Here is a 57671-nt window from a genome sequence, read left to right as displayed (position 1 = left end):
AGGTCAACGTGGACTTCAAGCTACTAACGTAAACAAAGCGTAATTTCGGGAAGGACTCTATTATAGAGTCCTTTTTTATTTTGCGAAAAAAAATAAAAAAACATAAAAAACCCCCACTTATTAATAAGTGAGGGTAGACAACATGCTACAAGTGTTAAATGGTTAGGTACAGCATAACACATTAATTCAATAATACCTAAATAAATTTATAAACATTTCAAATTCATCCACTTTTGCATTGAAAATAGAGATTCAATTTAATGTTCTATTTCTTAGGAAAACAATCCTGTTATTAATATTTCAGTATCTATAGTTCTAGTGGTTCCTCCTGAATATATTTAAAATAATTTTATTCGTTAGTTCTCAACATCAGCAAGTATCACTCTCTTTTTCAAAAATAGCCCCCGCAATGTTTCAAAATTAACGAGAATCGTTCCAGTAATGATTGTTAAGGCTCCTATTCCTGTTAGCCATGAAAAATATTCATGATAGAAGACGACTCCAAGTCCAACAGCAATTAGTGGTGAGATATACAGCCAGGTTGATGGAAAAACCGGGTTTGTCTGTGAAACAAGCCAATAATAAAGGCTGTGGCCAACCATTGAACCGACGACAATTAAATAAAATAGTGAGCCTATAGAAGCTGCACTAAAAACTGTAGCTAGTTGAATGTTCTCGGTACAAAAGGATAACAAAATTAATAGAATCCCACCATGCATCATTTGCGCTGCATTTAGGGCAATTGGTGATGTGGTTTCAAATTTTTTAATGACATGCTTTGTATAAATTGACCCAGATGCGTAAAAGATTTCACCGATAATAATAGCGAAGCAACCAATCAGCCAGTATGAGCTAATCTCAATTGAAAAACTTGGTAAGATTAATAACATGACACCTATGACACCGATCACACAACCGATGAATGATGTCCGATTTGCTTTTTGCTTCAATACGATTATCTGAATGATGATAATCATCATTGGACCTGTTGCAGATAAGACAGCGGCAATTCCTGATGTTACGTATTGCTCTGCCAAGTATAATGTGGCAAACGTCCCGAAAGTTAAGCCAACTCCTGTCAAAAACATTTCTTTACGGAAGAATAATCTTATTGTCGTTTTTTTTCTCCAAATCATAAAGCTAAATAGCAACAGCCCAGCAATAAAAAAGCGTAATCCAGCTGATAAAAATGGGGGTACTCCTGCATCTACACCAATCTTTATTGCTAAAAATGTTGTACCAAAAATCAAACACATGAGAATGTAATGAATGATGACCATCTAAACTCCTCCTTTTTTTCCATCATAATCTGTAGTCACTAGAACAGATTGGAAAAAGCAGAACAGATTAGTCAGGATCGTGGTACAATCGTTTTGAATAGGGGGAGTCGATTTGAGCAAAGCGATTCAAAATGAAGATTATCTTTTTAAGCAAGTATATGATTATGTCATGCACCGAATTGAACGTAAAGAATGGAATGAGCATGACAAGCTTCCCTCTGTCCGTCAATTAGCAGCTGATATGAATGTCCATCGATTAACCGTATTAAAGGCTTATAAATTGCTGAAGCAAGATGGAAAAGTTTATGTAAAGGACAAATCAGGCTATTACGTACAAACAGGTATGAAGGAAAACAATGATCTTGGAGACATTCAAATTGTTTCCGCACATGTACAAAAAAATCATTTATCTGACATTCATCAAGCACCAGTCTCCTATCACTTTTCACAGGCGTTAATTGATCCAAATCTATTGCCTAATCACTATTTTTCAGATTACGTGAAAAAAGTGTTTGACCTTTATCCAAAGGTGCTTGCCACATACTCAACTGTGCAGGGTGATGAAGAGCTACGAGAATCACTTACTCATTATTTTATCAACCAATATAAAACACACCTCCATCCAGATGATCTGTTAATCACTTCTGGTTCACAACAAGCAATTCATTTACTCTCTCAAGCTTTCATTAAGCCAAGAGACACAGTTCTATTTGAACGACCAAGCTATAGTGCTGCCATTGATATTTTCAGAGCACAAGGAGCTAATATAATAACAGTAGATATTCACCCAGATGGGTATGATTTAGAGCAGGTTGAATCCTATATGAAACGATATAAACCACGTCTCTTTTATCTCAATCCTACATTCCATAACCCAACCGGCTATACAGTACCAGCCGATCAGCGCAAAAAATTAGTAGAATTGGCAGAACAATATCGCTGTCTATTAATTGAGGATGATGCTTATCATGATATCTATTTTAAAGAGGCGCCGCCACCTCCAATCTATACATATGATACGGTTGGGACAGTTATTTATATCCGAAGCTTTTGCAAATATATCTCACCTGGCTTGAGAATTGCGACGGTTATATGTCAACCGTCAGTAATGAAATCACTACTCTCGATGAAATCGTTAGCTGATAATGGCTCACCACTTCTCAATCAAAAGATTTTTCTACATTACTTTTCATCACTAAGAATGCAGCAACACTTGGAGAAACTTCGGATCGCTCTACAGATTCGCAAGGAAATCATGGAGGAGGAGCTAGCAGTAACGAATTGGCAATGGACCAGTCCACATGGTGGGCTGAATTTATGGGTTAAGCTACCTGATCACCTTTCATCTGAATTATTATTAACGAAAAGTATTCAGCAATCTATTTCCTTTGTGCCAGGCCAGCTTTGTGATCCATTAAACGAATTATCATCTTGGATTCGTTTGAGTTATTCTTATGTGAATGAAAAGCAATTAAGGGAAGGGGTAAGACGGTTTGTGGATGTTGCTGATACGCTTTAGAATTCGGGTGCCTGTCACCACCCGAATTCTGTTGATTTTTGTCAAATAACAAAAACATCTATTGTTAACTTGTAACTTTTTGCTCCAAATCCCAGCCTTCTAAATATTTTTGTGTATTCAGGAACATTTTACAAATAGTTCTTTTGCTTATTCGATGATTACCTTTTTACCGTAGCCTGATTTTTGTTTGTTTGAGATAACCATTTTTGTAATTTAATTGTTTCAATACCTGAGAGCAAGACTATCCCAATACCATGTGTATCATTTAATATCCATGTCAAATCATGTTTGTAATAATCAGCTGTAAATGAGTACCCTGATCCTTGACATACACCATATACATTTCCGTTTTGATCAATCGCTTTTTTTGAAAGACCTTCCCAGCCTCGAAATACTGCTTTTATGTATGTTTCTTGCTCTTTTAGCCATCCGTAGCGAATCCCTCTTGAAAATGCGTAAATAAACATAGATGTACAGGAAGATTCCTCGTAAGATTCTGGATCTGTCAACACCTGATGCCACAAACCATTTACGCCTTGCAATGCTAAATACCCCTCTGCTAACTCACAAAAGAACGTGAGAAGTTCTTCTCGTTTTTCGTGGTTAACTGGTAAAATTGCCAATAGTTCAGAAAGAGAAAAAATAACCCATCCATTTCCACGCCCCCATGGAACTTGAGTAGCCGTGTTAAATTTAAAGTCATAGACATGTGACATAATCTTTTTTTCCGGAATATACAAATACTCTTTGTATAGTAAAAATTGATTTACAGCGTCATCTAAATATTTCAGCTCTCCTGTTTTTTCATAATACCTACATAAAAACGGTGTGCTCATATATAGATCATCACACCAGATCGTATCCATCATCAGCTGAACACTACCAAATTTCCGATACAGAGTCTGATCTGGAAGTCGGTCTTGAATTTGAGTAATATAGTTTGCGATATCATTAGAAATCACATTAGTATCACGAAGCTCGCCCATAGTCTGTGCTACTAGCATGGTGGCGCCAAATGAACCACAATCATCTAGGCTGTCTATTGCTGATAATTGTGTATTCACACTAGCTGCTCCATATTGCTCGCGATCCCAAAGAGAATACTTATAAAAGGATGTGCATGTCTCGATATGCTTCAAGGCATAGTCAACAATATCCTTTCGATTTAGCTCCTCCCCTGTTTGTAAAAGCCCATATAAAGTAACACCAAGTGGATAATCCCATTTCCCAAACAGTGGATTTTCGAGATATGGACGAACCCATGAATCTGGCATGTCTAATCGCCAATATGTTTCACCGTTTTCCTGTTTAAATAATGTATCAACTCTTAACAGGTCTGACAGGTCAATCGATTTGTCCTTAGGAAAACTTCCTGCATACAGCCAATTGTCCCTAGCCCCTTCCACAGGTACAGGGAGCGAGAAGTGAATACCATCATCTTTTTTATCTTGAAACTGAAATCCCCACAAATTATCATGACAGACGCTTTTTACAACGAAATCATGTTCACCATATGGAAGTTCAACCTCCACTTGAAAAGAATCACTTTTTTTAGACTGATAAACACAAGCTTTATTAAGAAAAATTTCGATCTCACCATTATTTTCCCCATGGAGCGTATATGATTGAGTACCGGGATTTTGACTGGATATCTTTGTCCAAGCAATTGCTACTCTATCCCTTTGTTCACCAAACAAGCTTGTCAATTGTGAGGATTTAGAGGTTTCGATATGATCAAGATAAGGATACCACTTCACATCAAATGACGATTCACATGAATCCTCAGAAGGTAGCGTTTCCAATTCTATTTCAAGTGGCTCCGTATAAATCCAGCCCTCTTGACCTTGCCGTTCCTCTGAAGGTGATAAAAAGTGAAACGGAAAACGTTTAAATCTTCCTGTTCCGAAAATCCCTCCAAAACCTGAAGGTGTCTTTATAAATTGTAAAATCACATGATTCCAACCCTCTTGAAGCATGACATTTATATTCGTTTTTCTTTTTGAATCTAGTTCCTCCACTATGCTAGATTTAAAGGTCAACTCACTGTTTACATAAATACGAACAGGTCCGAAACAGGTTACATTTAACGTAACCTCCTTTTGTTTATCACTCCATAATTTTGCCCAAGTATAAACAAATTGACCATTCCGAGCTTTAGGAAACCGATCAGCAAGATCAAAGTAGTAACGGTAATCACTGCAACGTAAAAAACCCTTTTTACAAAAAGCTCTAAACGTAAATGGATGAGGCGGGTTACTGCCAATATAACGGCATGTAATGGTTTCTACGATTGGTTCTACATGATTACGAAACTTTGAATAGATACTTTCATTTTGATGAAAATAGGATGACAAGTGTTTCACTCCCTTTTATCTTTTCATTTTTCTTTTAGTTCTATTTTCAATTATTCTCCCTTACCCAATGTGGATAAAACCAAAAAGGATGAATGCGAAAGGCCGAGTCAGGATTCTTAAATCTATTAGGTTGAAAACTAGAATTTGTTAACATAACGCCCTCATTTGAACTATCGATTTCCTCCTTTCTTTTTTTCCTTAATATACTTTTTAAGAACGTTTCCAACAACAATACTTTTTTAATATGACTTTATTTTTTGATAATACTTTTTTGTTCATTTTTTACTTTTTTCTAAAATGAAAAAATAGTTATTCTTAAGTTAACAATACTCTCCTAATTTCCTGGGAAACCGCTTATATTAATAGCTAAAAGTCGAGTTACCTTTGAGGAACCCGACTTTTAATATACTTTTAATGGATCACTTGAATGGAATCTCTTCCGAAAAAGACACTACCATTGTTTAAATAGACAAGGAGTTCTACTTCGATAGCTCCATTAAATGCTTCTTGCACTTGCTGTCTTTCAAAATTTAACGGTTAATGATTTACCATTGCATGGCCTACTTGTAGCAGATCCGAAGTGAAACTGTACCAAGTAATCCAGAAGTTAGACGCGCATCATCCATTTCATTTGCTCGATTGTTAGTGACATCCACAGTCAGTTTATTAACACCTTTTATAAGATAAGCTGGATTAACTTCAAGGCGATAAGGTGCCCACATTTTCACACCAACCTCATGTTCATTTACTGACACCTTTACGATTTCATACACTTCTCCAAGATCTAGGTAGACTCTTGTAATTGAATTCATTTCTTCTATAGTAAATTGATTCTCATAGATTACCGTTCCCGAGAAGGATTCCATGCCATCCCAATGAAGCCAGGATTCCAATGAGAGATTTCGCTTGTTATCAATTATCCAATTATGATTAAGCTCTAAGATTTCCGTTCTAAAGCTCGGAATAACTGCTTCGTTAATCAAAGGCATTTGATTAGTATCGACCCAATACACAATCGAAGATCTACGTTCGACAATCAATGGAGCAACTAATTCACTACTTTGACGTTGAAGGGTTACTTGTTCGATCTCCCCTGTCCATGCATCCCATTTTTCAACACTTCCTTCTTCTTTCAGGCGGAAAGTCCCTTCATAGTTTTCTTCACCTTCATTGACGAAAAAATAAAAAAGCTGACAATCTTTAACGATCTTACTAACTCTTATCCCCTTGCTGGCAGGTGAGATCGCCACTTCTTCACGGTGAATTTGAGATAGTGTATCAACGATATCTTCTGGCCTTTGAATAGCTTTTGCCCCATTAACCGGTAAAGGTTCATGTTCATCCGTCAGAACGACGACCTCACCTCCACTTTGAAGGAAATTTTCCAGCTTATCTATTACAGCGGATTCGAGTTTTGATGTATCCTCAATAACCATAGTTTGATAGGATTGACTCGCGATCTCTAGTTTCCCATCCCTTAGATAACTAGATGATAAAAACAAAGTTTCCTCAAGATAATTGAATTCAACTTGATTTTCAAATAGCGGTTTTACAATCTTCCATGGTAAATGATCTTCCACACACAAAATAGCTACAGCCGTTTGATTCGTGCTATCGGTCATTAACCAGCTAAGACGCTTCATGTATTGGGCAAATTGTTTGTAATACGGCCACCATAGGTTATTGGGACCAACATCTGGTGGGCGTTCGTGACTTCTCCGTTCTCCATCAATCGAATAATAAAAGGCGTGTGGACTAAGAAGGTTGACACCCCTGACTAGCAGCCAATCTATATACCACTTCATGTCTCCTGGAGTAAGTGCCCATGGACTTTCTTTACTACAAACTCCTAAAAATTCATTCAGGTTTCTTCGTCTTCCTCTATGCCTAGCTGCGTCGGCTGAGCACTTTCCGGCTGTAGAGTGTTCCCCTTCCAAAGCCTTTCCATCCTCTGGTGCAACCCAACGCCACACGACATCCTGACCAGGGATTTGAAAATGATCGAGTAAGCCAATGTCATCACTTCTCGCTGGATGACCTGTTAGGGCAATATCGTGGCTTGTACACCAGTCACTGATCTGCTTATAGTAAGCTTCGGTTAGTCTTTTATTGACGGTCTTTCGATAGTTTCTTCTATTTGTTTCTGTTTCATCTCCGGCATCAAACCACAAAGAGGCCAAATGCTCCTCCACATTTCCATGCTGTTTATAAAAGCTGAGAAAATCTCTGGTCCAAGGCTTCAAATCCCGTGCAGAACCTCTCCCCAAAATATCTGGCTCATCGGTGAACATAGCAATGACCGTATTTCCGAAATAGCTTTTTAACTTTTCGTAGTACCTATCATGTGTGATTCGAATAAATTTTGCCACTGCATCAGGATTTAGTAAATCAGCAGATGCTGGTGCATTCTCTTCACCATCGTCTTCACCAAAATGGATACCACGGATATTTCCACCCGAATACGTTTCGATGAACACGAGAATGGACCAGTTATCGTCATCTGGAGTGCGAAACGACACTCTTCCATTTACGCAATCTAACACCAGGGATGTCGATGAATCGATTGCTTCCAGTGATAGCTTTTTAACTGCTTGAGCCGAAACAAATGAGTCTCCCTCCAATAAATCTATATTTATTTCATTATCCCTGTTACAAGGATACTCGATCATTTTTAAGCCTCTACTTGCATATTCCGGATTATCCTTAACGACTAATCCTTTGGCTGACCCAGAAGGATACATTGCTTCATCGTATAAAATAACCAACATCCCCAACCGTTTTGCTTCTTCTACGGCCGTTTGGACCAATTCCATGAAATAATCCGATAAATAAACGATTTCCTCTGGAACCCCAATCCTTGGATGTAAAACAAATCCCGTTACACCTTTGTCATAGAAATCGTTAATTTGTCTAGTTATTTCCTCTTTCGTTAAGTCATCATTCCAAAACCAGAAAGGAATCGGAGTGAATTCTTCTGGAGGATGCAAGAATTGCTGTTGCAACGAGTCCATCACTTTTTCCACACCCCTCTAAATTGTGTTAATTCTGGAACATATCCCTTCTTGTCCAATCACCTAAGCTGCCTGAATCCGTGTCTCTTCTTTAAATCATCTTATAACTTAATTAGTTCGTCTACTTTTACTGCTTGACCTGTGTTTAGAGAGATGTTTCCTGCAATTCCAGTTAAAATGGACATCGCCCCATCAACATGAGAGGCTGCCCGTTTGAATTCGTCTTCAACTGGAGTCCCAAAAATATCTTGTAAAAGGACAGGATCTCCACCACCGTGTCCACCTTTTCCTTCGACAACATCAACTTCATAGGGCTGACCAAACATTGGCATAACAATGATTGATTTCTCTTTTACTTTTCCCTCGTCATCCTTGCTACCACCCGAATTTATGTAAGACTGTTCACGAATGCGAACTTCGATTCTTCCTTTTGTACCGTTAATGGAAACAATGTAGCCTTCCCATGGTAAATAAGCGTTTAGAGAATAGTTTAAGATTGCTTTGTTTTTGTAGGTTACCATAACACCAAGTGTATCTTCGATATTAATTCCATCTCCGAAAACACTTTGGTCACGTTGGTAACCATCTTCTTTTTCCGCATCCAAATATAACGACTTTAAGTGCTCATTACCTTCCAAGTCAATTGCGAATGGATCATCCTTCGCATACTCACTTCCATATGCACGTTGATAAAATTGCGTAACGCCTCTAGATTCGGCATTTTCTCTACCATAGAAACGGAGCCCTCCAGATGCATAAACCGTTTCTGGCTTTGTATCTAGCCAAAAGTTCACTAAGTCAAAGTGGTGCGTTGATTTGTGAACAAGTAATCCACCACTATTGCGCTTATCGCGGTGCCATCTACGGAAATAGTCTGCACCATGCTGCGTATCTAGCGCCCACTCAAAATTAACGGAATTTACTTGGCCAATCACATCATTCATAATTAGCTCACGAATTTTAGTATTGTGTGGTGCATATCGATAGTTGAAAGCAACGCGAACTTCTTTTCCAGTTCTGTTAGTCGCATCAATAATAGCTTGGCATTTTTCAGCGTCCACTGTCATTGGTTTTTCCGTAACAACATCACAGCCTAATTCCAATGCTTTAATAATGTACGTATGGTGTGTACGGTCAACAGTAGTAACGACTACCGTATCCGGTTTTTCTAAAGTAATCATTTTTTCAAAATCAGTGTGTAAGTATGTGTTAATTTTAGAATGATTGTATCTTTCTTCTAGTAAACGATTAGCATAATCCATTCTCGTTTGATTCAAATCACAGAAAGCCACTAGATTACAAGTTTCATTAAAATCTCTAACAATTGCTCCATAGAAAAATTCAGCTCTTCCACCAGTTCCAACTAATACATATTTCTTCATTATTTTCTCCCCTTTATTTTGAAGGAACAAAATCATTGTCCCATTTGATTTTTTATACCGGTCATTTGACAAATAAAGAACTGTCATCCCTTGTATAGCAAATAGAAAAGTGAAGGACATCTTTTTTAACCATTTCAACAATTTTGGGATGATATCTCTGATTCTTCCAATCAACAATTTTGATTTTTGAATTTTCCCATGTTACAGATTGTCTCACCTCTTTATCGTATTCATTAATTCAAAAATCACCAAAAGACGAGGTATAATAGATTTTCTCTCTTTTAAGTTAATACCTTCAGATATTTACAACAATAGTACATTTTTGACAAAGGAAGTGAGGGGATAATACTTTTTTAAATGAGTAATACTTTTTTAATAAAACCTCATTATTGGTGCCTGTCACCACCCGAAGTGTGCTGGAATTTGTCGAAATAAATCAAAAACAGCCCAGCACTCAATGGTACGAGTACTGGGCTGTAGAATTGTATTTTTGCAACTAAAATAAGTTAGTGGCCTATCTAGGCTGGCTACAGAAAGTTTTTTATACTAGTTTCTTTACCTTTATTATAGGTATATTGGTAAATTGGTCTCCCAATTGTTCCATAATGAACTTGTACAAAAAGGGCGTCTATATCGCTCAAAAATTTTAAATACTTTCTTACTGATACTCTTGAGATCCCAACACGAGCCGCAATATCTTCCGTTGAAAAAGGAGACTGTCCTATACTTTGAACTGTTTCCCATATTACTTGTAACGTACTTTTGGTTAATCCTTTTGGCAGCTCTTCTGCTATTACCTTTGATTCCTTGTAGAGGATTTGCCGATCTAACTCCTTCTGGCTTAATACCTGCTGATTTTTCATAAACATAAATTTCTCTCGATAGGCTGATAATGATTCATTAAATCGGTCATATTCAAAGGGCTTAATTAAGTAGTCAACCGCTCCGTATCGCAGAGCTGTTTGAATCCTATCCCTATCAGAAGCAGCTGTAATAAAAATCACATCAACTTTCTTCCCTGTTTCTCGAATATGTAGTAACAACTCTATCCCTGTTTTCCCAGGCATAAAGATATCTAGTAAAAGTAAATCGACTGTCTGTTTCTCCAATATCTGTAATGCAGCATTTGTAGAAGAAACAACAGAAACTAGCTGAAAGCCTCCTACTTGTTCTAGGTAGCGTTTATTAAACTCTGCTACCATCGGATCGTCCTCAACAATAAGAACATTAATCATTCTAATATCACCTGCAATCGTATGGTATATAAACAACAAATCTTGTTCCTTGAGATAGCTTTGAGGAAATTTCGATTTCTCCGCCAAGTTTTTCCAGGCTTTGATTAACTAAAAATAGACCTAGTCCCCGGTCTTCTCCCTTAGTGGAAAATCCTTTTTCAAACATGTGATTTAGTGTTTCCTTCTCGATCCCGACTCCGGTGTCTTTAACATCTATAGTTAAAATATCATCCCCATAGTCGAAATGCACTTCTATTTGCCTTCGTGGACAGGTGGATACTGATTCTAGGGCATTATCAATTAAATTCCCTAATATTGTAATTAACTCGTGAGATAAGTGGGAATGAAGAGGCTCTGGCACCTGCCGATCACTTGATATATGTAATTCTGCACCAGCTTCACGTGCATAGCTTAATTTCCCAATAAGAAATCCTGCTAATACAGGATCTTTTATATTTCTCGTTATTTCACCGATTTCATTGTTTCGATGACTGACCAACTCTTTTATATAATTTGTCATTTGGTCATAATACCCCATATGTGACATTCCCAGAATAACGTGCAGTTTATTCATAAATTCATGGGACTGTGCACGGAGCGCCTCTGCATACAAACGTACACCAGTTAATTGTTCAGCCAGTTGTTGAATTTCTGTTTTATCCCGAAATGTCGAAACAGCTCCGACTATCCTATCATTCAAAAAGACTGGTACACGGTTTACCACCAAAGTAATACCATTTAATACCAACTCTTCGTTCGGATTTGTTTTCCCAGTTTCTATTATCTGACCTAGGTTTGAATTAGATAGATATTCTTCCATTTTCATTCCGCGAGGTTCTTGTGTTAATCCAGCCTTTTGAAATAATCGTGAAGCCGCTTTGTTTACCAGTGTAATACGGGAATCTTGGTCAACAGCAATAATTCCCTCCCTTACTGATTGCAAGATCGCATCTCTCTCTTGAAGCAACTTAGCTATAGTAGAAGGCTCTAGTCCAAAAAGAACTTTCTTAATATACCTTGCCATGATTACAGCCCCAAAAATACCTGCTACTATTCCTAATAACGTTCCTACATAGATATTTTCACGGCCTTGACTTACTGCTTTTTCTACGTCATTTAAAGAGATTCCTACAGCTACTACGCCTATCTGTTTACCGGTACGATCAAAAATCGGTATTAGGGAACGAAGCGATGTTCCTAATGTGCCTTTTGATACAGAGACATGTTCGCTTCCTTTTAAAGCTATCTCCTTCCCCTCCCCGATAAACTGTTTTCCAATCTTTTTTGGATTGGGATGCGACTTCCGATTCCCGTTCATATCCATCACGACAACAAATTGAACATCAGTAAGACTGCGGGTTTTTTCCGCAAACTCTTGAATAGAACCCTCCTGTTTTTGTTTACCTAAAGCATCTATTACAATTTGTGAATGTGCTACAATACGTGCCACATTTGTTGCTTTTTCTTCCTGATTCTTTTCTATACTCGTAGCGATCGTTTTAGTTATTAGTAAATCCGTTACGAGCAAAGAAAGTGCTACGACACCACAAACCAAAACTGTAATGGTCGCTTGCAGGCTCCATTTCTTTCTCTTCATCATTCCTGCCTCCAATTTCACTGGAAACCCGTGATTTCATCATTATAGTATTCCAGTATTAGACCTTCCACATGCTGGTACTAATTTTTACAATACAATCATTTTATATTTTCCATTTATATATTTTATCACCTTTGCTTTTAGATCCAACCATACTCTCCAGCAGAAAAATAAGCTTGAGAGGGTAGGATTCATTAAAAGACAAGAGAAAACCCCTTGATTGTTATACAAGGGGTTTGAGTTGATTGTAAGAATTAAACAACCTAATTAGTGTATTAAACGGTTATCTCATCCAAAAACAGGTTGTTTTTCACCTGCTGATGCTAATAGGTGTTCTTTCATTTCTTCTACATTGACAGTTTTTTGCGAAACACCCGTTTCCATTGCGGCAGTAGCAACAGCTGATGCTACATGAGCCGCTACTCGGCGGTCAAATGGATCTGGAATCACATAATCCGCATGAAGATCTTCTGTTGAAATTAATCCTGCAATCGCATAAACTGCAGCCAGTTTCATTTCTTCATTTATCTCTTTCGCATGAACGTTTAAAGCACCACGGAAAATACCAGGGAATGCGAGCACATTATTTACCTGATTTGGGAAATCAGAGCGGCCTGTCCCTACTACGAGTGCTCCCGCTTCTTTTGCCTCTATCGGCATGATCTCTGGTACCGGATTAGCCATGGCAAAGATAATCGGATTCTGCTTCATAGAACGAACCATTTCTTTATTAACGGCAACTGCAGCTGATACTCCAACAAAAACATCAGCTCCAACAAGTGCATCTGCTAATGTCCCTTGCTTTTGTTCGTTGTTTGTGATGTTCGCCATTTCTTCTTTAAATTTATTCATTCCAACTGGACGACCTTTATAAATGATACCCTTTGTATCACATAAAATGACATCTTTTACCCCCATACGAAGCAACAGTTTGACAATTGCCACACCTGCTGCACCAGCACCGTTAGCCACAACACGAATATCCTCTATTTTTTTGTTCGCCAGTTTAAGGGCATTAATAAGCCCTGCTGCGGTCACAATGGCTGTTCCGTGTTGGTCATCATGAAAAATAGGGATATCGCATTCTTTTCGCAAACGATCTTCAATTTCAAAGCATTGTGGTGCAGCGATATCTTCTAAGTTTACCCCACCAAAAGTAGGTTCTAATAATTTGACAACCTCCACAATTTTATCAGGATCTGTCGTATTTAAGCATATAGGGAATGCATCCACACCAGCAAATGATTTGAATAACAATGCCTTCCCTTCCATAACAGGCATGGCTGCTTTCGGTCCAATATTTCCAAGACCAAGTACAGCTGTTCCGTTTGAAACAACAGCAACGAGATTTCCCTTCATTGTGTAATCATATACTTTGCTTTCGTCTTCGTGAATGTCCAGGCAAGGCTCTGCTACACCTGGTGAATAAGCAAGACTCAAATCGTTTGCATCACGTACTGGAACCTTAGAATAGACACCTAATTTCCCTTGGTTTTCCTTATGCATCTTTAATGCTTCATAACGTAAATTTGACATATTTTTATATCTCTCCATTTGTTGAATTTTTCTGATATCTAGTTGAAAGAAAGAAAACTTATGACTATATTTTCGGTAGCTCTTGTTTCTGTCTTTTTCTCTTTATTATGTTTGAAGAGTTTTTCTTACTCTTTTCGTATGTTTATACTAGTTTTTAACTTAATAATTTCATTAAAAGCGTTGCTAATATAACTGTTGAAGCACCGCCAAGTCTTGTTGCAACTTGTGCAAACGGCATTAATGACATACGGTTGGACGCTGATAAAATAGCTACATCACCTGTTCCGCCTAGTCCGCTGTGACAGCCTGTTACAATCGCCGAATCGACAGGAAACATATTCATCATTTTCCCAACAATATACCCCGTCCCTACCATGGCAATAACAACGACAGAACAAATGACTACATAGGCCGGCGTTACAATTTTCACCACATCTTCTAATGGGATATAGAGGATCCCTAAACCAACCATAAGAGGCCATGTTAAGCTGGTTGAAACAAATTTATATAAATGATAGGCCCCTTGTTCCATTTTTGCAGGCATCACTTTCAGACATTTGACTAATGTGGCAGCAACAATCATGAGTACTGGACCAGGTATACCAAGGAATTTATGTGCGAGACTGCCAAAGATGAAGAAACTACAGGCAATTAATAATCCGGCACCCATTAGCGAGAAATCGACGGGTTTATTAATATTTGTTTCCTGTGAAATCCCATCGCCACCTTTTGCTTTCACTAGTACACCATTTCCAGTTAGTTCAGGTTTTTTCTCCCCTAAACGTTTCATTAAACCTGCACAAATAATCGCAACAGTATTTCCAATTACAGCAGCAGGGATCATTTGGGATACAAAGCTTTCAGCAGATTCACCTAAAATTTGTGAGTATGCTAGGGAAAGCGGTAAGATTCCCTCTCCGATACCACCGCCAATAATTGGTACTACAATATAGAAAAATGTATGTTTCATGTCATACCCAAACAATAATCCAACTAAAACTCCCGCTACTACTGCAGCAAGCGTTCCTAATACGAGTGGAATAAACATACGCGTAAACCCTTGTACTAATACTTTTCGGTTCATCCCAAGGATACTTCCTGCAACTAAACAAGATATATACAGATAAAGGAAATTAGATGTTTTCATCAAGGTTGTGACCGCTTCCATTGCAGCCGGATTAATCAAATTATAAAATACCATAATAGACGGAATTAAGAGTGCTAGTATCGCCGGGCCGCCAATATCCTTCAATATAGGAATTTTTAATCCTATATCCCCAAGTAAAATCCCCATAACCATGATGACAGCAAAACCGCCAATCATATCAGGTGGGAGCTGATTATATACAGATGCTCCATAAATAATAAGTGCTAATGCTACATAAAGAGGTAAAGGAATAACTCCTACCTTCAATTCTTTAAGTTTAGATATAAAGCTTTGTTTTTCAGCTCTATCGTCTATATAATGAAGCGTTTGCAGTTTCTTTGCTGGTTCCATGTATTGCCCCTCCTTTTCTCTTATAATCTTAATATTATTAATTTTCAGTATAACTTGATAGATTTTGTAACTTTTTTCACTATTTTTGTAATTAAAAAAAGTAAACTGGTGCCTGTCACCACCCGAAGTGTGCTGATATTTGTCGAATAATAACAAAAAAAACAGCCCTGCACTCAATTAATGAGTACAGGGCTGTTTGATTCTATTTTATACCATTACTTTACATATATCATTTGTAAATTCAACTGGATCAATGATAGGCAAACCTTCAATTAGAAGTGCTTGGTTGTACAATAGATTTGTATATAAATTTAGCTTATCTTTATCTTTTTCAAAGGCATCTTGTAATGATTGGAATACCTCATGATTTACATTGATTTCTAGAATTTTATCTGCCTTTACATTTTGATTATCAGGCATTGCACTTAGAATTTTTTCCATTTCAATGGTTACTTCACCATCAGTTGATAAACATACAGGATGAGTTTTTAATCGTTTGGATACTCTTACATCCTTAACTTTGTCAGATAGGATGTTTTTCATGTGATCAAAGAGTTCTTTGTTTTCGTTTTGTTCAGCTTCTGTGTCATTTTGATTTCCATCTACGTCAATCCCTAGATCGCCACTTGATACAGATTTAAATTCTTTCTCTTTATAAGTCATGATCATTTTTATCGCAAACTCGTCAATGTCCTCAGTGAAATATAACATTTCATAGCCTTTTTCAGAAACGATTTCTGTTTGTGGAAGCTTTTCGATTCTTTCAATCGATTCTCCAGAAGCATAGTAAATATATTTTTGATCCTCAGGCATTCTTGATACATATTCATCTAAAGTGACAAGCTTCTTTTCTTTAGATGAGGAGAACATTAATAAGTCCTGTAAAACATCTTTATTACTTCCGAAGTCACTATAAATTCCATATTTTAACTGTCTGCCAAAGGATTTATAAAATTCTTCATATTTTTCACGTTCATTCTTTAATAAGCTTTGCAATTCGTTTTTGATTTTTTTGTTAATGTTTTTTGCGATTAATTTTAATTGGCGATCATGTTGAAGCATTTCTCTGGAAATATTAAGAGATAAATCTTCAGAATCGACCATTCCCTTAACAAAACTAAAGTAGTCAGGAAGCAGGTCTGCGCATTTGTTCATGATCAATACACCATTGGAATATAGCTCTAATCCCTTTTCATATTCTTTTGAATAATAGTCGTATGGCATTTTCTCTGGGATATATAAGATTGCATTATATCTTATTGTACCATCAACACTGATGTGAATATGTTTGATCGGCTTGTCGAAGCCATAGTGTTTTTCTGTATAAAACTTCTCGTAATCTTCTGCAGTAAGCTCATTTTTATTTTTTCTCCAAATTGGAACCATACTATTTATTGTCTGTTCTTCTTGATAATCTTCTAGCTCATTTTCGCTGCCTTCCTTAGGTCTTTGTCCAGTAACATCCATTTTGATTGGGTAGCGAATAAAGTCAGAGTATTTTTTGATGATTGCTTTTAATCGATACTCTTCTAAAAACTCATCATAGCTCTCATCTTCTGTATTTTCTTTGATTTTAAGCATGATCTCTGTACCAACGGAAGCTTTTTCTTGTGGTACAATCGTGTATCCATCTGCACCTTGAGATTCCCATTTATAAGCTTCATCACTGCCTAATGCCTTACTAGTAACAGTTACAACGTCAGCTACCATGAAAGCTGCATAAAATCCTACCCCGAATTGCCCAATAATATCATGTCCATCTTTTAATTCATTTTCATTTTTAAATGCTAAAGAACCACTTTTTGCTATAATTCCAAGATTATTTTCAAGCTCTTCTTTTGTCATTCCAATCCCAGTATCTGTGATTGTCAAGGTTCTGTTTTCTTTGTCAGCAGACACTTTTATGTAGTAACTATCTTGGTCAAAACTTAAAGCTTCATCGGTTAATGCTTTGTAATAGATTTTGTCAATTGCATCACTTGCATTCGAAATTAACTCTCTTAAAAACACCTCACGTTGAGAATAAATCGAGTTAATCATCATCTCTAATAATCTTTTGGATTCGGCTTTGAATTGTTTTTTAGCCATTTTAACCTCTCCTTTCGAATAAACACTACGTGACTCATTATAACGTAGTAATAGATTCTATAAGCTAGATTTCTCAAATAATTAGCACTCTATTTAACCGAGTGCTAGTATATATTTTTTAATATCATATCCGCTATTTCGTGTCAACATATTACAAGGATTTTCCCAATAAAATAAACGCTAAACTTAATAATTTTATTTAAAGTCAAGTTATTTCTTAGAACACTTAACAACATTGAATCCTTATTTTATGTCAGACATTATAAAGGTTAAATTAAAATGGATAAATGAGCAGGATAATATATGATCTATCTATCCTTTTTTGTGCTACAAATGACCTCATTTACTACAACAAAATAAGTAATGTTGTAGTGCTAGCGCACCCTTTAATTTAAGTACAATATTTCACAAACTTGAACCGTCAATTTAGCCAATATCTTGAAAAATACCCATATATAAAGCCAAATAAAATACTGTGCCCTTAAAGTGAGCACAGTATTTTAATAATTAATAAATATAATCATAAATATTTTTTGCTAACAATAAACAGGTTACTGCACAAATAATTAATCGCTTATATACATAAGCACAGAGTATTATGAGATCCGTGTTCCATTTCTAATAGGTTCATCAGGCTTTAAAAGAACAACATCCCCCTCTTCCGGAATCCCACCTACTACCAATACCTCAGATTTAAACCCTGCAATACGCATTGGTGGAAAATTAACTACTCCTACCACTTGACGTCCACAAAGTTGTTCAGGACTATATCTACGTGTAATTTGAGCAGAAGAATGTTTTATTCCAATCTCTTCACCAAAGTCAATTTCTAGTTTAATAGCAGGTTTTCTTGCTTCTGGAAAAGATGTTGCATTGATGACCGAGCCAACACGAATATCTAGTTTTAAAAAGTCTTCAATTTTTGCCATACTGATCTAACCACCCTTTATAATTTTCAATGTTACTCATTCTGAACTAGCTCAAGTTCCTTTTGGCTACCAGAATTTTTGGACGACCATATTAATATTCCTATTCCTAGCATTAAGAGGAAAATTCCTAACCAAGAAGTTCTGTTCAAGTATTCTCCTAATATGAAAACTCCTAATAATGCTGCTGTTAATGGTTCTGCTAACGCAAGTGTAACCGCAGTTGATGAAGAGACATGGATAAGACCTTTGGCAAAAAGTAAATATGCTATCCCAGTCGCCATAATCCCAAGTTGAAGACTTACACTCACACCTCGAAAACTCGTTATCCAAGACATATCAAAAATAAATAAAAACGGAGATAAAAAGATTGCACTAAGAGTGAAAACGACTGCTACTACTGATAATGACGAATGGTTTACAACCAAATTTCTACTTATAAGAGTGTAACTAGCAAAGGATAACCCAGCTCCAAGAGACATTATTATTCCAACAGGGTCTACATATACTGATTCTTTATTACCAAAGAGCATTAGACAACCTAAAATTGATAGGAAAGTAGAATACCACCAAACTTTAGATGGACGAATTTTTAAATATAGCCATTCTATGAGACCTGATAAAATAGGTGCACTCCCAATTGCTACCACTGTCCCAATGGCCACTCCTGTAATCGAAACTGCCGAGAAAAATAATGGTTGATACAATGCCATACTCATAGAAGCCAATATTGTTGTCTTGATTGGCCAATTTTTAAAGTTGAATTTTCCTATTATCAGAACAATCAATACTAAAAATATACCACCTACCGCTAAGCGAGTAGCCCCAATAGCAATCGGGTGTGCTGTTTCCGGTGCAAGTGCCTGAGTTGTACCTGTGGTCCCCCAAAGTATTGCTGCAAGTAATACTAAAAAAGGTGACAATTTCCCCTTCATTTTGCTCACCTCAATAAAAAAGATAAAAAGAATATTAAACTTATAATAGAAAATTTCTTGAAAATTTTCTTTACCAAGTTTAATATCCTTTTTATCCATTATTAAGAATTCTATATTTTTGTGGAGATATTCCCTCACAACTAACAAACCACCTTGTAAACGATGAAGAATTCTCAAAACCTAATTCCTCACTAATATTCGACATGGACCATCCTGTTGAAATTAATAGATGTTTAGCCTCTTTCAAACGAAGTTCAGATATATAAACTTTTGGGCTTTTCCCGGTTTTTTTCTTAAACCATGCTGAATAATATACTGGATGGTAATGCTCAATTTTTGCTAAAGTTTCTAATCTAATTGACTCCTTATAATGTTTATGAATATAGTCAATAGAAGGGGGTTTAGAGATTTGAAGTTTGTTGGTCACATATCTAGTCAAATCTACTATGGAGGATATGTTCTCCTGGCTCTTCGCCTCTTCCAATAGCAAATAACGGATAGCAGCCCATTGTTTATCCAACCGCATATACATGCTGCTTGTATCTTTTGGTAAATATTGCATTGGAATATCTAAGATTAAAAATTCATTCCTGTCGATGGAACGGTAGTTATGAACAAACTTTGGAGGAAGATAAAAACAATAATCTGAGTTAAGATTTATCTCTTGCCACTTCGTTTGTATATCTAAGGAGCCTTGTAATGGAAAAAGAAATTGCCCAAACTCATGTTGGTGAGATTTAAACTCTCTAGAATAGGACCTTTTCTCACAAGCTACTTGGTTTACACTCTCCATTTTACTCCCCCTTAACCTTACTTTAAGATATATTATAATCCTAAACAAAGATGTAATAAAGACTTTGAAATAGAGGGAGAACGAATTGATTTAAATCTTGTTTATAATTCTTTTACGATAACAGCTTCACCCTTGACCATTTTTGATTTGGTTTTATTATAACAGTAGCCAGGGTAAAACATCCCTGCCCGTGGGGCTTTGACTACGTCAGCAAAAGGTTAGCGTTTGAGTACTCTTTCTTCCATATCAATAATCTCCCAAAGATGTCTTTCGATATTCAACAATACAAATATATATTATATGAAGGCTTTTACATTAGTTCATCATCTGTTTTACAATCTCTTTATTGCGCTTTTTAAAAATTTCATTATGAGAAGAAACCATCCCATTTTTAGTAGCATCCGGTGGATATATTGCTTAGCTTTGTTTACAGCGTTGGCTGCATCTTGGAAAGCACCAGCGATTAAATGTAATTTTCCATCGTGCTTAAGAATATCACCTGAAGCATAAATACCTTCAATTGAAGATTCGCTCGTTGCATTACCAGAAATATAATAATTTTCTGCTAATTCAATATTTACTTCACTATTTTCTAGTAATGTAGAATCACGTTCATACCCATGATTAATAATTACTTCATCAATTGGCAAATATGATACCTCTTTTGTTTCATGATTTGTCAGTTCAACACGTTCAATGTCATTATGGTTTGCACAGGCAATTAGTTTTGTTATTGACGTGTTAAAAAAACAAGTAGCTGAACTGTTCATTAGTTGTGTTACTTGAGCTTCATGACCTGCAAAGGTATCTTTCCGATACGTTACATAAACTTTTTTTGCGATAGGCTCTAATTCATTTGCCCAATCAATTGCAGAATTCCCTCCACCTGAAATAATTACTGTTTTATCTTTGAAACGTTTTAAAGACTTCACAGTGTAATTTAAATTAGATACTTCAAATCTCTCTGCACCTTCTATATCTAGCTTCTGAGGATTTAATATCCCACCGCCAACAGCAACTATGACTGTTTTCGTAAAATGTTTTTGACCGGAGCTACCTTGTAAGACAAATATTCCTGCTTCATTTCGTGAAATTGATTCTATTTTTTCATTCAACACCACTGTTGGATGAAATGTTAATCCCTGCTCAACAAGCTGTTCAATTAATTTAGCTCCCAAAATTGGTGTCTGCCCTCCAACATCCCAAATCATTTTTTCTGGATACACATGGATTTTCCCACCTAATTGAGGTTGATATTCAATTAGCTTTGTTTTCATTTCTCTAAGGCCACTATAAAAAGTTGAATAAAGCCCAGCCGGACCTCCTCCAATTACTGTCACATCAAATAATTCTTGCTTCATTTCCGTTCACTCCTCTATAACCAAATATCATTGATTATCATTCTCATTTAACTATACGATGATTCTCTTTATTTTACAATCAAAATAAATATTGACACCGGAAAAAGATAGAATTATAGTTAGGAAAGAGTTGAAGTTGATAATCATTATCATTTATTTCCTTATTCTTAATTTTTAACCAAATGGAGGTAGAAAAAATGGTTCGCCTATATACAGATAAAGTAACGATTGGCTATGGTGAACGTTTAATTGTCAAGGATCTCAGTGTTCAAATCCCAGATAAACAGATCACCACCATAATTGGACCCAATGGTTGTGGGAAATCCACCCTGTTAAAAGCAATTACTCGCATTATCTCTCAGCAATCTGGAACAGTCGTATTAGACGGAATGAATATATCTAAAGAAAACACGAAAGTTCTCGCTAAAAAAATGGCGATTCTTCCACAAACACCTGAAAGTGCAAGTGGTTTAACAGTTGGTGAGCTCGTTTCATATGGTCGCTTCCCCTATCAAAAGGGCTTCGGACGCTTAACGAAAAAAGATTATGAAGTGATTGACTGGGCACTAGACGTTACAGGTACAAAAGACTTTAAATTTCGACCTGTAGATGCATTATCAGGAGGCCAACGACAACGCGTTTGGATTGCCATGGCGCTTGCCCAAGAAACGGACATCATCTTTCTAGATGAACCTACTACATATTTAGATATGGCACATCAACTAGAGGTTTTAGAACTATTGCAAAAGCTAAATGCTGAACAGGAACGAACGATTGTTATGGTTCTTCATGATTTAAACCAAGCTGCTCGTTTTGCTGACTATATCATTGCTTTAAAAGACGGACATATTGTAAAGGCTGGAAATTGTGAAGAAGTTATAACCCATGATGTACTAAAAGAAGTTTTTCATATTGATGCTGAAATTGGAAGAGATCCTCGAACAAACAAACCAATGTGCATCACTTACAATTTATTAAAAGGAGAATATCAACATGAAGAAACGATTGATTCCATTTATTCTGCTGTTAGTGTTAATTATTAGTGCTTGTGGGAACAAGACAACAGAAGAAAAAAATAGTAGTTCAGCTCCACAAGAGAAAGAAAAAGAAACAGTTACATACCAATCTGAAACTGGTCCTGTTGAAGTACCAGCTGACCCTAAGCGGGTAGTTTTACTATCAGGTTTCACTGGTAATGTGATTGATTTAGGAGTAAATATTGTTGGTGTTGATGTTTGGTCTAAGACGAACCCAACTTTTGAAGAAGAATTAAAAGATGTAGAAGAAGTATCAGATGAAAGCTTAGAAAAAATTATTGAATTAGAGCCAGATTTAATCATTGGATTATCAAATATTAAAAATATTGATAAATTAAATGAAATTGCTCCTACTGTAACCTATACATGGGGCAAATTAGATTATTTAACACAGCACGAAGAAATCGGTAAGCTTCTAAATAAAGAAGAGGAAGCAAAGGAATGGGTTGAGGACTTCAAAAGCCGTGCCCAAGCAGCAGGAGAAGAGATTCGAGCAAAAATAGGCGAAGATGCAACCGTATCTGTTATCGAAAGTTATGATAAGCAGCTTTACGTATTCGGTGATAACTGGGCACGTGGAACAGAAATATTGTATCAAGCTATGAACTTGAAAATGCCGGAAAAAGTAAAGGAAATGGCCTTGGAATCTGGCTACTATACGATATCGGCAGAAGTGCTTCCTGAGTATGCTGGAGACTATGTAATTTTCAGTAAATACTCGGACGCTGATAATTCTTTCCAAGAAACCGAAACGTACAAGAATATTCCAGCCGTTAAAAACAACCGAGTATTTGAAATGAGCGGAAAAGGAGCATCCTTTAGTGATCCCGTCACACTGGATAAGCAACTGGAATTTTTCAAGGAAGCATTTCTAGCAAACTAATACTACATGGATGCTGACTCAAAAGGGTCTGACCAATCCCAACATAACTATTATATAGTAGCTTTCAACTCATTAAAGAGACTATATATTGTGTTGGAGGGGTCTGACCCTTTGGTTTTGTGTCTACCTCTTCACCTATTCTATGAAAGAAAAGATGAGATATTAATGCACAAAGAAAATCAACGATCAATCCTTTTTGTATATAAACTGATTATTGGCCTACTTCTATTTATTGGTATGTTTTTTGTTGCCTGTGTTTTCGGAGCTGCAGATATTACTATCAGGGATGTATGGTTAGCGCTTACTTCTAATGCTACTGGAGAAAAAATTTCTATTATTCGGGAAATTCGTTTACCACGTGAGATTGCTGCAATTTTTGTTGGTGCTGCCCTTGCTGTTTCTGGAGCTATTATGCAAGGAATGACGAGAAACCCACTTGCTGATCCAGGTTTACTAGGACTAACTGCTGGTGCAAATGCGGCATTGGCAATTGCTATAGCTTTTATCCCTTCAGCGAATTACTTCGGTATTATGGTTGCTTGTTTTATTGGAGCAGCTGTAGGAGCCGCTATGGTTTTCGGGATTGGTGCAATGAAAAAGGGCGGATTTTCACCACTCCGAATTGTATTAGCTGGATCTGCTGTTTCTGCATTCCTATATGCAATCTCAGAAGGCATTGGTATTTACTTTAAAATCTCAAAAGATGTTTCTATGTGGACTGCAGGAGGAATGATCGGAACCTCATGGAGTCAACTTCAATTAATTGTTCCATTTATTTTGATTGGTATACTTATTTCTCTTTTCCTCTCAAGACAGCTTACAATACTTAGTTTAAATGAAGAAGTTGCGATTGGATTAGGCCAAAAGACAACAAAAATAAAAATAATTCTATTTATTATTAATATAATACTTGCTGGTGCTGCTGTAGCACTTGTAGGGAATATGGCATTTATCGGATTAATGGTTCCTCATATGGTTAGGGCAATTGTTGGAACAGATTACCGGTTTATCATACCTATGTCAGTCATTTTTGGAGCTACTTTTATGCTCTTGGCCGATACACTTGGTCGGACAATCAATTCTCCTTATGAGACACCTGTAGCTGCCATTGTTTCGGTGATGGGTTTACCCTTCTTCCTGATTATTGTCCGTAAAGGAGGTAAAGTATTCTCATGATTCAACCAGCACTCATAAAAAAACAACGTATCATTCTATGTGTTCTGCTAGTACTTATTATGATGACAATCTTCATTGGGACAGGAATTGGCTACTCCTCTTTAACATATGACAGACTAATTCCAACCCTTCTTGGTCAAGGTACTTTTAAAGAAGAATTTGTTTTATTCTCGATTCGATTACCTCGAATTTTTATTACGTTATTAGCTGGAATGGCACTAGCCTTATCTGGCGCTATTTTACAAGGAATAACACGAAATGATTTAGCTGATCCTGGAATTATTGGTATTAACTCAGGAGCAGGAGTTGCAATTGCTGTTTACTTTTTGTTCTTCCCAATAGATGTGGGTTCATTTGTTTACTTGCTTCCACTTGTTGCCTTTGTCGGGGCTTTACTAACCGCATGCTTGATCTATTTATTTTCATATACCCGAAATGAAGGTCTTCAACCAGTAAAATTAGTATTAATTGGGGTTGGGTTTTCACTGGCGCTCTCTGGAATGATGATTGTCCTAATATCATCTGCTGAGCGTACAAAAGTAGATTTTATCGCAAAATGGTTAGCAGGGAATATCTGGGGTACGGATTGGCCATTTATTTGGGCAATTCTTCCATGGCTAGTAATTCTTATTCCATTTACATTATACAAAGCAAATCGTTTAAACCTCCTTGGTCTAAGCCAGCCTGTATCAATTGGTGTTGGTGTTTCAATTGAAAAAGAACGCATAATATTACTTTTTACTGCGGTTGCTCTCGCAGCTTCTGCCGTTTCTGTCACTGGAGGAATAGCCTTTATCGGGCTTATTGCTCCACATATTGCAAAAGCTTTAGTCGGACCAAGAAATCAACTATTTATCCCGGTTGCCATTTTGATTGGCGGCTTGCTACTGTTATTCGCGGACACAGTTGGACGTAATTTAGTTGACCCGGATGGTATTCCTGCAGGTATTATGGTCGCATTAATCGGTGCTCCGTATTTTATTTATTTGTTATTGAAAAAATAGAAAATAAGTCGTTAATTTGTACCACCTTTAACCCCATGAGAAGTCATTCCTTCTTAATGGGGTTTATTTATATCCGCATCTTTATGACGTTCTCATAGTAGAAAGACCATGGAGCAACTCATCATGGTCTTTCTGTCTTCCTACCTATTCAGCTTTAGTCAAACACAATCTCAATTCCTTTTTCACTAGATTCATAAATTCCACATAAGATTTTCATCATCTCTACGCCATCTTCCACTGGACTCAAGGTCTCCGTTTCATCAAGACAGGTTGATACAAAGTGATCTATTTCATTTTGAAATCCTTGAACGAAGTCAAATGTTAATGAATCTACTTGTGGAGTAGCGTTCAAGATAGTATTGTACTTTTCAGTAATGATTGATAATTCAGGTTCAACCTCTACTCCTCCTTTTTCTCCAAATAATTTAACTGTGATTTCATCCTTCTTAGCATGAAGGGTGAAGCTAACATCGACCATTAAGGAAGCACCATTTTCAAACCGAATCAAGGCATTCGCTAAATCCTCAACGGTGTTTTTTTCTGGATCATAATCTGCCGCTTTATAGAATGATAGATTTTTAACATTAGATCGATTCCCTAGCTTAGAATATGTATTACCGGTAATCGTTTTCACTTTTGGTTTGCCCATTAAATACCAGCATATATCAATGACATGTACACCTATATCAATTAATGGCCCCCCACCGGATCTTTCCTTATCTGAAAACCATCCTCCAGGATTACCCAATCTTCTTAAACATGAAGCTTTCGCATAATAAATATCACCTAGTTCATCTGCATCAATAAACTCTTTTAATAGCTTTGTATTTGATGCATATCTCCTAACAAAGCCAACTTGTAGGACTTTTCCAGTTTGTTTGACCGTTTCTTCGATTTTTTTAGCCTCTTCAACAGTGGTACATAATGGCTTTTCTACAAGAACATGTTTACCTGCCTTTAATGCTGCAATGGCAATTTCTGCGTGAGAGTTATTCCATGTACATATACTCACAGCGTCAATAGTTTCATCTGCTAATAATGAATGGTAATCATCATAATATTTAGCAGCACCATATTGAGTAGCCTTCTCTTCTGCTCTCTCTATATTCATGTCACAAACAGCATATAACTCCACTCTTTCATTCTTTTCATAAGATTGTAAATGCATATCCGAGATCGAACCTGCTCCTATTACCCCTATTTTTAGTTTGCTCATTCCCATTCTCCCCTTCTCCCCTTCTATTAAACTTGTTCCCAAATTCGACGGACATTGTCTAAGCTGATTTTTGAAGCCTGTTTACAATTTTCTATTCCTTCAAATTCGATGGAAATAAAGCCATCATAATTTGAATGCTTAATCACTTTAATAACTTCATACATATCAATATCTCCATGGCCAACAATCGAGCCTCTTAAATAATTTCCTGCAGCTGTTTGAAACCACCCCTCTCCAGGATTATGCTTAGCGGGGCGATAATAGAAATCCTTTATATGAACCATTGAAGCATCAGAAATATTTTTCGTTACTGCCTTAATAGGATTTTCATCTACACATAGAAAATTCCCTGTATCTAATGTTGTTTTAAAATTCTCCCTATTTACATGATGAAGCAGGGCTTGAATACGGTCACTTGCTTGAATAAAATATCCATGGTTTTCAACACTTGTTGTTATTCCATATGTTGCTGCATAATCTGCTATTCTCTTACAGGCATCTGTTAGTCTAGGTAAATCTAGTTCAAATTGTTGGAAGGATGTTTCTTCGATTGGTCTCCAAGCCACATCATGTCGCATAAGCTTTACCCCTAAAAGATTGGCGATATCTACTTGTTTAAAAACTCTCTCTACTTCTTGTTCATATTTCTCTTCATCAGACGTGATGAAGTTTGCACCTATTGCATAATTAGAAATCTCAATTCCAACATTTTCTGCTTTTTGACGAATAGCATTTGTTAAATCTGGATTATCGTCTAATGAAAAACCCATTGGGACAATTTCGATATGTTCCCCGCCTTGTTCTGCAACCCATTCAATTGCTTCAAGAATATCTATTTCACCAGACTTTAGAGCTGCATACAAACTGTATGAACTTAATCCTAACTTCATATTTTGACCTCCTAATAGTTTTTGGGTTATTTCAGTGCTTTTCCTAAACATTTTATTTTTAACAAAATAGCTTAGGGCATTGATTATTAATACTGAAGAAGTATCATAATCAACAGAGGAGAGGAGATTAATCTACTCCTCTGTTGAAGCAGAATCTTATTGATTTGCAGACCACTTTTCAGCACGCAATTGTAGATCATCTAAATAGGATTGAATATCAGGAGCATCTCCATTATGTGCTTCACTAATAAAACCATTAATAGCAGGAACTAATTCACTTCCGAAAAACGGATTTGCTTCATCAAGTAGCGACGATTTCGAAATTTGGGCGATTTCCATCGCCGTTTTCATATATTTATCTTCTTCCTCCACAAAACTAGCATCCGCAAGGGTTGGAGTATTTTTAAAATTTACATAGTTCCATTCTTGAGTGATAGGCCCCGTTAAAAATTTCAAAACCTCCCATGATGCTTCCTCACTTTTAACATCTTTTGCCATTACAAAAGGGTCTACAGCAACCCAGCCTTCACCATTAGGACCAAGATTTAAAGTTGATTCAAAGCGATCAAGTAATTCCTTATTCCCAGAGGCCTTAACTTCCCCCATCGTACTTGCACCTGAGGCATCAAGATGAATGGCAATATTGTTTTTCTCCAAGCCAAAGTTTTCATTTCCTTGGGTGTTTAACATACCTGGTGGTGCATATTTTGTCGCGTCTTTTAACCATTCAAATATTTTCACCATTTCTGGTGAGTTCAAATTCCATTTGATGTTTTTTAGATCATTCAATGTTCCTTCTCCTCCAGTCGCACCAAAGGCATGACTTAAAGCAACAAAGGATGATGCATTTAATGATTTTCCATCCCACCAAATACCAAAGTTTTCTTCTCCAGTTTTAGGATTTTTCCCAGTCATTGCCTTAGCTTTTTCTAAAACTTCTTCAGGTGTTGGATTTTCTGATAAATAGTCTACTCCCCATTCATCGAAAAGCTGTTTATCATACATAATAATTCGTCTTCCTAGTATTGCTGGAATTCCAAAATGAACACTCTTGTCATAGGATTTAGTACTATACGAATTTTCCCATACACCTTCTAAATAGATGCTAGGATCAAAAGTGGAGTCATTTTCCATCAAATCATCTAATCCTCTTAATAATCCTTGTTGCTGCCATTGAGAAGCAAATGCTCCACCAGTATAAAGAACATCAACATCTCCAGATTTTAACATTGCTGTTTGTTTTGCCTGAGCATTTTCCCATGGAACTTGATATATTTCTAATTTAATATTTGGATATCTTGGTTCAAATTCTTTTTTGATAAATTCATTTAATCCCATATTTTCAACTCCGGTAATAGGATCAATTCCACTTTCTAACTGCCAACCAGCGAGAGAAACACGAACTGTACCCTCAACTTCGGAAACAACTTCAACATCACTTATTTCATCCTCATTACTAGTTGTAGAAGAACAAGCTGCTGTGATTAACATAATTAAGGCTATAAAAACAAGATAAAATTTTTTGATCATCGTACATTCCCCCCAAGAATGGATTGATAAAATAATAGTCTTGTTCATTCTAAGATGATCATGTTATGTGCAGTTCAATCTTCACCTCCTTAAAAGCAAGTTATTGTTTTATTCCCGACAAAGCAATGCTTTCAACTATATAACGTTGCAGGAATAGGTATAGAACAATAACTGGAATAAGACTTACTGTAGTCGCAGCCATTATTACTGAAGGTAAAGGTAAATCTTTGTTGTAAGAAAACATCGCTAAGCCCAATTGAATTGTGTATTTATCAGGTGTTTTCAAGGCTAATAATGGCCAAAGCAAATCATTCCAAACAGCTAAAAATTGTAAGATGATCATTGTGGCTAGAATTGGAATACATAGAGGTAAATAAATCTTTATAAATACGGTGAATTCGCTCGCCCCATCAATGATCGCCGCCTCTCGTAAACTTCCTGGTAGTTGATCAATAAATGATTTTGCTAAAAAAGTTCCAAAAGCATAATTCAAAGCTGGTAAAAAGAAAGCCCAATACGTATCTAAAAGCTTAAATTCGGCAAACATCAAATATTGTGGAATCATTGTCATTTCAAAGGGGATCATCATTGTACTTAGTGCTAATAAAAGGACAATATTAGCTCCTTTAAATTTCAACTTTGAAATCGCGTAACCTGATAATAACGCTGACGTAAGACTGAACAGTATTACTCCTACTGAGACGAATAGAGAGTTTATCATATACTTTAGCATCGGTATATTTGTAAAAGCCATTTGATACGTTCTAATAGAAAACTCTTCCGGCCAAAATCTTGGTGGAAATGGGATTTTAAGTCTAGCTGCCCAATCAAAGCTTGTTAAAACCATCCAAATGAAAGGAATAATCATAACCAACGAACCTATAAGTAAAACAGAAGTTAATATCCAATCTGATATTACTTTTGAACGATTTAAAGACCTTTTATTCATAGGCACATTACCTTTCGTAGACATCGCCTTCATCATATCCCCCCTTAATCAAAATTACTTTTTCTATTCGTAAACTGTAGAACAATCGTTAGAACAAGAATAAAGAAAAATAATATATAGGAAGCGGCAGTGGCTATCCCCATCTGTGATGATAGAAATCCATTTCGATAGATATATAGAACAGCTGTCATTAATGAGCCAGCAGGGTTTCCTGCAGTTCCCCCTATTAACCAAACATCTGTAAAGCGTTTCATGGCATTGATTGTCCCGATTATCACCATAAAAATAATAATTGGCTTTAAATATGGAACGGTTATATAAAACCATTTTTTCAACCAGTTCGCGCCATCGACTTCAGCAGCTTCATATAAATCCTTTGGGACACTTGTTAAAGCAGCGATAAATATAATCGTGTTATAACCAAGCATTCCCCAAAGTGTCATAATGACGATACTGAACCTTGCGTATTTTGGATCGGTAAACCAGCCAATAGGCTCAATTCCGACTATACCAATAACATAGTTTAATAATCCTTCACTTCCTGGATTAAATAGAAAAGAGAAAAGAATGCTTGTGGCTACTAAAGAAACGACATTTGGTAAAAAGTAAACTCCTTTAAAGAAATTCCTCCACTTTAACCAACTGATATTGTGGATTAAACTTGCTAAAATAAATGATAAGGAAACACCTAAGATAACAGATAAAATCCCCATATAAAAAGTGTTATAGATGGATTGCCAAAACAAGGAGTCTGTTAAAACATATTGATAGTTACTTAATCCTGTCCATTCACCATTAAAAGATTGTGAAGATTTTTTAAAACTTAGGATTAAAGCCCCAATCATTGGGTAAATTGAAAACACAACAATTCCTATTAGTAAGGGAGCTGAAAATAAATATCCTGTTAAATCACGGCGAGTAAAAAGTTTCTTTCGCCTCACAACTGTATTATGTGTGGGAGTCCCTACCGAAGTATTTAGTTCAGTCGACATAACCTCACTCCTTTAGAAGAAATGAAAAACAAATTTAAGTGGTGAGCAGCAAACTTTATATTAGTTACCATGAGGTTATTAACCCTTAACCCCACTAAGTGCAATCCCTTCAATAAAATACTTTTGCAAGAATAAAAAGATAATAATCATTGGTGCGGTTGCCATTAAAGCACCTGCCATTAATAATGGATAATCTGTTGCATACTGTCCTTGGAATGTAGCAATACCTATTGATAGGACTCTCATTTCATCAGAATTTGTTACGATTAAAGGCCATAAGAAATCATTCCATGATGCAAGGATTGTAAAAATAGCAAGTGATACTAGAGCTGGCTTAGATAAGGGAAGGATGATCCGCCAATAGATTCCGAAGAAAGAACATCCATCAATTTTTGCAGCTTCATCCAACTCTTTTGGAATGGCCATAAAAAATTGTCGTAATAAGAATGTTCCAAAAGCACTAAATATTCCTGGAACGATAATCGCGTAAAAAGTGTCAATCCAGCCTAATTCCCTCATAATTACGAAGCTAGGAATCATGATAACTTGAGAAGGAACCATTAGAACGGATAAGATGGTGATAAAAATAATATTTTTCCCCGGGAATCTCAGCCTTGCGAAGGCATATGCTGCTAGAGAGCAGAGAATTAACTGAAAAGCTGTTCGTGAAGCTGTGATAATCATTGTATTAAGGTAGTATTGTGCAAAATTTATTTTTTCAAAAACCTCTAGGTAATTTTGGAATTTGAATTCTTTAGGAAAGATTGTTGGTGGTACTTGCATTGACTCAGCGAATGATTTAAACGATGTTGAAACCATCCATAAAAAAGGCATGATCATAATAAGTGAACCTATTATTAGTAATGCATGAGCTCCAATTTTCTTTCTTCTCGTATCATGTACCATCTTCAATACCTCCTATTGGTAATGCACCCATCTCTTCTGGAGAACCATTTGAATAATTGTAATGATTAGGATGACGATGAATAAGATTAGCGCTTGTGCTGAGGCATAGCCCATATTGAAAAATTTAAAGCCATTTTCCCAAACACTATAAACAACCGTCCTCGTCGGTTCTAATAATGATGCATTATCTCCGATCATGACAAAAATTAAATCGAACACCTGCAAGGAATTTATCATCGACATGACTAATACAAAGAATAAACTTGGTGTTAACAAAGGAACTGTTATACGAAGGAATTTTTGAAATTCATTTGCTCCATCTAAATCAGCAGCCTCATAATATGATGAAGATATTCCTTGAAGTCCTGCAAGTAAGATCACGGTATTGTATCCAACACTCATCCAAACGCTAACTAAGATAATAGAAAATAGTGCAAATTTTTCATCAAACAGCCAGCTAGGTTGCGGAAGATGAAACTGCCCTAATATATAGTTAATTAATCCAAATTCCGAATTGTATAACCACCGCCAGACCATACCAATTGCTATTGGCATCGTAACAACAGGAATGAAAAATAATGTTCGATACATGACAATACCCTTTATTTTTTGATTAAGTAAAACGGCAATAACTGTTGCACATGCAATTGAAAAAGGTACTGACACCAATGTAAAAATAATTGTATTAATCATTGATCGAATAAAAACTTCATCTTTGAATAAAGCTATAAAATTCTCTAGACCTATAAATAAAGGAGCTGTTAATCCATCCCATTGAGTAAAAGCTAGATAGAAAGATGAAACAGCAGGTGCTATGTAAAAAATGGTTAACCCCAATACAACAGGTGCGATAAAGATATATCCCCATAGAGCTTCAATAGAGTCCATTCTAGATCTTTTTTTCAGCTTTATCGTTTTAATATTTTGCGAGGAACGGGAAGTTTGCAATTCCAATGAAACACACCCCTTTCTATATGAGAAGTAGCTATCTCAAAAGGTCTGACCCTCTAAAAAACTCCAATATATTGAGCTTCTCTTTTTAAAAAATTCAATATATTAGGTTCGAGGGGTTTGACCCTTTATTTGAGACAGCCGCTATATTTATTACTTTTCTGATTCCTTGGCTAATATTTCATCCATTTCAGTAGCAATCTTCTTCGTTGCATCTTCAAATGTTTTTTTACCTAACAGTGCATCTTGAATTTCTTTCACTTCAACATCTTGCCATTCTGCAGTATTTTTTGATACTGGGTATGGAACGCCGAACTCAAGGCTATCAATGAACACTTTTAAGTCCAATGAAGGTATTGATTCCAACCAAGCGCCTTCTGTTCCTTTGTATGCCGGAATACTGAACCCTGATTCTGCCATCCATTTCCCAGCATCTTCACCAGCTAACACTTTTTGTAACTCCCATGCTAATTCCTCATGCTTTGTCTTGGCATTCATTCCCCAACTTAATCCATGAACAATACTTGCTTGTTCTTTTCCTTTCGGAAGAACAGCAACGCCTAGGTCATCACCAAGCATTTCATGTAAAACTGGAACATTTACTGAAATATTTGGGAGCATAGCTGCTTTACCTGAACCAAATATTTGGTTCACTTTTGTCTCAATTTGTGCTTGTGCAGAAGGAGAAATTCCCTTGTCCATTAAATCCTTGGTCCACTTCAGTGCACTTTGTGCTTCAGCTGAGGCAAATCCTGATTTTGTTTTATCCTCACTAATGATAAATCCTCCAGCTTGGTGAATTAAATTATAGTAACCAGCTTGATTTGCAGAAGAGGCAATATAACCATATATCCCCTTTTCTTTATCTGTTAACTTTGCACCAACTTCCTCCACTTTTGCCCAATCCCATGTATCATCTGGATACGGAATGCCAGCGTCATCAAACATCTTCTTATTATAGAAAAGACCGATTGAATCTAAGAAGTAAGGCAGACCATATAAACGGCCTTCATACGTGTATAGATCAACTAAAGCAGGTGTATACACACTAGTATCTAAACTATCTGCATCAATTAACGGCTGAATATCCTTAATAAGACCAGAAGAAGCGTATTGATGAAAATTTGGACCATTCATCCAGAAAATATCAGGTCCGCTTCCTCCTGCTAAACTAGTCTTTAATTTAGTCCAATAGTCCGCAAAAGGAGTATATGTCACTTTCACTTCTACCTCAGGATGCTTTTCTTTAAATAGGTCGATCGATTTATCAACTACCTCACTAACATTCTCATCCCATAACGCAACATTTAACGTAACTTTATCAGAAGTCTTTCCCGATGCTCCCTCTTTATTACTACACCCTGCGAGAAAGATACTTCCAATAAGCAATGTTGCTAATAGAAACACCAAAAGTTTTCTCATTATTGATCCCCCTTGTTAATAGTAAGACTAGCAAAGCAATTTATATTCTATTTAATGTAACCACTTTTTTTAGTTTGTCAGATTCATAGGCTGCCTTCACAACTTCTAATGTCCTTAATCCATCTTCTCCGGTAATAGATGGGCTCCCTTTTTTTCTTATACACTGAAGAAAGTCATCAATAAGTCCTTTATCCATGTCATCAGCCCATGATAAATGCTGGACTTTTATTTCTAAATCATTGTAGTAGGTCGAATGTTGTTTAAATGCATCTACTGATAGAGTTCCTTTCGTGCCGACAAACTCTAATAGAACGTCACCCCACGAAGGGAATGTTTTTGGACGTGACCAGCTTGGATCTATTGATACAATGACACCTGATTCAAGTTCCAATGTGACAATTCCACAATCCTCTACATCGATCGAATAGAATCTCGTATCAAGCTCTGCATAAACATTTTTTACTTCATCATTTAGTATCCAACGAATGAGATCCATGACATGAACAATATGATCTGTTGCGGCTCCACCGCCTGATAACTCTTTTTCGATGAACCAGCCACCAGGCATTTGTCCATGGTTAGTACCATTAATGGCAACAACTTCCCCAATTGCCCCTGAGCCAATTAACTCTCTTACTCTTTGAATTGCTGGGGCGAATCTAACTGGATATGCCACCTGTAAAATAACGCCCGACAGTCTACAAACATCAATCATTTCCTTCGCATCTTCTACTTCTGTTGCGATTGGTTTTTCACATAGAATGTGTTTTCCTGCACGAGCTGCAGCAATCACATGTTCTTTATGCTTTTTATTCTCTGAACACACAACAACTGCTTGAAGATCTAATTCTAGTAATCTATCCAAATTCTCTACATATTGACAGTTGAATGTTTTCGCCATTTTTGATCCTCGTTCTTCATCCTCATCCCATATGGCAGTTATTTCAACTTCAGGGTCGGCTTGTAGATGCTTTGCATAGCTAAATGCATGCATATGAGCAAAGCTAATCATTCCGATCTTCATTTAAAACACCTCCTTCTTTGTAAGCAAAGAAACGGGCTGCCCACTCTTAACTGATTCAATGGCTGCTACTGCAATTTCTACTGCTTTCATCGCATCTTCAGCAGAAATAATCGGTTTTTCTGCATTTTCTAGACATTTCGTAAAGTGTTCAAGTTGTAGTTGAAGCGGTGATTTCGTTCCTATACTTTTTGGTAAAGCTACACCACCATTATTCTGTTCTTCTTCGTTCTTTATTTTCAGTGTTATAGGATAACTTTCTCGATCACTATGTGTAAGCATCCCTTTATTTCCTGCAATTTCAAAAGAAGACTCAAATGTTTCCTTTGCCCAAGACAATTCCATATGAGCAATTGTTCCGCTTAGCATCCGCAATGTTACTAACGCATACTCAATAGAATTTCCATTTTCGCCCTTCCTTTTTACCTGTTTAGCCATTACCCTTTCTACTTCACCAAATGTCCAGCGTACCCAATCAAATTCGTGGATCCCAAGGTCTAAAATAACCCCTCCACTTTTCCCTTCATCCTGATACCAAGAATCTCTTCCTAGTGGATAAGGACCACCTCTTGATAATCGAACAACACCAGGTTCACCGATTACACCACGCTTCACCTGATCATGTGCATGTTTATATTCTGGTGAAAAACGAAGTGTATGGCCTACAAATAGTTGAACACCCCACGTATGACAGATTTCAAGAATTTCTCTACATTCATCTAGGTTTAATGCAAGAGGCTTCTCGCAAATAATATGCTTGCCATGTTGAGCAGCCTTTGACACAAACTCCTTATGCAAATAGGTCGGTAAACAAATATCGATAACATCGATATCTGTTTTCAGTAGTTCTTCATATTCCATATATGTGTTACTTTTATACTTTTCTGCTAATTGATCCACTAATCTCTTATCCCGCCCCAAGATCCCGGAAATAGTAACCGCTTTCATATTGGACCATGCGTTTAGATGAAGTTTTCCCATTGTACCTGTACCAACTACACCAATTTTCACTTTTGTTTACACCTCTCTCTTCATTCTGCTAGCACGCTATGATTATTTTACAAAGTGATTTTATCTTCAGTTAATGAGGACAGCTTAATAGGCAATCCGATCTCATTTGACTTGTTAGATGCTAGCGTAGCAGCAAGTGTTTTTGCTCCGTCTTCATAATTAGATAAGAGAAGATTAGGATCCCCTTTCATGACTGCTTCAATAAATACACGATCCTGTTCTTGATAAAAATCCACTTTCGATTTATAGGTAATCGTAGAATCCTTTTCAACAATTGATAAATCTGCTCCATCAATTAGTACACGAAAATCCCTACCCAAAATCTCAATACCTGATCTATGGTCAACCTGTATCATCGAAGAATCAAGGTGGCCCACTGCACCAGATTTAAATGTAACGTTCACTGATGTCACATCCGGAATATCCATATTTGGTATGTCTGATAGAACTTGCAGGCTCATATTCGCATATACATTGTCAATTTCTCCAGCTAAATAGCGCATTAAATCTAATATATGAGTTGACTGTTCAACAAGTTGTCCGCCTGACTTATTCATTTCGCGGTACCAAGGAGTTGGAACAAATGATGTTATGTAATGTCCTCTTACCATTGCAATTGACTTATCTTTTAAATACTCTTTCGCCTTAGCAACTGTATCTAAGTAGCGCAAGCAGTAGCCTACTCCACAAATGACACCAGAGTCTTTTATAATCTTCGCCTTCTTTTGTACAGTTTCTAAATCGAGGCCTAAGGGTTTTTCAACTAGGAGATGAATTCCACGTTTTACGATTTTTTCTTCAATATCTCCGTGAGCAAATGGGGGAACACAGACAAATACAGCATCTAGTATTTCCTTTTCTAGCATTTCATCCAGGTCTGTATAAGCAGAGGCATTGTATTGTAATCCCTTTTTTTTGGCACTTTCTTCTGCAATATCACATACAGCAACTATGACGGCATGACTGTTTTTCGAAACATTTTCTAAATGTACTCCAGCAATTCCTCCTACACCAACAAATCCTACTTTTACTTTACTCATCACTTCAACTCCCTTTAGTTTTTCACTTTAAAATGACTTGCTAATATGACTTCCATATGCCGAGCTGTATCAATCGGAAGCTGTTTAGGTCCGATTGTATATGGGCTAAGCTCAGCAGTGATGACATCCTCATAACCTATTTCTTCTAAAGCTTCCATTACTGCAGGCCAATTAACATCACCAGCTAACAGCGGTACAAATCCAGTAATATTCCCTACCTTTGTACTATAATCTTTCACATGAACTTTGCTTATTCGTTTCCCAAGGATTCGAATCCAGTGTTCTGGATAACCAAACTGAAGGACATTTCCAACATCAAAATAAGCTTTTGCAAAATCTGAATTTAGTTCATCTATATATCGCGCCATCTCGAGTGGTGACAATAAAAATTTATTCCAGACATTTTCAATTCCAATTGCCACTTGACGTTTTTCCGCTTCATCGAGAACTTTTTTTAGTTCTTCTTGGCTTCTCTTATAACAATCATCATAGGCTACGTCATGTGAGACAGAACCAGGTACAACCAGTACCGTATCGATCCCCATCACACTTGCCAATTCAATTTGCTTCAGGATGATTTTTCTGCCTTGTTCTCTTACATCCCCATTAACTGAAGATAATGGGCTTTGCCATAATAAGCCCGTAGATAAGCTTCTTAGCTGTAACCCATAAGACAAGGCAAGCTTAGTAATTGCTTCTGCTTCACCGGGTGTTGAGTCCATCGTTAAGCCAATTCCGCCAGAATTATAAAGATTCAATTCGATTGCATCGAAGCCAGCTTCTTTACTGTACGCAAACACTTCTTCCAAAGGTGTCCCTTCAGGGTAGCACCATTGATTAATTCCTTTTAGCATCACAACCATCCTCTCCTTTTTTAAAAGAGCCAAGTCTATTATTCTACTATCCTTGATTAATAGAAAAGTGAAATTTATCCTGTAATAATACAGAGGCGGCTCCTATCATTTCTAATTCATCTCCTAATGAAGGAGAATGAATATCTAAATCCTCTGACAAAGCTTCCATGACATTTTCTAATACTGATGTTCTCAATTTTGCTAAATAAATTGGATTATTTGCTACAACCTCACCTCCTATAATGATTACTTCTGGGTTAAATAAATGAACCAAGTTAACAATACTTGCAGAAAGATAGGATACAGTTTCCTCAGCTAGTTTCATGGCTAAATCATCATGTTCTTGAAGTGCTTCACTAAAAATAGCAGGAGTAATTTCAGTCATTTTCCCATTTGCTTTTTCCAGCATCTTTGAAGACTTGCCACTTGAAAGTGAGGAAAGAATTCTAGAAAAAATGGATGGCCAACTAACATACGTTTCAAGACAGCCAATATTTCCACATTCACAGCGGAATCCTCCACGGTCAATACTTGTATGGCCAAATTCCCCAGCACCTCCGTTATGACCTCTGTAAATCGATCCATTTACTAATAAACCTGCCCCAACTCCATCACCTTGAGTGATATATATCATGTTTTGATTCAAGTTATATAAACCAAAGTTTTTTTCTGCGAGAAGATATGCATTTGTATCATTATCAAGATACGATTTCTTATTAAACCTTTGCTCTAATAATTCTTTTAATGGAACATTTTTCAGCTTAAGTTCCGCGTTAAATCGGATAACACCCTTTGAAGAATTTACGATCCCCTGGGTAATCACAGAAATACCAATGCAAAGATCCTTATTTTTTGAGCTATTAAGGAACGTTTCAATCAAATCTAGCAAATAATGAATCACATCATCTCCTAAATAAGAATTTGTCGAGTGAATTTCCTTTCGTTTCACATTGGCCTCTAGATTCATTTCTGCAATTGTGATGAAGGAATTACGGATAGAAATAGCTATTAAAAATTTAGAATCAGGTGAAAACCTGACAAGGATTGGTTTTCTACCCCCACTAGAATGACCAATACCATCTTCATAAACCAATCCTTCTTGAATTAATTCAGATACAGCTGATGTTACTGTTGTTGGGCTCAATTTATTTAACTTCGCAATATCGGATCTTGAAATTGGTCCTTGCAGCCTAATCGTATCTAATATGATTGAGCGGTTTAATTCTTGGATTAACTTTAAGTCCCCAGTTCTTTTCATTAATATAGTTGCACCCCTTAGTGTAATATTCTTAGTTTTTCCAATGGTTTTATTAAGTATGTTGTTTACTCCTATTAAGGGGAATTCTATTACGAGTACTGGATAATTACTCGATTTAATTGGATTTTTAAACAGGTAAAACCATCAATTTTTATAATAATTTAATTGAAAAGTTAGTTTGTTTTCTTCAAGATTGTAGGAGTCGTTGATGGTTGGATATATAAATAAAGTGAAGTAAAGGATAGGCGATCCGGATTAAATATAACCAGACTTAAAAATGAAAGCTGTACTACTTTGAGAGGTTTTAAAATACACCTCAAAATGGCAGCGATTACAATTTTCCTCTAATAATAATCCCTTTTATTGTATCTTCTTAATGATTTTGACTGGATAAACTTAGCTTATTGGTTAGGATTTAAGAGACATTTATAATTGCAGGAAATAGAGAAAGAATAATTGAGCTAGCTCATGAGGTGATGTTACTTACTTTTTCCAATGACTTTATTAAGTTTATATTAACATATACTTACAAAATTTCAATATCAAAACCAATGTTTTTCTTCGTTAAAATCCGACAAATACCTACTTCACATCTATATAAAGAAAGCCTCAATCAAATAGGGTTTTCTTACCCTCTACTAATAGATGCGAAACATCACGGGTAGTGTTATTCCCCACCAATCTACTCTACTTTGCTTCTCTTGAACCTTGTGCTGGGGTTTTATCGCACTTAAAAAGTGCAGACCCTTCGGCTGCACTCATCCATCCTTACCTTGATAAATTATAATTCTATAGCTTACTAACCTCTTTTTCATTAATGATACAATAAGAAAAATCAACCTGTAACTCCTTAATCCCCTCAACAACCAACTCAGCAATTTTCTTCGCTCCATACTGACTAAAATGAGTATCATCAGGGGGGATATCTTGATTTTCTTGTTCATACCAAGCAAATAGTTCCTTTGTATCTTCTATCCCTAAGCCTTCATAAAAGTCCTTGGACTTTTTCCATAGATCTATTAATGGCACCTTTAAGTCAGTAGCCAACTGTCTCATCGCATCTGGATAATCACCTAGGGTATTGATTAGATTTCCTTGTTCATCAAAGATTCTTCGATTTACTGGAGTTATTAGAATTGGGTTAGCACCTTTTTTACGAGCTCCATTAATATAGTGTGTCAAATATTCTTGATAGCTAGTGTAAGGATCTGTACCTCTTGTTTTATCTTCTACTTTTTGGTCATTATGACCAAATTGAATGAATAAAAATTCATTTTCTTTGATATTGTCTAGTATTTTTCGTAATCTTCCTTCATCAATAAAGCTTTTTGTGCTACGTCCACCCATTGCTTCGTTTATGATACAGACTTCATCTGTAAAAAATTGAGGTATTTGCTGGCCCCAGCCTTGTTTTATTCCTTGCTCTGGTGAAACATCTTCTACTGTTGAATCTCCAGCTATAAAAATGCGAAATTGTTTTTCTTTTTCTACTACAGAAGGCCAATCCTTTTCTACACCTAAAACAATTTCAATCGCATATTCTTTTGCTTCTTCCTCAGTTAGCACCTTTGCCCATTTCACTCGCTTATCCATGTTTCCACCTGGACCGCTGCTATTAAATTCTGCATAGCAGGTTGTTTTTTCAGCATGCTGTTTCTCCCAATTGTGCCAGCCTTCTTCTTTGATGTGCTCACCCATCCAGCAATTAATGAATGCCGTTTTTGCATAATCTCTCCACGGTCTTCCTAAATAGACAGTATTTGCTGCGGCATTGCTTGTTAACCGGCAATCGATAAAAACATAACCGAATTTTTCATCAATTGGGGTAGAGGCTGCAGTAATATAGCCATTAATGTCACTGGATTTATCTAGGCTAAAAATCTCACAGTGATGGAAAACAGCAGTTGCAGATCCGAAGATAAAATCAACATCTCCTTCTATATAGCAGTTCCTAAAATAACTTCTTCCCACTCTTCTTTCTAATCCATCTCTAGGTCCACCAAAACGATTACCTTCAATTGGCTTTGGTGGAAGTGGACCTGTAAATAAAGTGTCCTGGCTACCTAAGAACGAACAATGATCAAATTCCATTTTGTCTCCATCGACATAGACAGCAACAGCTTGACCAACTACTGTTCCACAGCCGGCGTGATTTTCAAAGGTGATGTTTTTTGCAAGGAAATAATCTCCTGTTAATAGAATGCTATACGAAGAAAAGGTACCCATATTTTCACCATTTGAAAACGGCTTTTTCGCATAATCACCAAATGTAATTTTCACTTTCGCTTTATCTGTTCCTACTAAAGAGATGTGAGGTTTATTGATCTCTAATTTCTCTTTATATATGCCTTCTTTTATCTTGATGATTACTCTTTCGTTATTATCATCAGGTATTGTGTTAATTGCCTCTTGAATAGTTGTGAACTGTCCACTTCCATCTTGTGCAACGAGCATTTCTACATCACCCTAAACATTTTTTTGAAGAAACGAACAAATTTCTTCTCGCATTCCTGCCGTTTCGATGTGACCACATTGATAACGGACCATTTTCCAATTCTCTGAATATCCTTCTTGTTTATACTTTTCCCTCAATGCTTCATCAATAATGGTTAATCCTGCGAATGGAGTAAGTCTATCATCATTCCCAACAACACTTAAATGTGGTCGTGGGGCAATTAACTCTTGAATTTCTGCTGTATGAAAATATTTTAATAGACTTGGAACATATGAGTAAAACCCATGATGATCAAGCCCTCGATTTTTCACCAATGTTTCTGCATCAACTTGAGCAGCAATATCAATGCATACCTTTATACGCACATCTAGTGCAGATAGCCACCATGCCATTAATCCACCCATAGACATTCCTAATGTTGCTATTCTTGAAGAATCAACATCGTCTCTTGTCATTAAGTAATCAACTGCACGCATGTTGTCGTAGATCATCATTCCCCACATGACTTGACCTTTCCAAAGCATTTCTTTGAAAATTTCACTTTCTGCCTTTCCTCTTCGCTCGCCAAATCCCCACATATCAATACATAGGACACCATACCCCATAGAAGTTAGCTCTTCTGCAAAAGATGGTTTTTGGAGATAATCACTGCTTTGGATAAGTTCTGTTTTGCCTAATTGATAATTCCCACCGTGTGAATGATTAAACAACACAACTGGCATCTTCTCATTACTCTCTTTAGGGCGAGCAAAATATGCTGGTACTAAATCAATTCCATTTAAATCCAATAATAATACTTCAAGTAAAAATGTTCCATTATCTAGTTCTCTTACTTTTTTTACAGATACAGTGTCGGTTTTTTCGGGCAAGTCACCTAATAACGAGAATAGTTTTTTACGTTGGGATCCTTTTGATATCATCTTGTATTCTCCATTTCAAAACACATTTTGATCAGCGATTTGTAAATCACTCTGAAATTGTGACATTATTTAATACAACCATTGCTTCTTCTGATCTAGGATTTTTTGATTTACAATCACTAATCTCAATATCCTTTCCATTCTCTATGTAAAACGCAGGGCCTTCATGGTTACTTACCGTGACTCGATTAAAACTAACGCCTGTAACGTTACCACAATAGAAACCTCGTTGTTTCATTGGTTCTAGCTCAGACATCATTGCTGGCATACCTGGTTCTGCATCATCCGCCATAGCTACTGTCACATTATCAAACGTAACATCCTCCACATACATTTCAGCTAGACCATATAAAAATCCAGCTGCCGCACTTACTTCCCTTGCAGTAATATTTGAAAAATGAATCCTTCTGAAGATAGGTGTTTCCTCTGTTATTGGATAAGGAGCTTTATCCCATACATATTTATCTTTTCCGCGTGGACCACAAAAGTAATATAGGTTTGCAATAAATGGACAAATAACTCCCTTCATAACGATATTGCTTACGCGAATATCTTCGACTACACCACCTCGTCCACGTCGCGATTTTAAGCGGATCCCACGATCAGTTCCTTCAAACACGCAGTTACTTACTGTTACATTACGAATATCTCCACTCATTTCACTGCCTAAAACAACACCACCATGCCCATGGATCATTGTACAGTTTGTGATTGTAATATTTTCACAGGCTACACGCTTTGTCGTGTCCTCTGTTCCTGCTTTAATGGCGATACAATCATCACCAACATCTATATGACAATCTGAAATGCGAACATTTCGACATGATTCTGGGTCAATCCCATCTGTGTTTGGAGAATGACTTGGATTTAAAATTGAGATATTATGAATGGTTACATCCTCACAACAGATTGGGTTTACCGTCCAGCTTGGTGAATTGACCATTTTCACCCCAGTTATTACTACATGTTTACAAGTGTCAAAGCTTACTAGCTTAGGTCTTGGATATTTGTTTTCCTGCTTTCGGAAAAGATCCCACCAAAATTGACCATTTCCATCTAATGTACCATATCCTGTTACAGAGATATTTTCACTGTTTTCTGCATAAATACAGGAAGCATATACATCTCTTGTAACACCTTCCCAGCGAGAATGAACGACAGGATATTCGCTAATATTGTTGCTGAATAATAGAGTTGCCCCTGCTTCTAAATATAAATTCACATTACTTTTTAATATAATTGCTCCAGTAAGGAAGCGACCTGCTGGAACATAAACTGTACCTCCACCCGCTTGCATACATGCTTCAATTGCCTGGGCAATAGCTTTTGTGTTCACAGTTTCTCCATTACCTATTGCTCCAAATTGCTTAATATCATACATACTAGAAGTGATTGTAGATACCATATGATTCACCCTTTCTAACTTAGTCGTTTTCTATTTCAGCAGTTGCTAGAATAAAGGCACCAATCCCTTTTAAATCATTTGTGATGATTGGCTCACTTATATAATATTCAAACGTACCATCCCTCTTATCAGGACCACCTAGCCCGGCAACTTGACACGTTTTATTCAGGTTTACTAATCCTTCACTTGTGCAGGTTACAAATTCAGCAATGATTCCTTTGTATACTCTCTCTGCCTCTTCTCTCCATTCTTTGCTTAAGAAACCTAGTTTTACACCTTTTGCAATTGCGTATAAAATCATACAGGAGGCAGAGGCTTCAAGATAATTTCCTTTTCTGTCACCTTTGTCTAAGACCTGATACCAAACCCCAGTTTCTTCATCTTGAACATTCTTTAATGCTTGTAAAACCTCTACAAGTAAAGTTACTAGTGTATCTCGGTCTTTATGTGATTCTGGAATGAATCCAAGAGTATCAACTAATCCCATAACAAACCATCCCATCGATCTTCCCCAGAAATTCATGGAATGTCCTGTTTCTGGTTTGCACCATGGTTGTACTTTCTTCTCATCAAACGCATGATAAAGAAGCCCAGTTTCGTGGTCTTTTGTGTTTTTTGCACATAATATAAATTGCTTGGTAATATCATCAAATTCTTCTTCTTTTCCAAATTCTTTCACATACTCAGCATAGAAAGGTGCACCCATAAATAATCCATCAAGCCAGATTTGAGAAGGATATACTTTTTTATGCCAAAATACACCTTCAGATGTGCGTGGATGTGAACGTAATTGCTTTCTTAATAGATCGATTGCCTTTTTATATTTCATTTCTCCTGTTTCTTTATATAAAGTTAGCAGGACTTTCCCATTGTTTATATGGTCAATATTAAATAGATTTATGTCGTATTCACGAATGTTCCCTTCTTCGTCAACGAAAGCATCCATATTTTTCTTCATGTAATTAAAATATCTATGATCACCTGTTGCTCTCCAAACAAGCTCAGTTCCTTTTAACACAACACCATAATCATAAGACCACTTATCATTTTGAATTCCTTCTGATAAAAGTGGTTTTCGAACCATGACTGAATCAATCATTCTTTGAGACCAATTAAGCGTTTTTGTTTCCATATTCAATCACCCTTTCTCGCGTTTATTTTGCAGTATAAGTAAAACAATCAAAGTCAGCGTGTTTTTTCGTACCTTGCAGATCTTGAACACATATCCCAACAAAGTTTCCTGTGAACCCGTTTCCTTCATCGGAAAGATGAGCTATACTAATTGGCGTATCAATTTCTACCCAATCATCATTATCACAGGTATATGAGAAGTGTGCTGTTTCATCCTTAATTTCAGCCTTTAACTTACATACTGCTGTTCCACTAATTGAAATACACATATTCATATGCTCAAACTCACCCCATACACATTTCATGATGTTGAGACATTTTCCCTTTTCTTCATCGTGTGAAATATAGAAGTATACGTAGTTATCTGTGTTGTAATAAAGAACTAGACCTGCCATTTGTAAAAAGGTTTCGGGCTCAAATTCAATTGTTGTCTCTACATCACATTCAAAGTGCTGTTGTCTTCTCGCGATTAAGTGTTGATCGTGTAAAGAATGTAAAGATTCTCCACCCTTGATTCGTAAGTGCCCCTTACGTTCTGATAATGAACACCACGATTCGTTTGGTGCAATGCGAAGTGTATTCCAAGTTTTATGTAGCGTTTCACAGTTAAAATCATCATGTTCATTTTCATCTGTTGGGAACGGATGGAGAGGCAGATTTGGAGCTTTCACTTTCACTTGTGCTTCGTGTCCACCACATTCCAGTCGAAGCCAGCCATCCGCTGTCCATTCAACACGCTGAAGAGCTGTTTCACGGCCTAGGATTGAATACTTTCCATTCACAGGACGACTGCATAGATGAGCCATAAACCACTCATCTGTATGTGTACAAACAAGACTGCCATGACCAGCCTTTTGTAAGGTTAAGTTTTCATCATGTGCTGACGTTAACATCGGATTTTGTGGATCTACTTCATATGGTCCTGTTATGTCTTTTGCTCTTGCGACAGTGACGGCATGCGTTTTACCTGTTCCACCCTCTGCAGTTATTAAGTAATAGTAGCCATTTTCTTTATAAATATGAGGGGCTTCTGTTTTTCTTAGCTCTGTTCCATCAAAAATTTTATAGATTGGTCCAATTAGCCGTTTCTCATCTGGGGAGTATTCCTGCATAACAATACCTGCAGATTTATTTCTCCCTTCGATTCGATAATCCCAATGGACATTTAAAAACCATTTTCGTCCATCTTCATCATGAAATAGTGATGGATCAAAATTCCCACTGTTTAAGAAAATTGGTTCCGACCATGGCCCCCTAATATCTGTTGCAGTTACGAGATAATTATGGGCGTCTTTAAATGGATATTTACTTCTTTTCACATCTGTATAAACGAGATAAAAAAGTCCTTCAAAGTAACTTATAGCTGGCGCCCAAACACTACAAGAATCTGGGTTTCCTGCAAAGTTAGTATGATCTGTTAAGATATTCGTTAAATGCTGCCAATTTTGCAAATCCTTTGAATGATACACTGGGACTCCTGGATACCATTCAAAGGTTGACGTAACGATATAGTAATCATCGTTGGCACGTACTATACAAGGGTCAGGGTTAAATCCTGTTAGGATTGGGTTTTTAATGTAAGAACTATTTTCCATGAATGAGCTCCTTTTGGGTTAATAAATCTTTACCTTCGACTGACTCGCCAAAATTTGTTGCTATTTACCAAGAGGTACCGTGTGGTTGATTGCAGCGAGAGTTGCTCGCTTTCCGCGGGGCGGGCGGTGAGCCTCCTCGGCGTAAACGCCTGCGGGGTCTCACGTGTCCCGCTGCTCCCGCAGGAGTCTCGCAATCCGTTCCAATCAACCTAAAATAGTTTTTGTTTATAAAAGTAACAATCTCCAGAAAAGAGCTTTACCTTAAGAAAAAGCCCTTCCTTCTTAATTCTTAGGAGATAAGATGTAAAAAGAAAGGACTTCCTATTAATCTATTACTTATTTCTGGGACTTCTTGTAAGCTTCTTCATATTCTTTTGCCATATCATCTCCACCAGATTCTTTCCACTTTTTCACTTCTGCATCGAAGGCTTTTTCATCAATTTCTCCCATAATATATTTGAATGTTGCATCAATAATAATCTTTTCTAGCTCTGTTCCTCTTTCGTTTGCAGTTGCAGAGTCAAGTGGGACTGTTGGATTGAGTACAGCAAATTCTGCATTCTCTTTTATTAATTCATTTGCTAGCTGTTTGGAAGGATCTGCGTCAATTAAGTTGTGTGTAATTTCACTTGGTCTTGAACTTGAGAATGGTTGCGTATCCTTCTGCCATAATGCATTGTCTAATACAGTAAATGCTCCATTTTCATCTAATTCATAATGTGTACCTTCAATTCCACCTGTCATGAGCATGAACACTTCTTTATCAATTAGGTCATTAATAAATTGAAGGAGACGTTTTAATTCAGCCTCATTTTTCACTTCTGATTTAGGGAATGCCATTAATCCACCTACACCACTATTTTCTGACCAAATATGGTGTTCGCCATCAGGACCAGCGATTTTGTTAACTGGAATGAGTTCCATTTCGTCCTGGATACCCTCAGCCATAACTTTTAAGTTTTTAATATCGACCATTCCTGTATAGATACCTGTTTTCCCTTGAGCAAACTTTTGTTGTTGATCTGTTTTAGCAGTAACGGCAAAATCCTTCGCTATATAGCCATTTTCGAATAATTTTCTAGAATAATTCATAGTATCCTTGTATGCTTGTGTTTCAAATTCCGGGATAAACTTTCCACTTTCATCAACTGCCCATCCGTTTGGAGTGCCAAAATATGAGCTTAATGTTTTAAAGCTGCCGTATCGTAATTCACTTCTGTCACCAAAACCTACAGTATCATCTTTTCCATTACCATCTGGATCATCTTCTGTAAATGCTCTCGCAACCTCATACAATTCATCTAATGTTGTTGGAGCCTTTAATCCTAAATTATCTAGCCAATCCTTGCGAAGGATGAGACCTGATCTAGCCAAGTCCTTTTGAAATGGAACTCCGTATAATTTGCCATCAATAGACGCAGCTGTACGGATCTCTTCAGAGATTAATTTTAAATTTTCGTAATCATCTAAGTACTCGCTTACATCCCAGAACATCCCCGATTTTAAGGATTGTCTAACAGAGGAATTCGTAAGCATCGTCAGTGAAACAATGTCTGACAATTCGCCTGATGCAAGTGCTGCTGTGATTCTTTCATCCTTTGAAGCATCTGGGACCCAATTAAAATTGATGGTAGCGTTAGTTGCTTCCTCAATCTTTTTAAGGACAACATCTGTAGGTGGTGAAGCAGTATGTAAGATTGCTGTCCAATTTACATCTACATGTGATTCTGGATCGTATTTTGTAGCTTCTCCACTTGCTTTTTCGCTATCACTAGAACATGCTGCAAGTAGAAGTTGTGAGGCAACTAACACATTAACTGCTAATACTTTTGCAAATTTCTTTTTCATACCTTTTCCATCCCCTTTTATTAGTTTAAATTAGTAATCTACTTTAATATGAAATTGAAGCAATTGTTAATTTACCACCTCCTTATTTGGGTTCTAATCTACTCTTCCCTTCTTGAATTCCTGCCTGTATTTCAATTCTTGTAAACACTTGATTGGTTAGCCACATTATTATGTAGCACCCAATACTTATACCAAAGAACGTTAACACTCCTGGGTACATGAAGAGAATAAAATAAACAAAGGCTAATACAATCAATAACAGCAATGTGTATTGTAAATAAGAAATCCCAAATACGACAGAGCACTTCACTTTGAGCACAATGCTCTTCCAATCATAATGAGCAATGATCGGGAAAATATAACAAAGCGAAACAATATAAGCAAAACTTACGACGAGAAGTAAAGCCCGTAAGAAGAAAGACTGCACGTATAATAGATCAATATATAGAATCCAGCCAACTATTATATAAAAAACACCAATTGCTGCAGCTTCTTTAAAGCCTGTACGATACGCATCCCAAAATGTTAGAAAAATCGGAATATCTGTATTACCTCTAATCCATTGCCTCAGCACAGTAAACATCGCTAACGTAGCAGGACCTATTCCTACTAAAACCAAGCCTAACAGAGTGAAAACAACCCATAACAGATTGATATAAACAAGCTGCAAAATTCGTATACACATATCATTCAAGCGTTCAGCCATTTTCCCCATTTCAGTCAGCCTCCTCTCATCACTTTTGATAACGCTAACAATTTAGTTGTTAATACAAGCCATCCTCACCAAACTTCTTCGCTAATTTATTCGCACCTATGACTAAGACTAATCCAACCAAACCTTTAAATAGTCCTACTGCAGTACTATAACTCAATTGACCATTTTTAAGTCCTGCTGTATACACATACGTATCAAAAATTTCTACAGCTTCACGATTCAAAGAATTTAGTAGAAGATAAACATGTTCAAAACCTAAGTCTAAGGTTTGGCCAATTTTTAAGATTAACAAGATAATGATTACTGGACGGATTGCAGGTAATGTCACATGCCAGATTTGACGAAGGCGATTAGCACCATCCATTTTTGCAGCTTCATATAATTGTGGATCTACTGCTGTTACTGCTGCTAAATAAATGATTGTTGACCAACCCATTTCCTTCCATATGATCTGAAGAATATAAATTCCACGAGTCCAGGCACCATCTGTTAGAAAATTGATCTTTTCTCCCCCGGCTTTTGCAATCAACTCATTAATTACGCCACCATCTACTGTTAAGAAAACATAAGAAATCGATACAATGATTACCCATGACATGAAATGTGGAATGTAGATGACTGTTTGAACAGTACTTTTAAACATTTTCACCCTTACTTCATTTAACATCAAAGCAAGAATAATTGGAATTGGGAAAAAGATAAAAAGATTTAACGCAAATAAAAATAGTGTGTTTGTTAATAACATAAAAAAGGTTGGTTCTGTAAACAATCGGATAAAATGTTTAAACCCTGCCCATGGACTCCCAAGTATTCCTAAAAAAGGTTGGTAATCTTGAAACGCAATGATTAGACCTCCCATTGGAATATACTTAAAAATAATAAAATACAAGAGACCTGGTAATATCATTAAATATAGATATTTGTTCCTGCCAATACTTGCGATGTTTTTTCTTCTAGTCTGTTGTTTAATTGTTTTCTTATCAAGAACTGGCGGAACTCCATGCTGATCTTTAATAGGAATAATGGAATCTCTCACAACGAATGCCTCCTTCAATTTATCTTTCACGGATGTTTTGTACTTCTTAAAGGTAAGATATGTGCTAGCATTACGTCTACAATCATTCTGTAAGAACCCCCTATAACGATCTCTAGAAAACGCTTACTATTAGTAGCCTGATGTAATGATTACTTTTATCTATCCATGATTATTGCTATAGCAATCCGTTGTATTGATAACGTTTTCTTCCTAATTTGATCCACATTACAGAGATCGTAGTTCATGTAGAAATGATTATAGACGTACCTTGTTTTTCATTGATATATTGATGTCATAAGGCTGTACCAAATATAAATCATTAATTTTAAATGGAGGGATCAATCAGATGTATGAAAAATCATTAGGTAATCGAATTTTTAACTTCTTCAACTATACGATCTTACTTCTCATTGCTTTAGCTTGTTTCATCCCATTTGTAAACGTCATTGCTAGTTCATTTGCAACAACACAAGAGGTAGTCGAAAAAACGTTTATTCTTTTTCCAACGACCTTTACATTAGAGGCATATGAATATATTTTTTCTACACCAACGATCTTTAGAAGCTTTGCTGTTTCAATTGGGATTACAGGTGTTGGGACACTAGTAAGTATGATTTTAACCGCTTTCATGGCTTATTCCTTATCTAGAAGGTATTTATATGGTAGAAAAGCAATCAACTTTGTTATTGTGTTTACAATGCTATTTAGCGGCGGGATGATTCCGACATACTTAGTAGTAAGAAATATGGGGTTAATTGATTCTTACTGGGCGTTAATTCTCCCCGTTGCGATTAATGCATTTAACTTAATTATTATGAGAAACTTTTTCCAAGCCATTCCTGATAGCTTAGAAGAATCAGCAAAGGTAGATGGATATAATGATATCTTGATATTTTTTAAAATTATTCTTCCGTTATCACTTCCTTCTATTGCAACAATTTCATTATTCTACGCTGTTTCGTACTGGAATGAGTATATGAATGCCATTCTTTATCTTAATGATTCAGGTAAATGGCCTATCCAAGTTTTACTACGCCAGATCGTTATTGTATCAAGTGGTATGCAGGCAGATGCTACTTCAGTTGATGTCGTCCCACCTGCCCAGACAATTAAAATGGCAGTTATCGCTGTTGCAACAGTACCGATGTTAATTGTATATCCATTCCTGCAGAAATACTTTGTAAAGGGTGCTTTTGTCGGCTCTGTGAAGGCGTAATCATTAACTAATAGATTAGTAATATATAAAATAGGCTCTGTTAAACTTGGTTGTTGATTTCAGCTGCAGGCGTTCGCTTTCCGTGGGCGTTCCGGGAGCCTCACGTATCCGTTCCAATCAATAAAGTGCAAAAAAATAAAAAAGGTTGAGTAGGAAACCAAATCAGGTATTCCTGCTCAACCTTTTTCTATTAGAAAGAGAATGACTCATCACGGTGTAAATCCCGGTATTTACCTGGTGTCGTGCCTTCAATTTTACGGAAGGAACGAATAAAATTTTGTGAATTTTTATATTGTAGTTTCTCAGATATTTCTCTTACTGACATATTTGTCTCTTTCAGCCATATTTTTGCCATATCATAGCGATAAAGCGAGAGATATTCACTAAATGATTGTTTAAATTCCTTTTTAAAAATACTACTTAAATAATTTTTATTGTAATGAAGGCGAGAAGCAATGATTTCAAGAGATATTTCGGTGTCATATTCATTTTGGATTATGTGTATAATTTTTTCAGATATTGATTTATTTTGTGAATCTGTTCGTTCAGAAATGGCATCAATCATTGGATATACAATTTTGTTTTTCACAAACATCTCGATTTCTTCGGACGTCTTCATCTCCGAAATAGCATAGTACAATGTTTTATGATCTTCGATGATTAATGTGTCCATCCCCATTACCTGCATTAAACTAATTAAGTCATTTAAAAACCGCATAATATTAACTTCTAGCTCATGGGGATTTGTATTATTTTTAAACAAATTAGCAAGTAATTGATGCAATGACTCCTTAGCTTTCTTGCTTTCTCCAAGTTTTATGGCATCAAACAATTGATTCTCCAATATTTTAGGAAAGTACGTTTTTATTTGATTATTATTAAAAATAGTTGAAACACTTTCATAGAAAATGATCGATTCTTTCCCGACCTTTAGACGGTATTTTAAAGATTCAATTCCTTGTGCAAGAGCTTGTTTACTCTCAGTCAGTTTTTCAAAAGGGCTACTTACCCCAATACTAATCGATAAATTGAAGATTTCCTTAACCGTCTTCTGAATTTTTTCTGCGTATTGATTTATGATTAAAACATGATGATCGCAATTTTTATCCTCACATATAAAAATCGTAGCTTGTGTTTTTGAATCAATAACTGTTGGAGTAAGTTGCTCATCTTCACGAATAATTTCCGATACAATCTGATTAATGGAAAACAAAAGCACATCTTTATCTTTCCTTGTGTAGTCACTATTTTCTAAGCTGTCGAATTGAATGGCTAATACATATAAGTAACTCCATTTATCAGGATAGTTAAAATCCCTTAATTCTTCTTGAATTTCTGTTTCGTTCATACGTCCGTGAAAAAGATTTAACATAAATAATGTCTTTAATTGTTCATGTTGATTTGTGACAATGTGTTCAAGTGACTGATTTTTATCAAGCACTTCTCGAATTGACTTGCCAATTAATTCAAATTCATCTTTATAACCGTTCTTTTGCATTTTCGGAATGAATTTTTGAAGATCTCTAATTGGTTTAGAAAAATATTCTGAACTTACATATGCAATAATGACAGTTACAGTTAACATAAAGATACTCATTAAAATCGTACCAATTATTGTTGGCTTCATTGCCTGGGAAAACTCTGAATCTTTTATTTTCGATAGATAAATCCAGCCATTATATCCTGACTTTGAGTAAGCTACTTTATACTTATTTTCTCCATTTGTATCTACATTCAGTACACCTGTCTGGTCGTGATTACCGTTAATTAAGCTCGCTATTGTTTTTTCATTAATCCCCTTCTCCTCACTCGAATTACTTTGATAAAGCAATGATCCATCTTGACTATAAATAAAGATTGGACTTGATTCAGCTTGTTTATAAATAAGGTTTGTTAATGATTTCAGTGGAATGTTAATTATGAGAACACCGTTTTTATTTGTTTGATAAAAAGGAGTTTGTTTAACTAGCTTGATCTCACTATTCGAATCATCCGATTTTAACCATGTAGATGAATGAGGTAAGGACAAGTATTTTGAAGTGATTTGCTCTTTTTGTGTTTCAGTTAATTGTTGCAGCCCATGTTTACTAATCATCCAGTTTCCCTTTAAACTTACTAAATCAACTGTTGTTTGGCTCGGACCAAAGGAAGAGATATAGTTTAATTGTTTATCAATTGTTTGGTATGTATCAAAATTCTTAGCTGTTAATGGCTTACTAATATAGCCTTTAAAAGGAGTATCATGAACATAGGAATTAAATGTATAATCTAACGCCTGTAATTTTTGTTCGAGTGTATTCATCGTTTGCACAACATTTTCTTGTTTTTCCAAAGTGATCTTCTCTTCAAATGAATCCTTTGTAAAGAAAAAGGCAAAGCCATTAAATAGTATCATTACAAGAGTTCCTACTAAGACAAATGGTAAAAAGATACGATAAAAATATTTTGGCTTATGTTTCATTGTTATACAACACTCCCATTCGCTCGTAAAAGCGCTTACATATTTTACTATTATAAGACTCTAGTAAATTTAATGTCAACAAGTGCTTTTCTAATACGTCAACAATTTAATCACACGTCTCCTTTCCTTATTTTTTACTGCTAAGAATAAAATATCCAGATGATAAAAAAAATACCACTAATGTAATGAGTATCTTAATTGAATTACAATATAACTCCTACAATCCTTAGAATCTAAATAGCAGAAACTTAGTCATTCCATTAAATAACCGAAGAAATGAGTATGATGTTACGAAATGATTATTCACTTTTTTTCGATTGTGACAAGGATGCAGTAATTTCCCCCTAAATAACTTGCAAGTTTATTAAGAAAAAAGAAAAGAGCCCATAAGGACTCTTTTCGAAATAAAATACAATTAAAAAACAAAAGGTGTTTATATGCTTCATACATATTTAACCAAATGATCAGTGAAGCAAGATATCAATATCTTATACTAAAACTTCAAGTCTTTCTTTCACTTCTTCTTCTGTCAAACCATGTTCTACAATATATCTATTTCTTGGATGGACTCTACATTCATGACTACATGCACGTAAATATTTATGTTCATTTTCTTCTGAACACAGAATTTGCTTATTGCATTCAGGATTAGCACAATTAACATAGCGTTCACAAGATTCGTTTGTGAAATAATCTTTTCCAACAACGACAGGTGCTACTCTATTAACTGGTACCTTGATTCTTTCGTCAAACACATAGCATTGACCATCCCAAAGCTCACCTTGAACCTCTGGATCTTTCCCGTAGGTTACAATGCCACCATGTAATTGTGCTACATCTTCAAATCCTTCCTTGCGTAACCAACCGGAGAATTTTTCACAGCGAACTCCACCAGTACAGTACGTAAGGATTTTTTTACCTTCTAATTGTTCACGATTCTCACGTATCCAATCCGGTAATTCTTTGAATGTATTAATATCAGGCATAATCGCATTGCGAAAATGGCCTAACTCATATTCATAATCATTTCTTGCATCAATGACAACAGTGTCTTCCTGCTGCATCGCTTCATAGAATTCTTTTGGACTATAATATTTACCAGTTAACTCTAGTGGATTCACATCATCCTCTAATCGTAATGTAACGAGTTCTGGTCTATGACGTACATGCATTTTTTTGAATGCATGATCATCCTCTTCATCTATTTTATATACCATATCTTTAAAGCGCGGATCTTCTTTCATATGTGCCATATATTGATCTGTTTGCTCAACTGTTCCAGATACAGTACCATTAATTCCTTCATGTGCGATTAAAACTCTACCTTTTAATCCAATGCTTTTACAAAATTCTAAATGTTGTGCAGTGTATTCTTCTGGGTTATCAATTGTTACATAATGGTAATACAGTAAAACTCGATATTGTTTCGTTTCCATTTATCATTCACCTACTATATTTATATTTGCAAGATATAAACGTATTGAGATGTTTACTTGCTTTATATTATCTTTTCATACATAAGTATAAAAAGTAACAATTAATTAAAACAAATATTAAAAAGAAATGCAACTTTTTTAAACTGGTTTATTCATCCAACACGTTTAGAAAACTGTGTTGGAATACAGGTTATATTCCATATTAAATCCTATTTCACGGGATTAAACTATTAAAAAAAGAAAAAAACACGGTGAAATTAACCTCTCACCGTGTTTTAGGATATATAGAAAATAGTATAAATTTAATTACGAAAAATCTTCATCACGGTCAAACCAAGTACTTACCTCAGAAAAGTGCTTCCTTTTCCCCTGCATTTCCTTCATATTCGGATAGCCAATGTAAATGAAACCTACCATCTCTGAATCATCCGAAAGTCCAAATAGCTGTTTTATTTCATTTGAATAACAGACATTTCCAGTTCGCCAGATCGCTCCTAGACCAAGTGCATGTGTGGCAAGTAACATATTTTGAATAGCGGCATTCACCGCAGCATATTCTTCTTTTACTAATACATTTTTATTAATTGTTGGTTCAACGGCTACTGCAATGATTACAGGGGCTCTAAGCGGCTTTTGTTCCTCTCTTTCTAATCTTTTTCTACTCTCTTCACTTTTAGGATCATCCAATGTCTTTTCAGCAATTGACGAAAGTGTTTTTCCTAGTCTTTTTCTTGCATCACCTGTTAAAACAAAAAATCTCCACGGCTCTGTACGATGATGAGCAGGCGCCCATGTACCAGCATCAAGAATTTTATTGATAAGTTCAGTTGGAACAGGATCAGGTTTTACAACACCAATACTTCTTCTCGACTTTATCGCCGTAAGTACATTCATACTTATCACCCTCCTAATTTACTTACTTAAGTTAATCATATGATTCAACCTCTGACAAAAATTCTTTTTAAATGACTTCAGTATAAGGTAAATCATTATGAACTATGAAAGATACCATTTATAATGTAAACGTATACTTTTACTAGATTACAAGTTGAAAGGGTGAAGCTAAATGTTTGATATTGTTATTATTGGTGCAGGACCAGCAGGTGCAAGTGCAGGAATCTTTACGGCTAAGGCTGGGAAAAAGACGTTATTGATTGATCATGACAAAGGGATGACAAAGCGTGCATGGGTTGAAAATCACTACGGAGTTTCTGAAATAACTGGTCCAGAATTAATTGAAACTGGAAAGAAACAAGCTCAACGGTTTGGATCTGAACTAATTAATGACGCTGTAGTCGAGATAAAGAAAACGGAAACAGGCTTTGATATCCAAACAGAAGAACATGGAGCCTATTCAACTAAGCATGTAATTTTTGCAACTGGTGTATTAGTAGAACTTGGAGAAAAGCTGGGCGTAACGACCATTTCTGGAACTGAACCACGGATTAAGACAATTTTCCAAGTAGATAAAGATGGAAAAACCAATATTGATGGAATATGGGCAGCTGGAACTTGTGCTGGCGTTAGTGTACACACAATTATAACAGCAGGAGACGGGGCAAAAGTTGCTATTAACATCATTAGTGAGCTAAATGGTGAACGATACGTGGACCATGATATTCTAAAAACAAAATGATTGGACAGCAAAAGGATAGAAAAGCGATAAATCGCTGAACTGACCCATCTAAATGAGACTTAGAAAAAACACCTAAGCTACCTGTTCTCCAAACTCTATTGGAGACTGGTAGTTTAATTTTGCCTGAATTCGTATTTGATTATAATAATACATGTATTGATT

General features: G+C 36.2%; 44 protein-coding genes and 1 pseudogene (1 of these 45 running past the window's edge). 8 read left to right on the top strand and 37 right to left on the bottom strand.

The genetic code is table 11. From position 1 onward, the window contains the following. Positions 1-43, top strand: partial view of a cold-shock protein gene (locus I7822_RS24925; RefSeq protein ID WP_026560151.1) — the end only. The gene continues 158 nt to the left of window position 1, outside the view; only the last 43 of its 201 coding nucleotides appear in the window; the start codon falls outside the window, past its left edge; its stop codon occupies positions 41-43. A 313-nt stretch (positions 44-356) separates the two neighbouring features. On the opposite strand, the gene I7822_RS24920 is transcribed toward I7822_RS24925, so the two are convergent. Then, entirely contained in the window at positions 357-1280 is a 924-nt protein-coding gene (locus I7822_RS24920) for a DMT family transporter (protein WP_207981779.1), read from the bottom strand. Between the two features lie 112 nt (positions 1281-1392). Between I7822_RS24920 and I7822_RS24915 the strand changes: the two genes are divergently transcribed. Further along, on the top strand, positions 1393-2799 hold the full coding sequence (locus I7822_RS24915) for an aminotransferase-like domain-containing protein (protein WP_207981778.1): 1407 nt from the start codon (positions 1393-1395) through the stop codon (positions 2797-2799). Between the two features lie 158 nt (positions 2800-2957). Here I7822_RS24915 and I7822_RS24910 read toward each other — a convergent pair whose 3' ends face one another. The 12 genes and pseudogenes from I7822_RS24910 to I7822_RS24855 form a co-directional block, all read right to left on the bottom strand. Continuing rightward, positions 2958-5153 (bottom strand): glycoside hydrolase family 88/105 protein, encoded by a 2196-nt coding sequence (locus I7822_RS24910; RefSeq protein WP_207981777.1) that lies wholly within the window; start codon positions 5151-5153, stop codon positions 2958-2960. A 560-nt stretch (positions 5154-5713) separates the two neighbouring features. Beyond that, the gene (locus I7822_RS24905; protein WP_207981814.1) at positions 5714-8164 is read right to left on the bottom strand and encodes a glycosyl hydrolase; all 2451 of its coding nucleotides are present in this window, start codon (positions 8162-8164) and stop codon (positions 5714-5716) included. Between the two features lie 101 nt (positions 8165-8265). Further along, positions 8266-9546, bottom strand: coding sequence for a Gfo/Idh/MocA family oxidoreductase (locus tag I7822_RS24900; RefSeq protein WP_207981776.1), 1281 nt, complete (start codon positions 9544-9546; stop codon positions 8266-8268). A 527-nt stretch (positions 9547-10073) separates the two neighbouring features. After that, entirely contained in the window at positions 10074-10781 is a 708-nt protein-coding gene (locus I7822_RS24895; protein ID WP_207981775.1) for a response regulator, read from the bottom strand. A 7-nt stretch (positions 10782-10788) separates the two neighbouring features. After that, the gene (gene dcuS / locus I7822_RS24890; protein WP_207981774.1) at positions 10789-12381 is read right to left on the bottom strand and encodes a DcuS/MalK family sensor histidine kinase; all 1593 of its coding nucleotides are present in this window, start codon (positions 12379-12381) and stop codon (positions 10789-10791) included. Between the two features lie 285 nt (positions 12382-12666). Further along, the gene (gene ystJ, locus I7822_RS24885) at positions 12667-13914 is read right to left on the bottom strand and encodes an NADP-dependent malic enzyme (RefSeq protein ID WP_207981773.1); all 1248 of its coding nucleotides are present in this window, start codon (positions 13912-13914) and stop codon (positions 12667-12669) included. Between the two features lie 154 nt (positions 13915-14068). Then, positions 14069-15412: a 2-hydroxycarboxylate transporter family protein gene (locus I7822_RS24880; protein WP_207981772.1), complete on the bottom strand. Its 1344-nt coding sequence runs from the start codon at positions 15410-15412 to the stop codon at positions 14069-14071. 207 nt (positions 15413-15619) lie between these two features. Continuing rightward, positions 15620-17500: a molecular chaperone HtpG gene (gene htpG / locus I7822_RS24875; protein WP_207981771.1), complete on the bottom strand. Its 1881-nt coding sequence runs from the start codon at positions 17498-17500 to the stop codon at positions 15620-15622. Between the two features lie 596 nt (positions 17501-18096). Then, positions 18097-18429, bottom strand: a complete 333-nt coding sequence (gene csaA / locus I7822_RS24870) for a chaperone CsaA (RefSeq protein ID WP_207981770.1) — start codon at positions 18427-18429, stop codon at positions 18097-18099. A gap of 32 nt (positions 18430-18461) precedes the next feature. Next, positions 18462-19361: an EamA family transporter gene (locus I7822_RS24865; protein WP_207981769.1), complete on the bottom strand. Its 900-nt coding sequence runs from the start codon at positions 19359-19361 to the stop codon at positions 18462-18464. Between the two features lie 91 nt (positions 19362-19452). After that, positions 19453-20154, bottom strand: a complete 702-nt coding sequence (locus tag I7822_RS24860) for an AraC family transcriptional regulator (protein WP_207981768.1) — start codon at positions 20152-20154, stop codon at positions 19453-19455. Positions 20155-20469: 315 nt separating this feature from the next. Then, positions 20470-21515: pseudogene (locus I7822_RS24855) on the bottom strand (NAD(P)/FAD-dependent oxidoreductase). 197 nt (positions 21516-21712) lie between these two features. On the opposite strand from I7822_RS24855, the gene I7822_RS24850 reads away from it, so the two are divergent. The 4 genes from I7822_RS24850 to I7822_RS24835 all read left to right on the top strand — a co-directional run bounded on the left by I7822_RS24850 (position 21713) and on the right by I7822_RS24835 (position 25615). Then, positions 21713-22558: an ABC transporter ATP-binding protein gene (locus I7822_RS24850; RefSeq protein ID WP_207981767.1), complete on the top strand. Its 846-nt coding sequence runs from the start codon at positions 21713-21715 to the stop codon at positions 22556-22558. Next, a complete protein-coding gene (locus I7822_RS24845; protein WP_207981766.1) occupies positions 22509-23435 on the top strand; it encodes an iron-hydroxamate ABC transporter substrate-binding protein in 927 nt (308 codons plus the stop codon). Before I7822_RS24850 ends, I7822_RS24845 begins: the two co-directional genes overlap by 50 nt. Positions 23436-23600: 165 nt before the next feature. Continuing rightward, positions 23601-24611, top strand: coding sequence for a FecCD family ABC transporter permease (locus I7822_RS24840; protein ID WP_207981765.1), 1011 nt, complete (start codon positions 23601-23603; stop codon positions 24609-24611). After that, positions 24608-25615, top strand: coding sequence for a FecCD family ABC transporter permease (locus tag I7822_RS24835; RefSeq protein ID WP_207981764.1), 1008 nt, complete (start codon positions 24608-24610; stop codon positions 25613-25615). The genes I7822_RS24840 and I7822_RS24835 overlap by 4 nt, the downstream gene beginning before the upstream one ends. A 154-nt stretch (positions 25616-25769) precedes the next feature. Here the strand turns inward: I7822_RS24835 and I7822_RS24830 are convergent, their stop codons facing one another. From I7822_RS24830 to I7822_RS24730, 21 genes are all read right to left on the bottom strand, one after another. Then, positions 25770-26831 carry a Gfo/Idh/MocA family protein gene (locus I7822_RS24830; protein WP_207981763.1) on the bottom strand — a complete coding sequence of 354 codons (1062 nt, stop codon included), beginning with the start codon at positions 26829-26831 and terminating at the stop codon, positions 25770-25772. Between the two features lie 26 nt (positions 26832-26857). Continuing rightward, the gene (locus tag I7822_RS24825; RefSeq protein ID WP_207981762.1) at positions 26858-27721 is read right to left on the bottom strand and encodes a sugar phosphate isomerase/epimerase family protein; all 864 of its coding nucleotides are present in this window, start codon (positions 27719-27721) and stop codon (positions 26858-26860) included. Positions 27722-27877: 156 nt separating this feature from the next. Continuing rightward, on the bottom strand, positions 27878-29248 hold the full coding sequence (locus tag I7822_RS24820) for an ABC transporter substrate-binding protein (protein ID WP_372442223.1): 1371 nt from the start codon (positions 29246-29248) through the stop codon (positions 27878-27880). A 103-nt stretch (positions 29249-29351) separates the two neighbouring features. After that, positions 29352-30200: a carbohydrate ABC transporter permease gene (locus tag I7822_RS24815; RefSeq protein WP_243459675.1), complete on the bottom strand. Its 849-nt coding sequence runs from the start codon at positions 30198-30200 to the stop codon at positions 29352-29354. 44 nt (positions 30201-30244) lie between these two features. Further along, a complete protein-coding gene (locus tag I7822_RS24810; RefSeq protein WP_207981760.1) occupies positions 30245-31192 on the bottom strand; it encodes a carbohydrate ABC transporter permease in 948 nt (315 codons plus the stop codon). Between the two features lie 78 nt (positions 31193-31270). Next, on the bottom strand, positions 31271-32098 hold the full coding sequence (locus I7822_RS24805) for a carbohydrate ABC transporter permease (RefSeq protein WP_207981759.1): 828 nt from the start codon (positions 32096-32098) through the stop codon (positions 31271-31273). A gap of 12 nt (positions 32099-32110) precedes the next feature. After that, the gene (locus tag I7822_RS24800; RefSeq protein WP_207981812.1) at positions 32111-32986 is read right to left on the bottom strand and encodes a carbohydrate ABC transporter permease; all 876 of its coding nucleotides are present in this window, start codon (positions 32984-32986) and stop codon (positions 32111-32113) included. Positions 32987-33202: 216 nt separating this feature from the next. Further along, positions 33203-34471 (bottom strand): ABC transporter substrate-binding protein, encoded by a 1269-nt coding sequence (locus I7822_RS24795; protein WP_207981758.1) that lies wholly within the window; start codon positions 34469-34471, stop codon positions 33203-33205. Positions 34472-34511: 40 nt separating this feature from the next. Then, the gene (locus I7822_RS24790) at positions 34512-35495 is read right to left on the bottom strand and encodes a Gfo/Idh/MocA family protein (protein ID WP_207981757.1); all 984 of its coding nucleotides are present in this window, start codon (positions 35493-35495) and stop codon (positions 34512-34514) included. Then, positions 35496-36503, bottom strand: coding sequence for a Gfo/Idh/MocA family protein (locus tag I7822_RS24785; RefSeq protein ID WP_207981756.1), 1008 nt, complete (start codon positions 36501-36503; stop codon positions 35496-35498). A gap of 47 nt (positions 36504-36550) precedes the next feature. Next, complete coding sequence (locus tag I7822_RS24780; protein ID WP_207981755.1) at positions 36551-37543, bottom strand: Gfo/Idh/MocA family protein; 993 nt, start codon at positions 37541-37543, stop codon at positions 36551-36553. Between the two features lie 14 nt (positions 37544-37557). Then, the gene (locus I7822_RS24775) at positions 37558-38397 is read right to left on the bottom strand and encodes a sugar phosphate isomerase/epimerase family protein (RefSeq protein ID WP_207981754.1); all 840 of its coding nucleotides are present in this window, start codon (positions 38395-38397) and stop codon (positions 37558-37560) included. A gap of 46 nt (positions 38398-38443) precedes the next feature. Beyond that, positions 38444-39655: an ROK family transcriptional regulator gene (locus tag I7822_RS24770; RefSeq protein ID WP_207981753.1), complete on the bottom strand. Its 1212-nt coding sequence runs from the start codon at positions 39653-39655 to the stop codon at positions 38444-38446. A 789-nt stretch (positions 39656-40444) separates the two neighbouring features. Next, positions 40445-42109, bottom strand: coding sequence for a pectinesterase family protein (locus I7822_RS30510; RefSeq protein ID WP_307847874.1), 1665 nt, complete (start codon positions 42107-42109; stop codon positions 40445-40447). A gap of 12 nt (positions 42110-42121) precedes the next feature. Continuing rightward, positions 42122-43030 carry a dienelactone hydrolase family protein gene (locus tag I7822_RS24760; protein ID WP_207981752.1) on the bottom strand — a complete coding sequence of 303 codons (909 nt, stop codon included), beginning with the start codon at positions 43028-43030 and terminating at the stop codon, positions 42122-42124. Positions 43031-43076: 46 nt separating this feature from the next. Next, a complete protein-coding gene (locus tag I7822_RS24755; RefSeq protein ID WP_207981751.1) occupies positions 43077-44435 on the bottom strand; it encodes a glycoside hydrolase family 28 protein in 1359 nt (452 codons plus the stop codon). Positions 44436-44454: 19 nt separating this feature from the next. Continuing rightward, a complete protein-coding gene (locus I7822_RS24750) occupies positions 44455-45567 on the bottom strand; it encodes a glycoside hydrolase family 88/105 protein (RefSeq protein ID WP_207981750.1) in 1113 nt (370 codons plus the stop codon). Between the two features lie 22 nt (positions 45568-45589). Continuing rightward, entirely contained in the window at positions 45590-47161 is a 1572-nt protein-coding gene (locus I7822_RS24745) for a glycoside hydrolase family 43 protein (protein WP_207981749.1), read from the bottom strand. A 336-nt stretch (positions 47162-47497) separates the two neighbouring features. Continuing rightward, complete coding sequence (locus I7822_RS24740) at positions 47498-49009, bottom strand: extracellular solute-binding protein (protein ID WP_207981748.1); 1512 nt, start codon at positions 49007-49009, stop codon at positions 47498-47500. A gap of 82 nt (positions 49010-49091) precedes the next feature. Then, a complete protein-coding gene (locus tag I7822_RS24735) occupies positions 49092-49724 on the bottom strand; it encodes a YesL family protein (protein ID WP_207981747.1) in 633 nt (210 codons plus the stop codon). Positions 49725-49773: 49 nt separating this feature from the next. Continuing rightward, on the bottom strand, positions 49774-50694 hold the full coding sequence (locus tag I7822_RS24730) for an ABC transporter permease (RefSeq protein ID WP_232329105.1): 921 nt from the start codon (positions 50692-50694) through the stop codon (positions 49774-49776). Positions 50695-51106: 412 nt separating this feature from the next. Here I7822_RS24730 and I7822_RS24725 point away from each other — a divergent pair, with 412 nt between their 5' ends. Then, positions 51107-51976, top strand: a complete 870-nt coding sequence (locus I7822_RS24725; RefSeq protein ID WP_207981746.1) for a carbohydrate ABC transporter permease — start codon at positions 51107-51109, stop codon at positions 51974-51976. 190 nt (positions 51977-52166) lie between these two features. Here I7822_RS24725 and I7822_RS24720 read toward each other — a convergent pair whose 3' ends face one another. The 3 genes from I7822_RS24720 to I7822_RS24710 form a co-directional block, all read right to left on the bottom strand. Beyond that, positions 52167-54437 carry an AraC family transcriptional regulator gene (locus tag I7822_RS24720; protein WP_207981745.1) on the bottom strand — a complete coding sequence of 757 codons (2271 nt, stop codon included), beginning with the start codon at positions 54435-54437 and terminating at the stop codon, positions 52167-52169. 488 nt (positions 54438-54925) lie between these two features. Beyond that, positions 54926-55873 carry an oxygen-dependent tRNA uridine(34) hydroxylase TrhO gene (trhO, locus tag I7822_RS24715; protein WP_207981744.1) on the bottom strand — a complete coding sequence of 316 codons (948 nt, stop codon included), beginning with the start codon at positions 55871-55873 and terminating at the stop codon, positions 54926-54928. 306 nt (positions 55874-56179) lie between these two features. Then, a complete protein-coding gene (locus I7822_RS24710) occupies positions 56180-56767 on the bottom strand; it encodes a nitroreductase family protein (RefSeq protein ID WP_207981743.1) in 588 nt (195 codons plus the stop codon). A 172-nt stretch (positions 56768-56939) separates the two neighbouring features. Here I7822_RS24710 and I7822_RS24705 point away from each other — a divergent pair, with 172 nt between their 5' ends. Continuing rightward, entirely contained in the window at positions 56940-57509 is a 570-nt protein-coding gene (locus I7822_RS24705) for an FAD-dependent oxidoreductase (RefSeq protein WP_207981742.1), read from the top strand. Positions 57510-57671 lie beyond the last annotated feature (162 nt).

The sequence above is a fragment of the Metabacillus bambusae genome (assembly GCF_017497975.1).
Lineage (GTDB): Bacteria > Bacillota > Bacilli > Bacillales > Bacillaceae > Metabacillus > Metabacillus bambusae.
Note: the sequence above shows the minus strand (reverse complement) of the source record. Positions and strands in the feature narration are given on the sequence as shown.

Excerpts from the sequence above, each read along its gene's own strand:
- I7822_RS24920 (WP_207981779.1), bottom strand. The coding sequence starts at position 1,280 with ATGGTCATCATTCATTACATTCTCATGTGTTTGATTTTTGGTACAACA.
- I7822_RS24905 (WP_207981814.1), bottom strand. The coding sequence starts at position 8,164 with ATGGACTCGTTGCAACAGCAATTCTTGCATCCTCCAGAAGAATTCACT.
- I7822_RS24900 (WP_207981776.1), bottom strand. The coding sequence starts at position 9,546 with ATGAAGAAATATGTATTAGTTGGAACTGGTGGAAGAGCTGAATTTTTC.
- I7822_RS24895 (WP_207981775.1), bottom strand. The coding sequence starts at position 10,781 with ATGATTAATGTTCTTATTGTTGAGGACGATCCGATGGTAGCAGAGTTT.
- dcuS (WP_207981774.1), bottom strand. The coding sequence starts at position 12,381 with ATGATGAAGAGAAAGAAATGGAGCCTGCAAGCGACCATTACAGTTTTG.
- ystJ (WP_207981773.1), bottom strand. The coding sequence starts at position 13,914 with ATGTCAAATTTACGTTATGAAGCATTAAAGATGCATAAGGAAAACCAA.
- I7822_RS24880 (WP_207981772.1), bottom strand. The coding sequence starts at position 15,412 with ATGGAACCAGCAAAGAAACTGCAAACGCTTCATTATATAGACGATAGA.
- htpG (WP_207981771.1), bottom strand. The coding sequence starts at position 17,500 with ATGGCTAAAAAACAATTCAAAGCCGAATCCAAAAGATTATTAGAGATG.
- csaA (WP_207981770.1), bottom strand. The coding sequence starts at position 18,429 with ATGGCAAAAATTGAAGACTTTTTAAAACTAGATATTCGTGTTGGCTCG.
- I7822_RS24865 (WP_207981769.1), bottom strand. The coding sequence starts at position 19,361 with ATGAAGGGGAAATTGTCACCTTTTTTAGTATTACTTGCAGCAATACTT.
- I7822_RS24860 (WP_207981768.1), bottom strand. The coding sequence starts at position 20,154 with ATGGAGAGTGTAAACCAAGTAGCTTGTGAGAAAAGGTCCTATTCTAGA.
- I7822_RS24850 (WP_207981767.1), top strand. The coding sequence starts at position 21,713 with ATGGTTCGCCTATATACAGATAAAGTAACGATTGGCTATGGTGAACGT.
- I7822_RS24845 (WP_207981766.1), top strand. The coding sequence starts at position 22,509 with ATGAAGAAACGATTGATTCCATTTATTCTGCTGTTAGTGTTAATTATT.
- I7822_RS24840 (WP_207981765.1), top strand. The coding sequence starts at position 23,601 with ATGCACAAAGAAAATCAACGATCAATCCTTTTTGTATATAAACTGATT.
- I7822_RS24835 (WP_207981764.1), top strand. The coding sequence starts at position 24,608 with ATGATTCAACCAGCACTCATAAAAAAACAACGTATCATTCTATGTGTT.
- I7822_RS24830 (WP_207981763.1), bottom strand. The coding sequence starts at position 26,831 with ATGAGCAAACTAAAAATAGGGGTAATAGGAGCAGGTTCGATCTCGGAT.
- I7822_RS24825 (WP_207981762.1), bottom strand. The coding sequence starts at position 27,721 with ATGAAGTTAGGATTAAGTTCATACAGTTTGTATGCAGCTCTAAAGTCT.
- I7822_RS24815 (WP_243459675.1), bottom strand. The coding sequence starts at position 30,200 with ATGAATAAAAGGTCTTTAAATCGTTCAAAAGTAATATCAGATTGGATA.
- I7822_RS24810 (WP_207981760.1), bottom strand. The coding sequence starts at position 31,192 with ATGTCGACTGAACTAAATACTTCGGTAGGGACTCCCACACATAATACA.
- I7822_RS24805 (WP_207981759.1), bottom strand. The coding sequence starts at position 32,098 with ATGGTACATGATACGAGAAGAAAGAAAATTGGAGCTCATGCATTACTA.
- I7822_RS24800 (WP_207981812.1), bottom strand. The coding sequence starts at position 32,986 with ATGGACTCTATTGAAGCTCTATGGGGATATATCTTTATCGCACCTGTT.
- I7822_RS24795 (WP_207981758.1), bottom strand. The coding sequence starts at position 34,471 with ATGAGAAAACTTTTGGTGTTTCTATTAGCAACATTGCTTATTGGAAGT.
- I7822_RS24790 (WP_207981757.1), bottom strand. The coding sequence starts at position 35,495 with ATGAAGATCGGAATGATTAGCTTTGCTCATATGCATGCATTTAGCTAT.
- I7822_RS24780 (WP_207981755.1), bottom strand. The coding sequence starts at position 37,543 with ATGAGTAAAGTAAAAGTAGGATTTGTTGGTGTAGGAGGAATTGCTGGA.
- I7822_RS24775 (WP_207981754.1), bottom strand. The coding sequence starts at position 38,397 with ATGCTAAAAGGAATTAATCAATGGTGCTACCCTGAAGGGACACCTTTG.
- I7822_RS24770 (WP_207981753.1), bottom strand. The coding sequence starts at position 39,655 with ATGAAAAGAACTGGGGACTTAAAGTTAATCCAAGAATTAAACCGCTCA.
- I7822_RS30510 (WP_307847874.1), bottom strand. The coding sequence starts at position 42,109 with ATGCTCGTTGCACAAGATGGAAGTGGACAGTTCACAACTATTCAAGAG.
- I7822_RS24760 (WP_207981752.1), bottom strand. The coding sequence starts at position 43,030 with ATGATATCAAAAGGATCCCAACGTAAAAAACTATTCTCGTTATTAGGT.
- I7822_RS24755 (WP_207981751.1), bottom strand. The coding sequence starts at position 44,435 with ATGGTATCTACAATCACTTCTAGTATGTATGATATTAAGCAATTTGGA.
- I7822_RS24750 (WP_207981750.1), bottom strand. The coding sequence starts at position 45,567 with ATGGAAACAAAAACGCTTAATTGGTCTCAAAGAATGATTGATTCAGTC.
- I7822_RS24745 (WP_207981749.1), bottom strand. The coding sequence starts at position 47,161 with ATGGAAAATAGTTCTTACATTAAAAACCCAATCCTAACAGGATTTAAC.
- I7822_RS24740 (WP_207981748.1), bottom strand. The coding sequence starts at position 49,009 with ATGAAAAAGAAATTTGCAAAAGTATTAGCAGTTAATGTGTTAGTTGCC.
- I7822_RS24735 (WP_207981747.1), bottom strand. The coding sequence starts at position 49,724 with ATGGGGAAAATGGCTGAACGCTTGAATGATATGTGTATACGAATTTTG.
- I7822_RS24725 (WP_207981746.1), top strand. The coding sequence starts at position 51,107 with ATGTATGAAAAATCATTAGGTAATCGAATTTTTAACTTCTTCAACTAT.
- I7822_RS24720 (WP_207981745.1), bottom strand. The coding sequence starts at position 54,437 with ATGAAACATAAGCCAAAATATTTTTATCGTATCTTTTTACCATTTGTC.
- trhO (WP_207981744.1), bottom strand. The coding sequence starts at position 55,873 with ATGGAAACGAAACAATATCGAGTTTTACTGTATTACCATTATGTAACA.
- I7822_RS24710 (WP_207981743.1), bottom strand. The coding sequence starts at position 56,767 with ATGAATGTACTTACGGCGATAAAGTCGAGAAGAAGTATTGGTGTTGTA.
- I7822_RS24705 (WP_207981742.1), top strand. The coding sequence starts at position 56,940 with ATGTTTGATATTGTTATTATTGGTGCAGGACCAGCAGGTGCAAGTGCA.